Annotated in this window: 50 protein-coding genes (1 of these 50 running past the window's edge); 9 read left to right on the top strand and 41 right to left on the bottom strand. The window is 71.7% G+C overall.

The features are described from left to right. The 6 genes from truB to rimP all read right to left on the bottom strand — a co-directional run. Positions 1-947: the 5' portion of a tRNA pseudouridine(55) synthase TruB gene (gene truB, locus HGK34_RS09460; RefSeq protein ID WP_201846496.1), read on the bottom strand. 10 nt of this gene lie to the left of the window's left edge; the window shows 947 of its 957 coding nt (coding positions 1-947); its start codon is at positions 945-947; its stop codon lies beyond the left edge, outside the window. Then, the gene (rbfA, locus tag HGK34_RS09455) at positions 944-1405 is read right to left on the bottom strand and encodes a 30S ribosome-binding factor RbfA (protein ID WP_201846494.1); all 462 of its coding nucleotides are present in this window, start codon (positions 1403-1405) and stop codon (positions 944-946) included. Before rbfA ends, truB begins: the two co-directional genes overlap by 4 nt. Before the next feature lie 141 nt (positions 1406-1546). Further along, entirely contained in the window at positions 1547-4441 is a 2895-nt protein-coding gene (gene infB, locus HGK34_RS09450; protein WP_201846492.1) for a translation initiation factor IF-2, read from the bottom strand. A 57-nt stretch (positions 4442-4498) separates the two neighbouring features. Then, on the bottom strand, positions 4499-4849 hold the full coding sequence (locus tag HGK34_RS09445; protein WP_201846582.1) for a YlxR family protein: 351 nt from the start codon (positions 4847-4849) through the stop codon (positions 4499-4501). 123 nt (positions 4850-4972) lie between these two features. Next, positions 4973-6049 (bottom strand): transcription termination factor NusA, encoded by a 1077-nt coding sequence (gene nusA / locus HGK34_RS09440; RefSeq protein WP_201846490.1) that lies wholly within the window; start codon positions 6047-6049, stop codon positions 4973-4975. Position 6050: 1 nt separating this feature from the next. Then, a complete protein-coding gene (gene rimP, locus HGK34_RS09435) occupies positions 6051-6674 on the bottom strand; it encodes a ribosome maturation factor RimP (protein ID WP_201846488.1) in 624 nt (207 codons plus the stop codon). A 186-nt stretch (positions 6675-6860) separates the two neighbouring features. On the opposite strand from rimP, the gene HGK34_RS09430 reads away from it, so the two are divergent. Further along, a complete protein-coding gene (locus tag HGK34_RS09430) occupies positions 6861-7943 on the top strand; it encodes a DUF4439 domain-containing protein (protein ID WP_201846486.1) in 1083 nt (360 codons plus the stop codon). A 275-nt stretch (positions 7944-8218) separates the two neighbouring features. Here the strand turns inward: HGK34_RS09430 and HGK34_RS09425 are convergent, their stop codons facing one another. Continuing rightward, positions 8219-10042 (bottom strand): proline--tRNA ligase, encoded by a 1824-nt coding sequence (locus HGK34_RS09425; protein ID WP_201846485.1) that lies wholly within the window; start codon positions 10040-10042, stop codon positions 8219-8221. 189 nt (positions 10043-10231) lie between these two features. On the opposite strand from HGK34_RS09425, the gene HGK34_RS09420 reads away from it, so the two are divergent. Beyond that, entirely contained in the window at positions 10232-11167 is a 936-nt protein-coding gene (locus HGK34_RS09420; protein WP_201846483.1) for an Fpg/Nei family DNA glycosylase, read from the top strand. Between the two features lie 127 nt (positions 11168-11294). Here HGK34_RS09420 and HGK34_RS09415 read toward each other — a convergent pair whose 3' ends face one another. The 3 genes from HGK34_RS09415 to HGK34_RS09405 form a co-directional block, all read right to left on the bottom strand. Continuing rightward, on the bottom strand, positions 11295-12230 hold the full coding sequence (locus HGK34_RS09415; RefSeq protein ID WP_201846481.1) for a GNAT family N-acetyltransferase: 936 nt from the start codon (positions 12228-12230) through the stop codon (positions 11295-11297). Positions 12231-12243: 13 nt separating this feature from the next. Next, positions 12244-13386 (bottom strand): flavodoxin-dependent (E)-4-hydroxy-3-methylbut-2-enyl-diphosphate synthase, encoded by a 1143-nt coding sequence (ispG, locus tag HGK34_RS09410; RefSeq protein WP_201846581.1) that lies wholly within the window; start codon positions 13384-13386, stop codon positions 12244-12246. A gap of 73 nt (positions 13387-13459) precedes the next feature. Beyond that, a complete protein-coding gene (locus HGK34_RS09405; RefSeq protein ID WP_307815878.1) occupies positions 13460-14758 on the bottom strand; it encodes a M50 family metallopeptidase in 1299 nt (432 codons plus the stop codon). A 151-nt stretch (positions 14759-14909) separates the two neighbouring features. On the opposite strand from HGK34_RS09405, the gene HGK34_RS09400 reads away from it, so the two are divergent. After that, complete coding sequence (locus HGK34_RS09400; protein ID WP_201846479.1) at positions 14910-17306, top strand: hypothetical protein; 2397 nt, start codon at positions 14910-14912, stop codon at positions 17304-17306. A gap of 34 nt (positions 17307-17340) precedes the next feature. Here the strand turns inward: HGK34_RS09400 and dxr are convergent, their stop codons facing one another. Together dxr and HGK34_RS09390 are read right to left on the bottom strand one after the other, a co-directional pair. Beyond that, positions 17341-18501 (bottom strand): 1-deoxy-D-xylulose-5-phosphate reductoisomerase, encoded by a 1161-nt coding sequence (dxr, locus tag HGK34_RS09395; protein WP_201846477.1) that lies wholly within the window; start codon positions 18499-18501, stop codon positions 17341-17343. Positions 18502-18566: 65 nt separating this feature from the next. Continuing rightward, positions 18567-21311, bottom strand: coding sequence for a tetratricopeptide repeat protein (locus HGK34_RS09390; protein ID WP_201846475.1), 2745 nt, complete (start codon positions 21309-21311; stop codon positions 18567-18569). A gap of 222 nt (positions 21312-21533) precedes the next feature. Here HGK34_RS09390 and HGK34_RS09385 point away from each other — a divergent pair, with 222 nt between their 5' ends. The 5 genes from HGK34_RS09385 (at position 21534) to ehuA (ending at position 26287) form a co-directional block, all read left to right on the top strand. Further along, positions 21534-22538 (top strand): DUF8814 domain-containing protein, encoded by a 1005-nt coding sequence (locus HGK34_RS09385; RefSeq protein ID WP_201846472.1) that lies wholly within the window; start codon positions 21534-21536, stop codon positions 22536-22538. A 402-nt stretch (positions 22539-22940) separates the two neighbouring features. Then, positions 22941-23840 carry an ectoine/hydroxyectoine ABC transporter substrate-binding protein EhuB gene (gene ehuB, locus HGK34_RS09380; RefSeq protein WP_201846470.1) on the top strand — a complete coding sequence of 300 codons (900 nt, stop codon included), beginning with the start codon at positions 22941-22943 and terminating at the stop codon, positions 23838-23840. 80 nt (positions 23841-23920) lie between these two features. Continuing rightward, positions 23921-24640 (top strand): amino acid ABC transporter permease, encoded by a 720-nt coding sequence (locus HGK34_RS09375; RefSeq protein WP_201846468.1) that lies wholly within the window; start codon positions 23921-23923, stop codon positions 24638-24640. Beyond that, complete coding sequence (gene ehuD / locus HGK34_RS09370) at positions 24637-25485, top strand: ectoine/hydroxyectoine ABC transporter permease subunit EhuD (protein ID WP_201846467.1); 849 nt, start codon at positions 24637-24639, stop codon at positions 25483-25485. The genes HGK34_RS09375 and ehuD overlap by 4 nt, the downstream gene beginning before the upstream one ends. Further along, the gene (ehuA, locus tag HGK34_RS09365; protein ID WP_201846465.1) at positions 25472-26287 is read left to right on the top strand and encodes an ectoine/hydroxyectoine ABC transporter ATP-binding protein EhuA; all 816 of its coding nucleotides are present in this window, start codon (positions 25472-25474) and stop codon (positions 26285-26287) included. Before ehuD ends, ehuA begins: the two co-directional genes overlap by 14 nt. A gap of 188 nt (positions 26288-26475) precedes the next feature. On the opposite strand, the gene HGK34_RS09360 is transcribed toward ehuA, so the two are convergent. From HGK34_RS09360 to HGK34_RS09320, 9 genes are all read right to left on the bottom strand, one after another. Continuing rightward, positions 26476-27264, bottom strand: coding sequence for an SDR family NAD(P)-dependent oxidoreductase (locus tag HGK34_RS09360; RefSeq protein WP_201846462.1), 789 nt, complete (start codon positions 27262-27264; stop codon positions 26476-26478). A 78-nt stretch (positions 27265-27342) separates the two neighbouring features. Then, entirely contained in the window at positions 27343-27885 is a 543-nt protein-coding gene (locus HGK34_RS09355) for a DivIVA domain-containing protein (protein ID WP_201846578.1), read from the bottom strand. A gap of 8 nt (positions 27886-27893) precedes the next feature. Further along, positions 27894-29084 carry a dual-specificity RNA methyltransferase RlmN gene (gene rlmN, locus HGK34_RS09350; RefSeq protein ID WP_201846460.1) on the bottom strand — a complete coding sequence of 397 codons (1191 nt, stop codon included), beginning with the start codon at positions 29082-29084 and terminating at the stop codon, positions 27894-27896. After that, the gene (locus HGK34_RS09345; protein ID WP_201846458.1) at positions 29084-29923 is read right to left on the bottom strand and encodes a phosphatidate cytidylyltransferase; all 840 of its coding nucleotides are present in this window, start codon (positions 29921-29923) and stop codon (positions 29084-29086) included. Before HGK34_RS09345 ends, rlmN begins: the two co-directional genes overlap by 1 nt. A gap of 107 nt (positions 29924-30030) precedes the next feature. Beyond that, positions 30031-30588 carry a ribosome recycling factor gene (frr, locus tag HGK34_RS09340; RefSeq protein ID WP_201846456.1) on the bottom strand — a complete coding sequence of 186 codons (558 nt, stop codon included), beginning with the start codon at positions 30586-30588 and terminating at the stop codon, positions 30031-30033. An 84-nt stretch (positions 30589-30672) separates the two neighbouring features. Further along, complete coding sequence (gene pyrH / locus HGK34_RS09335) at positions 30673-31428, bottom strand: UMP kinase (RefSeq protein WP_201846576.1); 756 nt, start codon at positions 31426-31428, stop codon at positions 30673-30675. A 238-nt stretch (positions 31429-31666) separates the two neighbouring features. Next, positions 31667-32506, bottom strand: a complete 840-nt coding sequence (tsf, locus tag HGK34_RS09330) for a translation elongation factor Ts (protein ID WP_201846454.1) — start codon at positions 32504-32506, stop codon at positions 31667-31669. A 33-nt stretch (positions 32507-32539) separates the two neighbouring features. Next, positions 32540-33493, bottom strand: coding sequence for a 30S ribosomal protein S2 (gene rpsB / locus HGK34_RS09325; RefSeq protein ID WP_201846452.1), 954 nt, complete (start codon positions 33491-33493; stop codon positions 32540-32542). A 340-nt stretch (positions 33494-33833) separates the two neighbouring features. Next, positions 33834-34523, bottom strand: a complete 690-nt coding sequence (locus tag HGK34_RS09320) for a YoaK family protein (protein ID WP_307815877.1) — start codon at positions 34521-34523, stop codon at positions 33834-33836. Positions 34524-34728: 205 nt separating this feature from the next. Between HGK34_RS09320 and HGK34_RS09315 the strand changes: the two genes are divergently transcribed. Further along, positions 34729-35370 (top strand): peptidoglycan DD-metalloendopeptidase family protein, encoded by a 642-nt coding sequence (locus tag HGK34_RS09315; protein ID WP_244666575.1) that lies wholly within the window; start codon positions 34729-34731, stop codon positions 35368-35370. Positions 35371-35518: 148 nt separating this feature from the next. On the opposite strand, the gene HGK34_RS09310 is transcribed toward HGK34_RS09315, so the two are convergent. The 20 genes from HGK34_RS09310 to smc all read right to left on the bottom strand — a co-directional run bounded on the left by HGK34_RS09310 (position 35519) and on the right by smc (position 57551). Continuing rightward, complete coding sequence (locus tag HGK34_RS09310) at positions 35519-36472, bottom strand: tyrosine recombinase XerC (RefSeq protein WP_307815876.1); 954 nt, start codon at positions 36470-36472, stop codon at positions 35519-35521. Positions 36473-36525: 53 nt separating this feature from the next. Further along, positions 36526-37845, bottom strand: coding sequence for a DNA-processing protein DprA (gene dprA / locus HGK34_RS09305; protein WP_201846450.1), 1320 nt, complete (start codon positions 37843-37845; stop codon positions 36526-36528). Beyond that, the gene (locus tag HGK34_RS09300) at positions 37838-39370 is read right to left on the bottom strand and encodes a YifB family Mg chelatase-like AAA ATPase (protein WP_201846448.1); all 1533 of its coding nucleotides are present in this window, start codon (positions 39368-39370) and stop codon (positions 37838-37840) included. Before HGK34_RS09300 ends, dprA begins: the two co-directional genes overlap by 8 nt. After that, positions 39370-39774, bottom strand: a complete 405-nt coding sequence (locus HGK34_RS09295; protein WP_201846446.1) for a YraN family protein — start codon at positions 39772-39774, stop codon at positions 39370-39372. Before HGK34_RS09295 ends, HGK34_RS09300 begins: the two co-directional genes overlap by 1 nt. A gap of 192 nt (positions 39775-39966) precedes the next feature. Then, positions 39967-40266 carry a DUF2469 domain-containing protein gene (locus tag HGK34_RS09290; RefSeq protein ID WP_201846444.1) on the bottom strand — a complete coding sequence of 100 codons (300 nt, stop codon included), beginning with the start codon at positions 40264-40266 and terminating at the stop codon, positions 39967-39969. Continuing rightward, the gene (gene rnhB / locus HGK34_RS09285; protein ID WP_244666574.1) at positions 40263-41018 is read right to left on the bottom strand and encodes a ribonuclease HII; all 756 of its coding nucleotides are present in this window, start codon (positions 41016-41018) and stop codon (positions 40263-40265) included. Before rnhB ends, HGK34_RS09290 begins: the two co-directional genes overlap by 4 nt. A gap of 16 nt (positions 41019-41034) precedes the next feature. Beyond that, on the bottom strand, positions 41035-41808 hold the full coding sequence (gene lepB, locus HGK34_RS09280; protein WP_307815875.1) for a signal peptidase I: 774 nt from the start codon (positions 41806-41808) through the stop codon (positions 41035-41037). Between the two features lie 159 nt (positions 41809-41967). Beyond that, positions 41968-42324 (bottom strand): 50S ribosomal protein L19, encoded by a 357-nt coding sequence (rplS, locus tag HGK34_RS09275; RefSeq protein WP_201846442.1) that lies wholly within the window; start codon positions 42322-42324, stop codon positions 41968-41970. A 211-nt stretch (positions 42325-42535) separates the two neighbouring features. Further along, positions 42536-43366 (bottom strand): tRNA (guanosine(37)-N1)-methyltransferase TrmD, encoded by an 831-nt coding sequence (trmD, locus tag HGK34_RS09270; RefSeq protein ID WP_201846440.1) that lies wholly within the window; start codon positions 43364-43366, stop codon positions 42536-42538. Position 43367: 1 nt separating this feature from the next. Further along, entirely contained in the window at positions 43368-43964 is a 597-nt protein-coding gene (gene rimM / locus HGK34_RS09265; RefSeq protein ID WP_201846438.1) for a ribosome maturation factor RimM, read from the bottom strand. A gap of 148 nt (positions 43965-44112) precedes the next feature. Beyond that, the gene (locus HGK34_RS09260; RefSeq protein ID WP_201846436.1) at positions 44113-44352 is read right to left on the bottom strand and encodes an RNA-binding protein; all 240 of its coding nucleotides are present in this window, start codon (positions 44350-44352) and stop codon (positions 44113-44115) included. Next, complete coding sequence (gene rpsP, locus HGK34_RS09255; protein ID WP_201846434.1) at positions 44352-44774, bottom strand: 30S ribosomal protein S16; 423 nt, start codon at positions 44772-44774, stop codon at positions 44352-44354. Before rpsP ends, HGK34_RS09260 begins: the two co-directional genes overlap by 1 nt. Before the next feature lie 319 nt (positions 44775-45093). Next, entirely contained in the window at positions 45094-46209 is a 1116-nt protein-coding gene (locus HGK34_RS09250; protein ID WP_201846432.1) for an amidohydrolase family protein, read from the bottom strand. Next, the gene (gene ffh / locus HGK34_RS09245) at positions 46206-47840 is read right to left on the bottom strand and encodes a signal recognition particle protein (protein WP_201846425.1); all 1635 of its coding nucleotides are present in this window, start codon (positions 47838-47840) and stop codon (positions 46206-46208) included. Before ffh ends, HGK34_RS09250 begins: the two co-directional genes overlap by 4 nt. A gap of 142 nt (positions 47841-47982) precedes the next feature. Beyond that, a complete protein-coding gene (locus HGK34_RS09240) occupies positions 47983-49719 on the bottom strand; it encodes a [protein-PII] uridylyltransferase family protein (protein ID WP_307815874.1) in 1737 nt (578 codons plus the stop codon). A gap of 55 nt (positions 49720-49774) precedes the next feature. Then, a complete protein-coding gene (locus HGK34_RS09235; protein ID WP_201846424.1) occupies positions 49775-50113 on the bottom strand; it encodes a P-II family nitrogen regulator in 339 nt (112 codons plus the stop codon). Positions 50114-50158: 45 nt separating this feature from the next. After that, positions 50159-51478 carry an ammonium transporter gene (locus HGK34_RS09230; protein WP_201846422.1) on the bottom strand — a complete coding sequence of 440 codons (1320 nt, stop codon included), beginning with the start codon at positions 51476-51478 and terminating at the stop codon, positions 50159-50161. 304 nt (positions 51479-51782) lie between these two features. Then, positions 51783-53012, bottom strand: a complete 1230-nt coding sequence (ftsY, locus tag HGK34_RS09225; RefSeq protein ID WP_201846420.1) for a signal recognition particle-docking protein FtsY — start codon at positions 53010-53012, stop codon at positions 51783-51785. Between the two features lie 66 nt (positions 53013-53078). Further along, entirely contained in the window at positions 53079-53591 is a 513-nt protein-coding gene (locus tag HGK34_RS09220) for a hypothetical protein (protein WP_201846418.1), read from the bottom strand. 111 nt (positions 53592-53702) lie between these two features. Next, positions 53703-57551 carry a chromosome segregation protein SMC gene (gene smc / locus HGK34_RS09215; protein WP_201846416.1) on the bottom strand — a complete coding sequence of 1283 codons (3849 nt, stop codon included), beginning with the start codon at positions 57549-57551 and terminating at the stop codon, positions 53703-53705. Positions 57552-57671 lie beyond the last annotated feature (120 nt).

Below are 57671 nucleotides of genomic sequence, written 5' to 3'. Positions count from 1 at the left end.
ACCAGGACCGGTTTGGCCAGATCCTCGCCCTTGCGGCGGGTGTCCTCCACGAGCCCGACGAGGTTTCCCGCGGGGTCGATCGCGGCCAGGACACCGGTCCTCCCGCTCGGCGCGATCCACTGACCGTGGCCCAGTGCGCGCGCCTCGGCGTCGTCGACGTCCCGCACGGGCAGGACGCCGCGCGCCGCGTCGGCGAGGGGCAGCGTCGCGAGCGTGCCGTCGCGGTCGGCCTGGGCCTGCATGGCGTCCAGCGTCCGGGCACCGCCGAGCCCGTACCCGCCGACGCGGGTGCGCCGCAGCGCGGTGAGGTGCCCGCCGGTTCCGAGCGCGGCTCCGAGGTCTCGCGCGAGGGCACGCACGTACGTCCCGGAGGACACCGTGACCCGGACGTCCAGGTCCAGCACGGGGACGTCGCCGGCCACGCCGGGCCGCGTCCCGAGCACGTCGAACCGTGACACGGTCACCGGGCGGGCGGTGAGCTCGATGTCCTCGCCCGCGCGGGCGCGCGCGTACGCGCGCTCCCCGTTCACCTTGATCGCGGAGACCGTGGTCGGCACCTGCATGATGTCACCGGTCAGCTCCTCGACGGCGGACCGGAGCACGTCGTCGGGGACGCTGCGTGCGCCCGGGGACGCCGTGACCTCGCCCTCGGCGTCGTCGGTGTTCGTCGCCACCCCGAGCCGGACCGTGGCGTCGTAGTCCTTGTCGGCGCCCACCACGTAGGTCAGCAGGCGCGTCGCCTTCCCGACCCCCAGCACGAGCACGCCCGTCGCCATGGGGTCGAGCGTGCCGGCGTGGCCCACCTTCCGGGTTCCCGCGAGACCGCGGGTGCGTGCGACGACGTCGTGGCTCGTCCAGCCCGCGGGCTTGTCGACGACGACGAACCCGTCGGCGGCCGTGGGCCTGCGCGGCGGTCGCTGCCGGCCGGAGTCCTGGCCCGCGCTCACTGCTCGTCGTCGGACGGCAGCTCGGACTGGTCCGCCTCGCCGGGGGCCTTCTTGTAGGGGTCGGCCTCACCGGCCGGCTGTGCACGGACGCGCAGCTCGGCGAGTTCGGCGTCGCGACGTTGCGCCTCGAGCAGAGCGGCGTCCAGGTGCGCGGCCGTCTCCGGAACCGCGTCGAGGTGGAACTCGATGGCGGGAGTGAGGCGAACGCCCGTCTGCTTGCCGACCTCGCTGCGGATGATCCCCGTGGCGCTCTTCAGCGCGGCGGCGGTCCCTGTGCGGTCGTCGTCGCTGCCGTAGACCGTGTAGAAGACGGACGCGTTCTGCAGATCACCGGTCACGCGCACGTCGGTGATCGTCACGAACCCGAGGCGCGGGTCCTTGATCCGCGTGTCGAGCATCTGCGCGACGATCACCTTGATCCGGTCGGCGAGCCGCCGGGCACGAGGATTCTCGTTCATGGGTCTTCCCTTCTCAAAGGAGGAGGCCGCGCGGTAGGTCCGCCGTCATGACTGACGACGGTGCCCGCCCGCGCGGCCTGGAGAACGCCGAGGCAGCGGAGCCGGGGATCGGCCCCGCTGCCTCGGCGACGTGACGACGGGTCAGGTGCGCGGGATCTCGCGCATCTCCCACGTCTCGATGATGTCGCCCTCGGTGATGTTGTTGAACGTCCCGAGCCCGATACCGCACTCGAAGCCCTCGCGGACCTCCGTGGCGTCGTCCTTGAACCGCTTGAGCGACTCGATCGTGAGGTTGTCCCCCACGACGGTGCCGGCACGCAGGACCCGCGCCTTGGAGTTGCGGCGGATCTCGCCGGACCGGACGATCGAGCCGGCGATGTTGCCGAACTTCGAGGACCGGAAGATCTCGCGGATCTCCGCGGTGCCCAGCTGGACCTCCTCGTACTCCGGCTTGAGCATGCCCTTGAGGGCGGCCTCGATGTCGTCGATCGCCTGGTAGATGACCGAGTAGAACTTGACGTCGACGCCCTCGCGGTCCGCCAGCTCCTCGACCCGCTCGCCGTACTTGACGTTGAAGCCGAGGATCACGGCGCTGTCGACGGTGGCGAGGTTGACGTCGTTCTGCGTGATGGCACCCACACCGCGGTGGATGACACGCAGCTCGACCTCGTCGCCCACGTCGATCTTGAGCAGCGCGTCCTCCAGTGCCTCGACGGCACCGGACACATCGCCCTTGAGGATGAGGTTGAGGCTCTCGACCTTGCCCTTCTTGAGCTCGGCATCGAAGTCCTCGAGGCTGATCCGCTTGCGGCGCTTGGCCAGCAGCGCGGCACGCTCGGCGGCCTGCCGCTTCTCGGCGATCTGCCGGGCGGTGCGGTCGTCCGGCGCCACGAGGAACGTGTCACCGGCGCTCGGCACCGACGTCAGACCCGTGACCTGGACCGGGCGGGCCGGAGTGGCCACGTCCACCGTGTCACCGTGCTCGTCGATCATGGCGCGCACGCGGCCGTGGGCGGTACCCGCCACGATCGCGTCGCCCACCTCGAGCGTGCCGGACTGGACGAGCACCGTGGCCACGGCACCTCGGCCGCGGTCGAGGTTGGCCTCGATGGCGACGCCGCGCGCGTCCTTGTTCGGGTTCGCGCGCAGATCCAGCGAGGCGTCCGCGGTCAGCAGGACGGCCTCGACGAGGTCGTCGATACCGATGCCCGGCTTGGCCGCGACGTCGACGAACATCGTGTCGCCGCCGTACTCCTCGGCCACCAGGTTGTACTCGGTGAGCTGCTGGCGGACCTTGGCCGGGTTGGCACCGTCCACGTCGATCTTGTTGACGGCCACCACGATCGGCACGCCGGCGGCCTGCGCGTGGTTCACCGCCTCGACCGTCTGCGGCATCACGCCGTCGTCGGCCGCGACCACGAGGATCGCGATGTCCGTCACGTCCGCGCCACGGGCACGCATGGCGGTGAACGCCTCGTGACCCGGGGTGTCGATGAACGTGATGGCGCGGTCGACGCCCTCGTGCTCGTGGTGGATCTGGTAGGCACCGATGTGCTGCGTGATGCCACCGTGCTCACCCGCGACGACATCCGACTTGCGGATGGCGTCCAGCAGCTTCGTCTTACCGTGGTCGACGTGACCCATGACGGTCACGACCGGCGGCCGCGGCAGCTGGTCCTCGTCGGACTCGCCCGCCTCCTCGGCCTCCAGGTCGATGTCGAACGCACCGAGCAGCTCGCGGTCCTCCTCCTCGGCCGAGACCATCTCGATCACGTAGCCGAGCTCGACACCCAGGGCGCCGAACGTGTCCTCGTCGAGGGACTGCGTGGCCGTGGCCATCTCGCCGAGGTGGAAGAGCACCGTCACGAGTGCCGCGGGGTTCGCGTCGATCTTGTCGGCGAAGTCGTTCAGGGACGAACCCTGGCGCAGCCGCACGACGGTGGTGCCGTTGCCCCGAGGGACGCTGACACCGCCGAGCGACGGAGCCTGCATCGCCTCGAACTCCTGGCGCTTCTGCCGCTTGGACTTCCGGCCCCGGACCGGGCGACCACCGGCACGCCCGAAGGCGCCCTGCGTGGACCCGCGACCGCCACCACCACGACCGCGGAAGCCGCCACCGGGACGGCCGCCGCCGCCCGGGCCACCCGGGGCGCCGCCGCCGCGGCCACCGGTGCCGCCACGACCACCACCGGGTCCCGGACGCTGGCCGGGACGCGGCATCGACGTCTTGCCCGGCATCATTCCCGGGTTGGGACGCGGACCACCGCTGCCACCGGGACGCGGCGCCGCCGGACGCGGACCACCGGTGCCACCGGGGCGCGGAGCTCCACCGCCCTGGCGAGCACCACCGGGGCGCGGACCGCCGGAGCGCTCCGCCTTGTCGCCACCACCGCGACGCTCTCCCGGACGGGGCATGCCCTGGCTGGACGCGAACGGGTTGTTGCCCGGACGCGGCGCGCCTCCACCGCTACCGCCACCGGAGCGGCCACCACCACGGCGGTCGCTGGGACGCGGCATGCCCTGGCTGGACGCGAAGGGGTTGTTGCCCGGACGCGGGCCACGCCCGCCGGGCTTCGGCGCGGCGGGACCAGGCTTCGGCGCGGCGGGACCTGGCTTGGGCGCCGCGGCGCCCTGCTTCGGGGCCGGTGCCTCGGTCGCCGACGGCGCCTCCGCCGCACGAGCAGCGGGAGCCGGTGCGGCCGTGGGAGCCGGTGCGGCAGCGGCAGCCGGCGAGGCGGCAGGAGCCTCGGAGGCGGGCTTCGGAGCCGGCTTGGCGCCCGGCTTCGGCGCTGCCTTGGCTCCCGGCTTCGGGGCGGGCCTGCCGCCCGGCTTCGGCGCGGGCTTGGCGCCCGGCTTCGCGCCGGACTTCGCTCCGCCGCCATCGGTGAACTTGTCGCGCATACGCCGCGCGACAGGCGGCTCGAGCGTCGATGACGCCGAGCGGACGTACTCGCCGGCTGACTTCAGCTCGGCAAGCAGGGTCTTGCTTTCCACTCCGAGCTCCTTGGCGAGCTCGTAGACGCGGACCTTTGCCACAACTCTCCTGTCTCGGTCCGTCCCGAGGCAGGGGCGAACCGCACTAGTACGAGGTACTCATCGCTGGGGACTCATCGGGTGCCCATCGGCTTCTGACCCGCTTTCCTGTCGACGATTCGTTGGTGCGGCCGAGCGTTTCCGCGCCCGGTCGTGACGTCCCGGCCCTCCCGGCCCGAGATGCTCCTGGAGCTCCGCCAGATCGACGGACCCGTCCGCGCGCAGTGCACGCGGTATCGCCCGACGACGTTCGGCGAGCTCCAGGCATTCTGCTCCCGGGTGGATCCAGGCGCCTCGCCCCGGCAGGCAGGCCCGCTCGTCGACGACGATCCGGGGCTGCGCCGCTGCGGGATCCAGAACCACACGCAAGAGAGCAGACCGCTGGTCGCGTCCCCGGCATCCGACACACATCCGCACGGGACCGATCGGTGCAGGACGTGATGTCGTGACCGAAGCGACCGCCGAGGCAGAAGAGGACGGAGTACGGGCTCGCGGCCCAGACTTGCTCAGTCTACCTTGCCTGTTCAACTGCTGTTACCGATTCGGCGACACCTGAGCGGTGCCACCACCACCCGCCGAGGCGCCGTGGCCGCCGCCCTCGCCCGTGTCGGCCGCCTCGTCGGAGCGGATGTCGATGCGCCAGCCCGTGAGCTTCGCCGCCAGGCGGGCGTTCTGCCCTTCCTTGCCGATGGCCAGTGAGAGCTGGTAATCGGGCACCACCGCACGCACCGCACGAGCGGCCTCGTCCACCACGGTCACCGAGGACGTCCGGGCCGGCGACAGCGCGTTGGCGACGAACCGTGTCGGGTCCTCGCTCCAGTCGACGATGTCGATCTTCTCGCCGTGCAGCTCGGTCATGACGGCCCGGACGCGAGCGCCCATCGGGCCGATGCACGCACCCTTGGCGTTGAGGCCGGACACGTGGGACACCACGGCGACCTTGGTCCGGTGACCGGCCTCGCGGGCCACCGACATGATCTCCACCGACCCGTCGGCGATCTCCGGCACCTCGAGCTCGAACAGCTTGCGCACCAGACCGGGGTGCGTCCGGCTCAACGTCACCTGCGCCCCCTTCATTCCGCGGGTGACCTCCACGACGTACGCGCGCAGCCGCTCACCGTGCTCGTACTCCTCGCCGGGCACCTGCTCGTGGGCCGGCAGCACGGCCTCCGTGTCCCCCACGTCCACGAGCACCGTGCGGGGGTCGCGGCCCTGCTGGATGATTCCGGCGACGACCTCGCCCTCCTTGTCCCGGAACGTGCCGAGCACCTGGTCGTCCTCGGCGTCACGCAGCCGCTGCACGATCACCTGTCGCGCGGTGGCGGTGGCGATACGGCCGAAATCGCGCGGCGTGTCGTCGAACTCCGGGCCGAGCTCGAACGGCGCCGGACCCTCCGGGTCCTCCGGGTCGGCGTACGCCTCGACCTCTTCACGGGCCCAGACCGTGACGTGTCCGCTGCTGCGGTCGACCTCGACACGGGCGTGGCGGTAGGAGCCCGGCGTGCGGTGGTAGGCGGAGAGGAGAGCCTGCTCGATCGCCGCGACGAGCACGTCCAGACTGAAGTCCTTCTCGCGCTCCAGCATGCGCAGCGCGGCCATGTCGATATCCATCTCAGCCCTCCTCGTTGCGGCCCGTCGCCCCATGATGGGGCCTGCGGGTCACGGCATCGTCGTCAGCACCAGAACTCTCGCTCACCGCGGCGGGGTCGGCATCCTCAGCCTCGGGGTCCGGGGCGCCGTCGTCCGACTCGCCGTCGGCACGACGGAGCTCGACCTCCACCTTCCCCCTGCGCACGGCGGACAGCGGAATGCTCCGCGACCCGTCGAGCACGAGAACGGTGCCGTCCCCGTCGCCGGTCACGTCGGTCAGCCTGCCCGTGACCGCCTCGCCCCCGTCGAGCGGCGTGAGCGTCACGAGCCGCGTGCGGGAACGCCGGAAATGGCGCGCCGTCGTCAGCGCGCGGGAGGTGCCGGGTGTCGAGATCTCCAGCGTGTACGCGCCCGGGACGACGTCGCCGTCGTCGAGCGCGGCGGACAGTGCTCGCGAGACCTCGCCGAGCGTGTCGGAGTCCAGGCTGCCGATCCGCGTCTCGGGAAGGTCGAGCGTGATCCGCACGACCGACCTGTTCCCGGCGCGCGTGACCCGCACCTCCTCGAGATACAGGCCGGCGTCGTCGACCACCGGTCCGACGATCCGGCGGACATCGTCCTCCTGCCGGCTCGCGGGCTGCGCCATCGTGTTCCTCCCGTCGGCCCCCTGTGGTAGGGGGTACCGCTCGAGTCAGGACCCGACCGGTGTGCTGTTGTCTACTGCGCTCAGCCTACGATGTGCCGGGGGCCGGGCGCAGGCGAACCGACGTGACGTAAGACGCAGCGCGGACATGTGCGAGGCTTCCCGGAAGACGTGGCATCATCAGGCACGATGAACCCCGTCCCGGTGACCTCGTCCCGCCGTACCGCACGAGCGCGCGGTCGCGTGGCGGCCGCGCTCGCCTGCGCGCTGCTGCTCAGCGGGTGCGGTCTGCGCTTTGACTCCGCCCCGCCCACCGAGCCCGTGCCCGATCCGATCGAGATCGTCCGCCGGACCGCCGTCGACGACGCGCTGCACGTGGCCGAGCAGGCCGACGCCGTCGCGGGGCTGGATGCGACGAAGCCCGAGGTCGCCGAGGCGCTCTCCGACATCGCCGAGATCTCACGGCAACACGCCGACCAGCTCGGCGGCGTCTACGAGTCCGGGCTGGAACTGGAGCTCCCGAGCCCCACGCCGTCAGACGTCGCCGAGACGACGCCCGAGGTGGCCGAGGTGCTCATCACCCTGACGGATGCGGCCGCACGGAGCGCCACCGCCGCGGACGTCTGCGAGGACGGCCCGCTGGCGCGGCTGCTCGCCTCGATCTCGGCGGCACAGACGCTCTCTGTGCGCAAGCTGGCCGACGTGACCGGTGAGCAAGGCCCCGAGTTCACCGAACCGCTCGTCCCCGGCGCCGCCGAGCTGCCGGCGACGCCGTCCGCCACGGCCGAAGGTACCGGACCGTCGGACGGCACGGCGTCGCTCACGCCGTCCACCCGCCCGACCGCACCGCCCGGCGGCCTCTCGGACGATGACCTCGTCGCGGTGGTCCTGGCCGAGGACTCCTCGGCGTACGCGCTCGAGGTGGGCGCAGCACGGACCGACCAGGAGAAGGCTCGGGACCGGCTCGCGGACCGTGCTCTCACGCATCGCCGGCGCGCCGAGGACTGGGCGCGCTTCGCCGGGATCGACGGCACCGAGAAGGACCCGCGGCGAGCGGCGTACGAGCTCCCGAGTCCTGACGCGACGGGCAAGGAACTGCTCCTGGAAGCCGAGAACGGCCTCGCCGCCGACTACGCGAACCTCGTCGGGCTCGCGGAGGAGGACACGCGTTCGTCGGCGGTCGCGCTGCTCACGGACTCCGCGATCACGCGGAACTCGTGGGGCGCGCCCATCACCCCCTTCCCCGGCCTTCCGGAGCAGGCGTCTTCCTGACGAGCGTCTCCGCGCTCGCCGCGACGCGCCCGCCTCGACGGGCGCTCGCGGGACGGCGGCCGTCGGCGCTCCGCCCGCACGCCTCCCGGCCGGCCGTCGGCGAACCGGCCGGCCGTCGGCGAACCGGCCGGCCGTCGGCGAAGAACGCGGCGATCGCCTCCTGGAGGCGATGCGGCCAGGCAGGAGCGCCGCCCGGCTCGGGCGGGGTGGACGCTGCCGTGCCGCCCACCCCGAACCCGGCCGGCGACCGGAAGGTCCGCGGCGCCCCGGGCCCCTCAGTCCTCCAGGAGGGCCTTCACACGGCGGACCGTCTCGGTCACCGCATCCTCGACCGGAACCTGGTCCGCGTCACCCGCGCGCGGGCGCACCTCCACGACGCCGTCCTTGAGCCCTCGGCCCACGACGACGAGCAGCGGCGCGCCGAGCAGTTCGGCGTCGGCGAACTTGACGCCCGGGGAGACCTTGGGCCGGTCGTCGTACAGCACCTCGACGCCCGCTTCCACCAGCCCGGCGGCGATCCGCTCGGCGGCGTCGAAGACCTCGGCGCCCTTGCCCGTGGCGACCACATGCACGTGGACGGGGGCGATCTGTGCGGGCCAGGCCAGGCCCTTCTCGTCGTGGTTGGCCTCCGCGAGCGCGGCGAGCGCGCGCGTCACGCCGACGCCGTACGAACCCATCGTGACGACGGCCTGCTTGCCGTTCTCGTCGAGCACCGTCAGGCCGAGCGATTCCGCGTACTTGCGGCCGAGCTGGAAGATGTGTCCCATCTCGATGCCGCGGGCGAGTTCCAGCGGACCCGAACCGTCCGGCGCCTGATCCCCGGCCCGCACCTCGGCCGCCTCGATCGTGCCGTCCGCGGTGAAGTCCCGTCCGGCGACCAGGTCGAACACGTGGCGGCCGGGCTCGTTGGCGCCGGTGATCCAGCGGGTGCCGGGCACGACGCGGGGGTCGAGCAGGTAGCGCACGGCGGAGTGCTTCTCGCCGTCGTCCCCCTCGACCTGGGCGCCCTGCGGGCCCAGGACGTGCGGGCCGATGTAGCCCTTGACGAGCTCGGGGTGGGCCTTGAAGTCCTCCTCCGTGGCGGGCTCGGCCTCGGCGGGCGCGACCGCGGCCTCGAGGCGCTTGAGGTCGACCTCGCGGTCCCCGGGCAGGCCGACGACGAGCAGGTCGCGACGCCCGTCGGGGTGTCGCAGCGCCAGCACCACGTTCTTCAGGGTGTCGGCGGCCGTCCAGGCCCGGTCGGGCCGCGCGTGCTTCTCGTTCGCGCAGGCGACGAGCGACTCGATGGTGGGCGTGTCCGGCGTGTCCTCGACATGGGCCGCGGGGGCGTCGTCGAACGGGAGCGCCTCGGGAACCGGCGTGACGACGGCCTCGACGTTGGCGGCATAGCCGCCCGCCGAACGCACGAACGTGTCCTCACCGATCGGCGACGGGCTGAGGAACTCCTCCGACTTGGAGCCGCCCATGGCGCCGGACATGGCCGAGACGATGACGTACTCGAGGCCGAGGCGGGTGAAGATGCGCTCGTAGGCGTCGCGGTGCTTCTGGTAGGCGGCGTCCAGTCCGTCGTCGTGCACGTCGAAGGAATAGGAGTCCTTCATGATGAACTCGCGGCCGCGGATCAGCCCGGCTCGCGGGCGGGCCTCGTCGCGGTACTTGGTCTGGATCTGGTAGATCACCAGCGGCAGGTCCTTGTACGAGGAGTACAGGTCCTTGACCAGGAGCGTGAACATCTCCTCGTGCGTGGGGGCGAGCAGGTAGTCGGCCTGCTTGCGGTCCTTGAGCCGGAACAGTCCGTCGCCGTACTCGGTCCAGCGGCCCGACGCCTCGTAGGGCTCCCGCGGCAGCAGCGCCGGGAAGTGCACCTCCTGGCCGCCGATCGCGTTCATCTCCTCGCGCACGATCGCCTCGATCTTGCCCAGCACGCGCAGGCCCAGCGGGAGCCAGGAGTAGATCCCCGGGGCGGCCCGGCGGATGTAGCCGGCGCGGACCAGGAGCTTGTGGCTGGCGACCTCGGCGTCGGCCGGGTCCTCGCGCAGCGTGCGGACGAAGAGGGACGACATGCGAAGCAGATCGCCCGAGCGGAGTGCGGATGACATGGGGGCAACTCTACTGGCGGGGCGGCGCGGGGTGCAGCGAGATAGTGAACCGGGCCCGGGCACCGGCGGCAGGGGCCGGACGGGGCGAGCGGGGGGTCGTGAGAGCACGGCAGGCACGCGGGAGAACGCCGGCCCGGGTACCCGGGAGAACACTGGCGGGCACGACGGCGACCGGAGAGGATGGGGCGCATGCCGGAACTTCCCGAGGTCGAGGCACTGGTGCGGTTCCTCGGCGAGCGCACCACCGGCCGTGCCGTGGCAGGGATCGAGGTGGGCAGCATCGCCGCGCTCAAGACCGTCGACCCACCGGTCACGGCGCTCGTGGGTGGCGTGGTCACCGGCTGGGCCCGGCACGGCAAGTGGCTGGACATGGCGGTGGCCGGCGGCCGCTCCGACCGTTCCGCGGTGGCGGGTTCCGCCGACGCCGTGCACCTGGTCTTCCATCTGGCCCGGGGCGGCTGGGTGCGCTGGTCGGACAAGCTGCCGGCGACGCGCGTCAAGCCGCGGCTCGGCGGTTCCGGCAAGGGCGCGATCATCGCGTGCCGCATCCGGCTCGACGACGGTTCCGGGTTCGACCTCACCGAGGCCGGGACCCGGAAACGGCTCGCGGTCCATGTCGTGGGGCAGCCGCGCGACGTCGCGATGGTGGCTTCACTGGGCGTCGACCCACTGGACGCCGCCTTCACCGCCGGGGTGCTGGAGCGGCTGCTGTCCTCCAGGAACCAGCAGGTCAAGGGCCTGCTGCGGGAGCAGTCGGCGATCGCGGGGATCGGGAACGCCTACTCGGACGAGATCCTGCACGCGGCACGGTTCAGCCCGTTCAAGCTGACAGGGTCCTTCACGCAGGAGGAGACGGACCGGCTGCACGCCGCGATCGGGCAGGTCCTCGGCGAGGCGATCCGCACGGCCTCGGGCAAGCCCGCCAAGGAGCTCAAGGACGCGAAGCGAGCGGGCATGCGGGTGCACGGACGCACCGGCGAGCCCTGCCCCGGCTGGGACGGGACCCCGTGCGGGGACACGGTCCACGAGGTGAGCTTCGCGGACCGCTCGCTCCAGTACTGCCCCACCTGCCAGACGAACGGCCAGATCCTGGCGGACCGCAGGTTGTCGCGCCTCCTGAAGTGAGGTGAAGGGGCAGACGCCACGCGTCGAACCGGACGGCCACACGCGCCTCGGGCGCGGCCCCGCGCGTCGACGCCCACGGCGTACCCGGCGGCTGCCCGCGCCGTCGGACCACCGGCTGCCCGCACCGTCAGAACAGGACCGTGGCGAACGTGCCCACCTGCTCGAACCCGACCCGCCGGTACGTCGCGAGCGCCCGGTCGTTGTAGTGGTTCACGTACAGGGACACGACCGGTGCGATGCTCTCCCGCACGGCCCCGACCACCGCGGCCATCCCGGCGACGGACCAGCCCCTCCCCCGGAACAGGGGATCCACCCACACGCCCTGGATCTGGGCCACGGTACCGGCGACGGCGCCGACCTCCGCCTTGAACGCGACGGTCTCGCGGCCGCGCGGGGTGGGCTCCGTGCGGATGAACGACCGGCCGTCCGCGATCAGCGAGCGCACGCGCTGCACGTAGGGGCCACCACCGCCCGCGACGGGCGAGTAGCCCACCTCCTCGGTGAACATCCGCACGCACGCGGGCAGGACGATGTCGAGCTCGGCGAGGGTGGAGCGGCGCAGGGCCGGGTCGGGAGCGACGTCGGGCCCTCGGGTGATCGCCATCGACGGCTGGTCGACGCGGATCTCCCGGGGAGCGGGCCAGTGCCGCTCCAGGCCGGCCCACAGCCCGAGGGCAGCCGCGCGTTCCCCGACGATCGAGCTGGACCGCCGGCCCTGCGCCCGCGCCATCGCGGCGAACGCGGCCGCCGCGGCGGCCTGGCGGACCTCGCCGAGCGTCTCCGGGATCACCGGCACGAGGTTCGCCCCGGCCCAGCAGACCGCTTCCAGGGGGCCGGTGGCCGGGAATCCCCATCCCTGGCCGCCGGCGGCGGTGAATCCGGAGCGGACGGCGAGCTCCAGGCGTGAGGCCGCCAGCACCGACGCCACTGGCTGGGTGTAGCAGAGCGTGAGCGCCTCGGGCAGGTCGTGCACGCCGAGCGCACGCGCGTCGGGTGAGGGGCCGGGTCCGGGCGCGCTCCGCGCTCCACCGGGAGGGTGGAGCGGGGTGCGCGAGGCGGCCATGAGCGGGTGGACCCTATCCGACCGACACCACGGGTGCGCCGGCCTGGGCGTCGTTCTCAGGGGCGGGCATGGTCTCCGCGATCCGCATCGCCTCGTCGATGAGCGTCTCCACGATCATCGACTCCGGCACGGTCTTGACGACCTCGCCCTTCACGAAGATCTGTCCCTTGCCGTTGCCGGAGGCCACGCCGAGGTCGGCCTCACGTGCCTCGCCGGGCCCGTTGACGACGCAGCCCATGACGGCGACGCGGAGCGGGACCTCCATGCCCTCGAGGCCGGCGGTGACCTTCTCGGCGAGTGTGTAGACGTCGACCTGGGCGCGGCCGCAGGACGGGCAGGAGACGATCTCGAGCTTGCGGGGGCGCAGGTTGAGCGACTGAAGGATCTGGTTGCCGACCTTGACCTCCTCCACGGGCGGGGCGGAGAGGGACACGCGGATGGTGTCACCGATCCCCTGGCTGAGCAGTGCGCCGAACGCGGTGGCGGACTTGATGGTGCCCTGGAAGGCAGGCCCGGCCTCGGTGACGCCGAGGTGCAGCGGCCAGTCGCCCCGCTGGGAGAGCAGTTCGTAGGCGCGCACCATGACGACGGGGTCGTTGTGCTTGACGGAGATCTTGAAGTCGTGGAAGTCGTGCTCCTCGAAGAGGCTCGCCTCCCAGACCGCGGACTCCACGAGGGCCTCGGCGGTGGGCTTGCCGTACTTCTCCAGGAGGCGCTTGTCCAGCGATCCGGCGTTGACGCCGATGCGCAGGGAGACGCCGGCATCCTTCGCGGCGGCGGAGATCTCCTTGACCTGGTCGTCGAACTTGCGGATGTTGCCCGGGTTGACGCGGACGGCGGCGCAGCCGGCGTCGATCGCGGCGAAGACGTACTTGGGCTGGAAGTGGATGTCGGCGATCACGGGGATCTGCGACTTGGCGGCGATGGCCGGCAGTGCGGCGGCGTCGTCGGCGCTGGGGACGGCCACGCGCACGATGTCGCAGCCCGACGCGGTCAGCTCGGCGATCTGCTGCAGCGTGGCGTTGATGTCGGTCGTGGGGGTGGTCGTCATGGACTGGACGCTGACGGGCGCGTCACCGCCGACCTCCACCTTGCCGACCCGGATCTTGCGGGTCTTCCTGCGGGGAGCGAGGACTGGTGGGGGCGCTGCTGGCATACCAAGACTGATCGCGGTCACGGTGTCCAGTATCCACGTTCCGGACGGCCGCCCCGCAACCCGGTGGCAGGGATCACGTGATCCGCACGGGATCCACCAGGTCCGCGATGATCAGCATGCCGCCGACACCGAGCAGTGCCAGGAAGACCACGTAGGTGACCGGGGTGAGGCGCGCGACGTCGGCCGGGCCGGGGCGGGGCAGGCCGCGCAGCTTGTGCAGGGCTCGCTTCACGGCTTCGTAGAGGGCGTTGACCACGTGGCCGCCGTCGAGCGGGAGCAGCGGGATGAGGTTGAACACGAACAGGGCGATGTTCAGACTGCCGAGGACGCCGATGGCCCAGGCGACGCGTTCGCTCGTCTGGTCGTAGAGCGCGAAGCCGTCGCCGAGCATGACGCCGACGCCGACGACGCTCTGGACCGAGTCGATGGATCGTTGCTCGTCGGTGAAGGCCTGGCGTGCGGTCTCGGCGACCCGGGCCGGAAGGGTCGCGACCATCTTCATCGTCTCCCACGTACCCTCGCCGACGGTCGGCACGACCTCGGACCAGTCGCCGCGGACACGGTCCTGCAACGGGCTGAAGCCGATGAAGCCGGAGGCCTCCAGCACCGGCTCGCCCGAGGCGTCCTCGTCCACCTGCTTCTGGATGACCGTGGGTGTGACGGTCAGGTCGACCTCGGCACCGTCACGCTGCACGACGACGGGGACCGTGCGCGTCCCGGTGTCCGCGATGAGTCCGGAGAGCTGTTCCCAGTCCGTCACCGTGGTTCCGTCGTAGCGGGTGATCACGTCACCCGGCTCGATACCCGCCTCGGTGGCGGGGACGGGCGCGTCGGTGCACTCCGGGTCGTCGATGGTGTCGACCGTCAGGGCGGCGGGGACGCACTCGGACACCTGCGCCACCGTTGTGGTGACCTGCGGAAGCCCGAACCCGACGATCAGGATCCCGATCATCACCGTGGCGATGACCAGGTTCATCACGGGTCCGCCCAGCATCACCACGATCTTCTGCCAGGCGGGCAGGTTGTAGAACGCGCGGTGCTCCTCGCCGGGACGCACCTCCTCGGTGGACTGGTCACGGGCCTCGGCGATGAGCCGGCCGAACATGCCCTGGCCTGTCTCCTTGCCCTCCGGGGCGGGCGGCATCATGCCGACAAGACGCACGTAACCACCCAGCGGGATCGCCTTGACCCCGTACTCGGTCTCCCCTTTGACGCGCGACCAGAGCGTGGGCCCGAATCCCACCATGTACTGGCTGACTCGAACGCCGAACTTCTTGGCGGGCAGCATGTGCCCGATCTCGTGCAGCGCGATCGACAGCATGATTCCGACGAGCAGGACGAGGAAGCCTGCGACCCAGGGAAGAACGCTCACGCGGCGAGCCTACGGCACGTGCCTGACAGTGACGTGGGAGGCCAGGCCCCCTGTTCGCACGAAACCGCACGACGCACGCCGCATTATCGTCCCCAGGCAGGATATTTGCTTTTCGTTGACCATTTTGTGATCCGATGAATAGCCTGCCCTCATGGCTGATGTCGCACGAACGACGGACCTGGAAGAGCACCGCGCGCACCTGCCCGCGGACCTCGACCAGATCGCCGAGGTGGTGTTCGACACCGAGGCCAGGGTGAGCGCCGACCACGCCTCGCCCCTGGCGAGCCGCCTGCGCGGCATGGGGTTCGACATCCCGCGGATCTGGGCCGCTCCCCGGTGGAACATGGGCGCCACCCACGCGTCCCGGCGCCGGCACACCGACCCCGACGACCCCCGCATCCAGCGGGCCGCCGAACTCCTGGAGCACGTCGTCCCGACACCGTGCGGTCCCGCTCTCCTTGGCCTGTACCTCTGGTCCATCGCCGAGGACGCCTCCCAGCAGTCCGCCCGTCACGGACGCGTCGCCGCCGCGCTGACCGGCCTGCGGCGGGCCTGGATCGAGAACCGGGACCGGGTCCCGTGCTGGCACTGCCGCAGCGAGGCGGACGCCGTCGTGGCGCTCGGCGACGCCTTCCGCGCGCGGCTGGACGTTGCCGCCGCCCGCAACTCCGGAAACGTGGACCGGTTCGTGGTCATGCTCGACCGCGCCGTGCAGGCGTCCGTCCGGCTGGAGGAATCCGCCCTGCGGATCACCGACGAGATGTCCTGCCTGCGCGCTCATCTCCTCCACCAGGCACGCATCCGCCTGCGCTACTTCACGGCGGTCGCCGAGGCCGCGATCGCGACACGGTCCACGCTCCGTGGTGACGCCTCCGGTCTCACCGCGGCGATCGAGCAGCTGCGGGACCTGGAGCGAGCTCCTGGTCTCAACTACATCCTCGCCAGCGAGCTGCGCGCCCACCGGGCGCACCTCGAGGCCCTCGCCACCGGAGCGGGCTCGGACTGGCTCACCCTCGACCGCTGCCGCACCGTCTACGTCTTCCCCTTCGGTCTGCCGCAGATCGACGGCGCCGAGGCCACCCTGCGGATCCGCGAGCTCGTGGGCAACGCCCTCCCCGAGCTGCTGGGCACGCGCGCCGTCTCGGTGCGCACCGCGCTCAAGCTCGACGACGTGTGGGACACCGAGGACCCGTTCGGCGCCTTCGACGGCGCGACCCTGAACCTGCCCGACGTCCGCGTCACGCAGCCCGACGGGACTCGGGTGGCACACCTGTCGTGCGAAGTCCGGTTCGGCGACCTGGGCAACCACTACGTGAGGTTCCGGCAGACCGGCAAGTCGCTGGGCCCTCAGGAGGTTCGCGATGCCCGCTACCTGGTCTCCAGCCTGCACGACGACCTGCGGATGGACTGGGACATCCCGCAGCCCGACGGCACGGACGCAAGCGCGGCGATCGTCGACTCGTCCGGCTACCACCCGGTCCACCTCTTCCACCTCGCCTACCGCCTCCAGGAGGCGATCGCCGCGTTCTTCGCCGGACGCACGGAGGGCTGGCGCACCCCGGACCGGCCCGACGACCCGGGCCCGGAGCTCGGCAAGAACCTCGCTCGCGGCCGGTCGCACGTGCTGACGTTCGTCGTGGAGGCGAGTGCCGGGCGCGGTCCCGCCTGCGCGCCACAGGATCGTCACCCGGTCACCAGCGCGGACGAGCTCCTGGCCACCTACGGACACCAGCCGCTGCTCCAGCCCGTCCCGTACAACACGACGTCCCTGGTGGACTGGACGCTCCCGCAGCGCCAGCCGGTCCTGCTGGAGGGCGTGCGCAACTCGGGCGACCTGGTCGCGGTGACACCGAACGCCACGACCATCGCCATGTTCGACACCGCACACTTCAAGATCGTGCAGTACGGCTCGCTGGTGGAGTTCGTGGCCGGCATCAGCGGCATGCTCGCGGCCTGGAACACCCGCCTGGCCCAGTACTTCGACGAGGTGGAGGACATGCTCGGCCGCCCCGAGGCGGCCGAGACCGATCTCGGGGCCCGCTCCGCATACCTCAGCCAGCAACAGCTGCGGCTGCACCGCTTCGCGGGCCGGGCCCGGCGTGCCATGTCCGTCGTGAGCTCGCCGACCCTGCTGGCCTCGGCCACCGAGTACCAGCAGATGGCAGAGCTGCTGCGAGCCTTCGACCTCACCCGGCAGTCCCGCGAGTTCGATCGCCGGCTGCGCGAGCTGCTCGCCGAGCCCATTGCCGCCCGCCTGGCCACCGTCCGCCGCCAGCACGAGGAGCGCGAGGCCGAGGAACAGCGCCGCACCCTGGAGGGCCTGACCGTGGCGGTGTCGACGTTCGCCGTGCTCACCGTGTTCCACACGATCCTGGCGATCGCCGTGGAGGCGACCGGCTGGAGCGGCTGGGTGCCGGTCGCCCTCGCGATCGTGTCCAGCGTGGTCGCCGTCGTCCTGGCCGTCGTCCTGTTCGTGGTGTGGGTCCGGCGCCTGCGCCTGGGTCACCGTCGGCCGATGTTGCTGCCCGGGTACCGCATCAACCGCTGAGGAGGTGCCCGGGCGGCCGCGGGAACAGCACGGCTCAGCCGGCCACCAGGTCCTGGGCACGCCTGCGCGCCCACGCGTCCGCCGCCAGCACGCCGGCGACCGACGACGCGTCGCCCGGCTCGGCCGCATGTGCGTCCACGACGGCGGACACGGTGTCCACGATGTCCGTGAAACGGATCGCGCCGGAGTGGAACGCGTCGACGCACACCTCGTTGGCCGCGTTGTAGACCGCCGGGAACGTGCCCGCCGCCTCGCCCACCTGACGGGCGAGCCGTACGGCGGGGAACGCCTCGTCGTCCAGTGGTGCGAACTCCCAGCTGGCCGCCTGTGTCCAGTCGATCGCGACGTCGACAGGGTCCAGCCGGTCCGGCCACGACAGGCCCAGGGCGATCGGCACGAGCATCCGCGGCGGTCCCGCCTGGGCGATGGTGGACCCGTCGACGAACTCGACCATCGAGTGGATCATCTGCTGCGGGTGCACCACGACGTCCACGCGCGAGAGCGGGACATCGAACAGCAGGTGTGCCTCGATGACCTCCAGCCCCTTGTTGACCAGGGTGGCGGAGTTGGTCGTGATGACCCGGCCCATCGCGAAGTTGGGGTGCCGGAGCGCCTGGGCGGGCGTGACGTCACGCAGCTCGGCACGGGACATCCCGCGGAACGGGCCGCCCGACGCCGTCACCACCAGGCGCCGCACCTCCGCGGCGGTCCCGGACCGCAGGGACTGGGCGATCGCCGAGTGCTCGGAGTCCACCGGCACGATCTGGTCCGGACGGCGCACCGCCGCCTGCACCAGCGGGCCACCGACCACGAGCGACTCCTTGTTGGCGAGCGCCAGTGTGGACCCCGCCTCCAGGGCGGCCAGCGTGGGCCGCAGGCCCACCGACCCGGTGATGCCGTTGAGCACCACGTCGCTGCCTCTTCCCGCGAGGTCCGCGGCGGCGTCGGGCCCTGCCACCACCTCGACGCCGGCGGTGCCCGCGGCGGCCAGTGCCTCGCGCAGCTCGTCCCCGCGTGTGGCGTCGGCCACGGCGACGGCCCGCACTCCGAGCTGGCCGGCCTGCTTCGCCAGACCGGCCACGTCCCTGCCGGCGCTCAGCGCGTCGACGCGGAAACGGTCGGGGTGCCGACGGACGACGTCGATCGCCTGCGTGCCGATGGAGCCGGTGGAGCCGAGGATGGTGACGCTGCGCATCGGCCCATCTTCCCAGATCGCGGAGCATGCCCTGCCCGGGCATTCCCTCCATGGGTCACGGCGGGCTACGACACGGCGGCCCGCGGGTCGCACGCCTCGGACAGGATCGCGAGGGACACGTCCAGATCCTCGCGGTAGCGGGCACCGTGCAGCTCCACCAGGTCGTGCCGGATCGCCACCGCCTCGGTGGCACGCTCCACGGCCTCGTCCGTCAGCCCGAGCGCCATCAGGAGTGACGCGCACGTCGAGCAGGCGCCCGCGAGCTCCGGGCGGAACCGGGCGGGGCACTGCTTCGCCAGGTCACGCAGCAGGCCGACGGCCTCCCGGAGCAGGTCGGCGGCCTCGGCGACGCGGCCGAGGTCCGCGTAGGCCGCCGCCAGGTTCGTGCACGCCGACGCGAGGTCCGCCCGATGGCGGTCGGGATCCCCGTCCGACAGGCGGCGCAGGGTCTCGACCGCCTCCAGCGTCGGCTCCACGGCGCGGGCGGGCTCGCCGAGATCCGCGTACCGCCTCCCGAGGAGTGAGAGCGAGCGGGTCAGGTACAGCTCATGCCGTTCGGGCGCCTCGGCCGCCAGGTCACGGCGTATCGCCACGGCCTCCTGCTCCAGAGGGAGCGCTTCGGCGAACCGACCCAACCGGGAGCAGGTCACGCCGAGGCCGGACAGGGAGGAGGCCAGCATGTGCGCGTACGCCCGGGGGTTCTGCCGGGCGAGCCGGCGGCGGATCGCGAGCGCCTCGGTCTCGAGCGCATGAGCGTGCCTGGCTCGTCCCAGCCCCGACAGGTGCGCCCCGAGCCGGGCGAGCGAGACCGCGAGCTCCCAGTCGTACCGCTCGGGCTCGGCCGCGGCGAGATGCCGACGCATCTCCAGCGCCTCGGTCTCCACCACGATCGCCTCGTCGAGGTGGCCCAGCTCCGCCAGCGCGCGGCTCCGCAGGGACAGCGCGAACGCCAGCTGCGGTTCGACGTCGACCACCTGCCGGCGCGCGATGCGGCGCCACAGGTCCAGCCCTTCGGTCAGGGCCTCCAGCGCCTCGGCGGGTCGGCCGTGGTCCGCGGCCTGCCCGCCACCGATCAACGCCCACGCGAGTTGTGCCTCGTACTGCACCGGATCGCGGCGTACGAGCCGCCGGAGCACCACCACCTCCTCCAGGCCCGCCTCATCGGACTCCGCGTAGCGCCCGAGGGACAGGTTCGCCGTGGAGACCGCTCGCAGGACGAGCGCGAGCTCCGGCTCGTCCCACTCGGAGTCACGGGGCGAGGAGGTGCGCAGGATGCCGAGCGCCTCGGTCAGGACGGTCAAGGCGTCCTGGTATCGCCCCAGGCTGTTGCGCACGACGCCCAGAGCGCACAGTGATCGCGCGAGACACCGGCCGTAGCGTTCCGGATCATCGGCGGCCACGGCGCGCCACGCGGCCACGGCCTCCGACGCGGACTGGAGCGCTTCGGGGTGCCGTCCCTGGACCCACAGTGCCCTGGCCCGGTGCGTGAGTGCGTCGGCCCAGGACGCGGGAGTTCCGTCGAGGTCCAGCAGCCGCGAGGTGAGGGCTTCCAGCAGGCCGCACGGCGGCGCCGGTTGCTGCGGCAGCAGACCGAGCAGGCCGGCGAGCGCGGCGGGGTCGGGTGGCAGGGCGTCGGCGACACGGCCCAGCACCGCCTCGACCGGTGCGCGGCCGGGTTCCGCCGGTGGGTCGATCTGGACACGGCACAGGAGCGTGGCGACGCGGTGGGCGACGGCGGGGGGCAGTCCTCGGGTCCAGCCGTCGGCCAGCCAGGGTGTGGCGGTGAGGCGCCGCGCCACGTGCTGCTCGACCAGGCGGTGCGGCACGACCCTGTCGATGCCGTCCGCCGGGCCTGCCAGTCCGCGCAGCCACGCCACCCCGCCATCGGTCGCGAGCACGGGCGCGGTCCGGCGCAGGGCTTCACGTGCGGCGTCGTCCGAGGCCGTACCGAGCAGCATCCCTGCCGCGACGGCGTCCTCGACGTCGTCGGTGGGCAGGCCGGCACGGCCGGCCTCGGCGAGCCAGCGGCTGCGCTCGTGGTCCAGGAGGGCACCGGGTGCTGATGCGGGGTCGATCTCGACCGGCAGGGCCGCGGGCTGCTCCGCCGCGGATCCACCGTCCGTCACGGCGACGAGGGCGGCGGCGTGCAGGTCGAGCGGGCATACCCGCCCCGCCGGCCGACGTACCGTCAGCGTCGGGACCGAGGTTCCCAGCCGGCGCGCGAACGCCTGGGCGGCCACCGTCGCGAGGGCCTGCTCGTCCTGGTCACGAGGCGGTACGAGGTGGGTGCGCGAGGTCTGCACGTCGCCGTTCCACAGGTCGCTCGCCCAGCGCAGCCGGTACCACCACTCCCGGCCGGTGCGGTCGAGGAGGAGCACACGCAGCAGGCCGGTGGTGGTGGCACGCAGGCGGGTCAGGACGCCGGCGAGGTCGGCGTGCGAGGCGGCGTCGTCGATGACCACGAGCGTGCGCCGGGCCGTCGGTGCGCCGGACGGCCCGGGCCCGGGCGGGGCGTCGTCGGCCGGCCGGATCCACGTGCAGCGCCATCCCGCGCGGGCGAGGCGTCGCACGGCCTCGACGGCGAGGCGGGTCTTGCCCACTCCGCCCGGGCCGGTCATCAGCCGGACCTGCACGAGGTGGCGCGCGCGGCACCAGTCCAGCAGCTCGGTGAGATCGGTGTCGCGACCGGTGAACGGTACGACGCGCCGCTCCGGGTCGAGGAGGCCTATCGGCCCGGCGTCGGAGGGACGGGTCCCGACGGCTCCGGGGGGCGCCACGCGCCGCCACGCCGACCGAGCACGTTCGAGCACCTGGGGGGCTCTTCGGCCATCGATGTCCACACTCATGAGGACTCAGTGAACTCCCCCCGTCCGGGGTGCTCCAGTCCTGTGCGTGATGCGGATCGGGCACCACCAGGAATTTTTCGCTCTTGAACTTCATATCAGCATTCAAGCGACGAAACACGCTAAACGCTACCCCCTGCTCTCAACCCTCACGTTGCGGTTGAACTTGAGGTCACCTAGCGTCGCCGCATGAGCGTTCCTACGGAGCAGAAGCCGAGCAGACCGGTGGTCTCGGTGATGAGCAACGCGCTCATCACGGCGACCGCCGCCACCGTCACCACCGCCGTCGTGGTCGCCGGCACCGCTCTCGCCGCGCCGGCGGCCGCCGAACCACCGGGCACCGCCCTTTCCTCCACCTCACAGTTCGGACCGGCACAGTTCGGACCGGCACAGACCAGACCTGCACAGACCAGGCCGGCACAGACCGGACCGGCACCGTTCGATGATGCCCGGGGCGAGGCCGCGCGGCTGGACGCCGTGAGGGACCGGTCGGGAGCGCCGATCCACCGCGTCTACGCCACGCGCGAAGGACTCACCGGCCACACCACGGCAAACGGCCGGCGCATCAGGCAGAACGACCACTTCGTCGCGTTGCCGTCGCGGCGCGTCCTCTCCGAGGACGACCAGGGGACCCACTCCGTGCGGGTCTGCGCCCCGAGCACGGGGCGCTGCGAGTACGCGCCGGTCTGGGACGTGGGCCCGTGGAACATCGACGACAACTACTGGAACTCCGCCCACTACCGCGAACGTTTCGCCGACCTGCCGCGCGGCGTCCCCGAAGCAGCGGCCGCCCACTACGACGGCTACAACAGCGGCAAGGACGGCTTCGGCCGGTCGGTGCGCAACCCGGCAGGGATCGACCTCGCGGACGGCACGTTCTACGACGGGCTCGGCCTGACGAGCAACGCCTGGGTCGACGTCACGTTCCTCTGGCTCGGGGACGGCCCGACGGGCACGATCCGCACCGGCACCGGGGAACCCCTGAACGTCCGCTCTGGCCCCGGCACGAGCTACGCCAAGGTCGGCACGGCGGCCGCCGGGGCCCACGTCACGATTGAGTGCACGGTCTGGGGCCAATGGATCGACGGCCACCTGGGCAGCACCCCCCTGTGGAACAGGATCGGCCCGGGGCACTTCATCTCGGACGCGTACACGCGCACCGGCACGGGCCGTCCTGTGGCCCCTCCCTGCTGACAACCCTCCTCCCCCGTCGACAGCCCCGCCCGCGGCGACGTGGGTGACACCGGGTGCGGATCGCGAGCTGGACCATACGGACTGGAACGGGCCCGTAGCGACAGCGAGTGATGCCATGGACGATCACAGGCAGGGTCTCGAAGAGGTAACGAATTGTCGGCACCGCGCGATGGTTCGAACACACCGGCGAGCAGTCCTCGAAAAGATGCATCAGTGCAGGTCAGGAGCTATTTATGAGCCGATCCCCGCCACTGGCACCCCAGTGCGCGAGAGCACCGACACTCTGTTCCTCCTGTCGTTGAGAACCCAGACGGCATCGGCATAAGGTCAAACCCAATCCAGGCAAACCCGAACCGGCGTGCCAGGTCGGCGCGCCGCGTGAAACCGAAAGGTCGTGGCCACATGGCCCTCCGACGCAAGAACGCTCTGGTCGCTCTGTCCGCGATCGGCGCCCTCGCCCTGGCCGCCTGCGGGAGCGGCGACGATTCCGGTGACGGCGGCGACGGCGGCGACAGCGGCATGGGCACCCTGACCATCGGCATCGCCAACGAGCAGCCCTACGGCTACATGGGCGACGACGGCGAGGCCGCGGGCTTCGATCCGCAGATCGCGCGCGAGGTGCTCAGCACGATGGGCTACTCCGAGGACGACCTCGAGTTCAAGGTCGTCGAGTTCGGACAGCTCATCGGCGGCCTCCAGGCCCAGCAGTTCGACCTGGTCGCGGCAGGTATGTACATCAACGCGGACCGTAAGGAGCAGGTCCAGTTCTCCGACCCGGACTACTGCACCAAGGAATCGTTCGCGGTCGAGGCGGGCAACCCGAAGGACATCGTCGACTACCAGTCCTTCGCCGAGAACCCCGACCTGACGATGGCCGTCGCCAGCGGCACCGTCGAGGTGGGCTACGCCGAGGCTGCCGAGGTCGCCGACGAGCAGCTCAAGCCGTACTCCGGCATCGACCAGATGTACGACGCGCTCGCGGCCGGTGAGGTCGACGCCGTCAGCGGCACGGCAGCCACCGTCAGCGGCCAGGTCAACAGCCGCGACAGTGTCGAGGCCGTCGAGGCGTTCATCCCGAAGGACGCCGCGGGCGAGGAGACCCTGCCGTGCGGTGGCTTCGCCTTCCGTCTCGACGACACCGAGTTCCGTGACGAGTTCAACACGGAGCTCAACAAGCTGCGCGAGGACGGCACGACGACCGACATCATCACGTCCTTCGAGGACGCGGACGGCAACCCGTACTTCACGCCGGAGGACGTCGAGCTGGCCAACGGACTCACCGTCGACGACTTCACGAAGTGACAGACCTGACGTGACGCGGGCTCCGGGGCTGCTCGCCAGCTCCCGGAGCCCGCGCCGCACTATCGGAAAGGTTCATATTCGTGGACTCTTGGCTCCTGTCAGGTAGCCAGTACCGCCTCCTGGTCGAGGCATCGGGGACGACGGTGCAGATCCTCGTCTACTCGTTCGTCGTGGGGATCATCCTGTCGCTCGTGGTGGGCGTCGCCCGCCTCTCCGCGAACGTCTGGGTCCGGGGCGTCGCCCTGGCGTTCGTCGAGTTCGCTCGCGGCATCTCCTCGATCATCCTGCTGTTCATCGTGGCGATCGCGCTGCCCATCCTGTTCGGGGCCGAGCAGGCGCCGCTGATCCTGCTCGCGACGATCGCGCTCGGCATCAACATGGGCGGCTACGGCGCGGAGATCATCCGCGGAGCGATCCAGGCCGTGCCGAAGGGACAGACCGAGGCGTCGATCTCCCTGAACCTCAGCCCCGCCCAGCGACTGCGCCACGTCATCCTGCCGCAGGCGCTGACGATCATCCTGCCCCCCATGGGCAACCTGACCATCGAGATCCTCAAGGGCACCGCACTGGTCAGCCTCGTCGGCATGACCGACGTCATGCAGATGGCGCGCAACATCCGCCAGCAGCAGCTGGCCGATGCGGTCGGTACCCAGCCGGTCCTGTTCCTCAACGTGCTCATCCTCTACTTCATCCTGGCGCAGGTGATCAACCTGCTGTTCAAGCTCGCCGAAGCCGCGGTGGCCAGGCGGTACGAGGGCGGTCCCGCACTGACCGAGGCCGAGCTGGAGGCGATCCGATGAGCACCGCGACCCATGAGGAGAGCACACCGGACATGGAGCAGTTCCACCCGCACCGGCGCTGGTACCGACGGCCGAGCGTCGTCGTGCCGGTGGTACTCGTGGTCCTCGGGTACTCCATCCTGGTCAGCCCCTTGATCCAGGAGCAGAACTTCTTCCGGCCGGATGTCACCGCCGACGGCAGCGTCTCGTTCGACTGGAACTTCTTCATCCACCTGACACCGCTGATGCTTCAGGGACTCGTCGTCACGGTGAAGGCGACGCTGATCGGCTTCCTGCTCGCCGTCGTGCTGGGGTTCTTCCTCGCGCTCGGACGGCGTTCGCACCGACGCTGGCTGAGCTGGCCGGTCACGGCCGTGATCGAGTTCATCCGGTCCACGCCGCTCCTGGTCCAGCTGTTCTTCTGGCAGGCGCTGGTGCGCTCGTCGGAGGGGATCAACCTCCAGCCGATCACGATCCTCGCGCTGGGCCTGGGCATCCACTACGCCACCTACTGCTCGGAGGCGTACCGGGCGGGGATCAACAGCGTGGACAAGGGCCAGTGGGAGGCGTCCACGGCGCTGAACCTCAGCCCGGTGACCAGCTGGACCCGGGTCGTGATCCCGCAGGCCGTGCCGAACGTCCTGCCCGCGCTCGGCAACTATCTGGTGGCCGGCTTCAAGGACGCCCCGATGGGTGTCGCGGTGAACGTGCACGGCCTGCTGTTCTTCGCGGACCAGGTGCGCAACGACACGTTCCGCGCCACCGAGCCCTACCTGATCGCCGGCGTCGGCTTCCTGCTGGTCAGTCTCCCGGCGGCGTGGCTCGTCCGCCGACTCGAGAAGAGGATTTCCTATGAGCGTGTCTGAGAACACGACGACGAACGACGTCTCCGCCAAGGGCGCCGCGGGCGTCCGGATGCGCGGCGTGACCAAGGCGTTCGGTCAGAACGTCGTGCTCCGTGACCTGGATCTCGATGTGGGCCCGGGTGAGAAGGTGGTCATCATCGGTCCTTCCGGCTCCGGGAAGACCACGATCCTGCGCACCACGATGACACTGGAACGGATCGACTCCGGAACGATCGAGGTGGGCGGGCGACAGCTCTACCACGAGAAGGTCGGGGACACGCTGAAGCCCGCTCGCGAGAAGCACATCCGGGAAGTGCGCTCCGACATCGGCATGGTGTTCCAGCACTTCAACCTGTTCCCGCACATGACGGCGCTGGAGAACATCATGCTGGCGCCCATGAAGGTGCACGGGAAGTCCCGCCAGGAGGCGCAGACCCTCGGGATCGAACTGCTCGACAAGGTCGGCCTGGCCCACGCCGTGAACCAGACGCCGGGGCAGCTCTCCGGCGGTCAGAAGCAGCGTGTCGCGATCGCCCGGTCACTGGCGTGCGAGCCGAAGGTGATGCTCTTCGACGAGGTCACCTCCGCCCTCGACCCCGAGCTCGTGGGTGAGGTCCTCAACGTGCTGCGTGACATCGCCGAGGAGGGCCGCACGACCATGATGCTGGTGACCCACGAGATGGGCTTCGCCCGCGAGATGGCCGACCGCGTCCTGATGTTCGACGGCGGTCAGATCGTCGAGTCGGGCCCCCCGGCGGACGTGCTGGGCAACCCGCAGCAGGAACGGACCAAGGCCTTCCTGGGCGCGGTCAAGTCCCACTGACCGCCACACCCCGCCACCGCCGGGAGGCCGGACGCCGGGGCTGTCCGCCGAGCAGTCGGCGGACGGCCCCGGCGCTGCGCACCCCCGCCCGGCCCGCCCGGCAGGGTCCGCCGGGCAAGGTCCGCCGGGCAGGGCTCGCCGGGCAGGGTCCGCCGGGGCGGGCGGCGCACAGGTGGAGGCGGCGCCGCCTACTTGGGCTGCATGCGGATCGCGCCGTCGAGGCGGACGACCTCACCGTTGATGAAGGGGTTCGCCACGATGTGGCGAACCAAGGACGCGTACTCCGCCGGGGAACCGAGGCGCGACGGGTGCGGGATCTGCGCCGCGAGGCTCGCCTGCACGTCCTCCGGCATCCCGGCCATCATCGGAGTCTGCATGATGCCGGGCGCGACCGTCACCACGCGCACCAGGAGCTTCGACAGGTCGCGAGCGATCGGCAGCGTCATCGCCGCGACCCCGCCCTTGGACGCCGCGTACGCGGCCTGACCGATCTGACCGTCGTAGGCGGCCACCGAGGCGGTCGACACGACCACACCCCGTTCAGGAGTCTCCGGTCCGCCCGGGACCTGTCCGACGCCGGGCTCGTTCGCCACCATCGCCGCGGCCGCCAGTCGTGTCACGTTGAACGTGCCGACGAGGTTCACCCGGACCGTGCGTTCGAAGACGTCCAGCGGCGCCGGACCCTCCCGGCCCACCGTCCGGCCAGCCGTCGCGACCCCGGCGCAGTTCACCACGACCCGCAGCGGCGCCGCCTCCTGCGCGGCGTCGACCGCGGCCTGCACCTGCTCCTCGCTGGTGACGTCCGCGGCGACGAACCGGGCGCCGTGCCCGATCTCCCGCGCGGCCTCCTCGCCACGTGACGACGGAAGATCCACCAGGATCACCGATGCTCCGTCGTCGGCCAGTGCCCGCGCCGTCGCGAACCCGAGGCCCGACGCCCCGCCCGTGACGATCGCCGATGCTCCGTCCAGCTTCATGCTGCCTCCTCAATGAGGTACGTGCCGCGCGGGGTCTCCGCGCCTGACGAGGGACAGCCTATGAGGTCGTGAACCGCCTCACTCGACGCCCAGCAGGACCTCGACCGCGCGGGAGAAGAACGCGTCCACGGACGCCTCCTCGTAGGCCTCCGGCCCCCGGGCACGGCCGAAGGTCGCCGCACGGACGTCGGAGGCCGACAACGGCTCCTGCCGGTCGAAGTAGCCGACGAGCCGATCGCACATGTCGTCGACGTCGTCCACGTTGTAGCCCTGCTGGCCCCGCTCCGCGGGCGCGAACTTCTCGCCGTCGGGCCGGCCCAGGCGGCCGTAAAGGGTCCTGGCCCGCTCCGCCAGCGCGTTCATCCAGGCCTGCTGACCGTTCGCGGACACGTACTCGGCTCGCTGCCGCGCGATGAAGGCGGCTTCGAGACGGTCCAGCGCCGCATCGACCTCGTGCGTGTTGTACCCGCCGCGGACCAGGTCAAAGGTCGACGCCTGAATATCAGCACTGGTCACACGCTCTGCCGTGCGGCCCTCGTATGCCTGGCGGGCGTGTTCGAAGAACTCGTCCACCTCTTCCCTGTCGTAGCCGGTGCGGTACGGGGGAACGTTGTTGAACATGCCACCACTCACTCGTCGTCCTCCTCAGCGGCCAGCTGTCCGCAGGCGCCGTCGATGTCGCTGCCGCGCGTGTCCCGGATCGTCGTGGGAATCCCATGTCCGCGCAATCGTGCCACAAACTCGTCCTCGACCTCGCGATCACTGGCCGTCCAGATCGAACCGGGCGTGGGGTTCAGGGGGATCGGGTTGACGTGCACCCAGCCCTTGCCGCGCGCGTTGAGCTTCTTCGCGAGCAGGTCGGCGCGCCAGCCATGATCGTTCATGTCCTTGATCAGCGCGTACTCGATCGACACACGGCGGCCCGAGACCTCGTAGTAGTGCCGGGCCGCGTCGATGGCCTCGTCCACGCTCCAGCGTGTGTTGATCGGTACGAGCTCGCTGCGCAGATCGTCATCAGGTGCGTGCAGGCTCAGCGCCAGCGTCACCGGGATGCCCTCGTCGGCCAGCTTCCTCATGGCCGGGACCAGGCCCACCGTCGACACGGTGATGTTGCGGGCGCTCATCCCCAGGCCGTCGGGCTGCGGGGCGACGAGCGTGCGCACGGTCTCGATGATCGCCTTGTAGTTCGCCAGCGGCTCCCCCATGCCCATGAACACCAGGTTGTTCAGGCGTGCGGGGCCACCCGGGATCTCCCCGCGGTCGAGCGCGCGGAACGCAGCGCGCACCTGCTCGAGGATCTCGGCCGTGGAGAGGTTCCGGGTCAGGCCGAGCTGGCCGGTGGCGCAGAACGGGCACGCCATGCCGCACCCCGCCTGGCTCGAGACGCACAACGTGGTCCGGTGCGGGTACCGCATGAGGACGGACTCGACCTTGGCGTCGTCGAACAGGTGCCAGAGCGTCTTCACCGTTGTCCCGCCGTCGGCCTCCATGACCTTGGTGGGACGGATGAGCTGCGGGAACATCGTCTCCGCGAGCGCGGCGCGGCTGGCGGCCGGCAGGTCCGTCATCTCCTCCGGGTCGGAGGTGAAGTGAGTGAAGTAGTGCGTGGCGAGCTGCTTGGCCCGGAACGGCTTCTCCCCTGCCTCCACGACCGAGGCCACGCGCTCGTCGGCGCTCAGGTCGGCGAAGTGGCGCGGCGGCTTGCCACGCCGCCGGGGCGCCATCTGCAGCGGGATGGGCCGCGTCTCGTCGCCCGGCCGGACCTGGGAGACGGCGTCCTGGGAGGCAGAGACGCGGGGAGCAGAGGAAGGAAGAGACATCAGGCGACCACCGAGAGGACGAGATAGACGAAGGGTGCGGTCAACAGGAGGGAATCCAGCCGGTCGAGCACGCCCCCGTGCCCCGGGAGCAGCGAACCCATGTCCTTCAATTCTAGGTCGCGCTTGAGGAGCGACTCGGCCAGGTCGCCGATCGTCGCCGTGACGGCCGTCAGCACACCGAGCACGACACCGACGAGCGGGTCGACGCCGAAGCCGTAGACGGCACCCAGCACACCGACGGCGGAGGCCAGCACCAGGGAGCCCATCAGGCCTTCCCACGACTTCTTCGGGCTCACCGTCGGAGCCAGCGGATGGCGCCCCAGCAGCACTCCCGCGACGTAGCCACCGGTGTCGTTCGCGACCGCCAGCAGGACGAACAAGGCGACACGGCGTTCGCCGTCGGGCTGCGCCAGCATCAGGGCGACGAAGCCACCGAGGAACGGCACGTAGGCGGCGCCGAACGTGGCCGCCGCCGCGTCACGGATCGCCGAGGCGCCCGAACCGTCCAGCGCCCGCCACACCACGCATGCGCCCACGGTGAGCACGAAGGCGACCAGCAACGCCTCGGCGCCGCCGTAGTAGGCCGACACCAGCATCCCGACGGAACCGGCGAACAACGGCGTCATCGGCAGCCGCAGCCCGCGCCGCGCGAACGCCTGCCGCAGTTCCCACAGCCCCGCCCACATGAGCAGGACCTCCAGCCCCAGGAAGGGCTCGGGACGCCAGTACAGCGATGCTGCGACGGCGGCGAGCAGAAGCAGGCCGACGGTGATCGCGGCCGGCAGGTTGCGGCCCGCGCGCGATGTCCGGCCTGCGGCCGGTTCCGGCGACCGTGGCATCGGGACCTCGCTCGGGAAAGGCGCTGGTGGGGCAGTGCGCGGCTGGACCGGACCGGACTGGGCCGGGCGGCTGGACGGGACGGGACGGGGCTGGGTGCGGCGCGGCATCAGACCTCGAGCAGCTCGCTCTCCTTGCCCGCGAGCAGCGCGTCCACGGCCTCGACGTGACGCTTGGTCAGGGCCTCGAGGTCCTTCTCGGCACGGGCCACCTCGTCCTCGCCCGCCTCACCGTCCTTGACGATGCGGTCGAGCGTGTCCTTGGCCTTGCGCCGCACGTTGCGCAGCACGACGCGGGCATCCTCCGCCTTGTGCTTGGCGAGCTTCACGTAGTCGCGGCGGCGCTCCTCGGTGAGGGCGGGCATGATCACGCGGATCGCGTTGCCGTCGTTGGACGGGTTGATGCCGAGGTCCGACTCGCGCAGGGCCTTCTCGATGGTGTTCATCGAGCTCTTGTCGAACGGGGAGATGAGCACCGTACGTGCGTCCGGGATGTTGAACGACGCCAGCTGCTGCAGCGGCGTCGGAGCCCCGTAGTAGTCGACGGTGATCTTGTTGAACATGCCGGCGTTCGCGCGTCCGGTCCGGATCCCCGCGAAGTCCTCCTTGGCGACCTCGATCGCCTTCTCCATCTTCTCCTCGGCTTCGAGGAGTGTCTCGTCGATCACCGGTACTCCTGTCTCTTGCTGCTGGTGGGCGTTGGGGCACTGCTAGGTCACTCTAGTCCGAGGAGGTGAAGCGAGCCGGTGGCCCTACCGCGCGGTCACGAGCGTGCCCAGCGGTTCTCCCTGGAGGGCACGCGTCACGTTACCGTCCCCTTCCATGCCGAACACCCGCATCTGCACGTCGTTGTCGCGGCACATGCTCAGGGCGGTGGCGTCCATGACCGCCAGCCCCTTGACGAGGGCCTCGGTGTAGGTGACGTGGTCCAGCTTCCGGGCGTCCGGCACCTTGCGCGGGTCTGCGTCGTACACGCCGTCGACCCCGTTCTTGCCCATCAGCACCTGCTCGCAGTGCGTCTCGAGCGCACGCTGCACGGACACGGTGTCCGTCGAGAAGTAGGGCAGCCCCGCGCCGGCGCCGAAGATGACGACACGGCCCTTCTCGAGATGCCGGATGGCTCGCAACGGGATGTACGGCTCTGCGACCTGCCCCATGGCGATCGCCGTCTGGACCCGCGTGGTGACACCGTCCTGCTCGAGGAAGTCCTGCAGCGCGAGGCAGTTCATCACCGTGCCGAGCATGCCCATGTAGTCCGCACGCGCCCGGTCCATGCCCGCCTGGCTCAGCTCGGCACCGCGGAAGAAGTTCCCGCCGCCGACGACGATCGCCACCTGGGTCCCGCTGCGCACCGCGTCACCGACCTCGACGGCGATACGTCGCACGACCCCGGCGTCCAGTCCGACGCTGCCACCACCGAACGCCTCACCGGAGAGCTTCAGCAGCACCCGTCGTGCGGGATTGCCCTCGGAGTCGACGGCCTTTCCCGTCGTCGCGTGCGGTGTCATCGCGGCCGCCGTGGGCAGCAGACGCTGCCCCTGACCGCCGAGGTCGTCCTGATCGCTCACGTGCCTCGCCCTTCGTTCGTGATGGTCCCCTGAGAAAATCGTGCCGCAGACGCGGTCCCCCCGCGCATCTCCTCGGCTCGGCTCGCGTGTCCTGTCCTCGGACGACGCCCGAGCCACACCGTCGTCATACACCGGTGGCCCGGCCCGCCTGGGAGCGGACCGGGCCACCGGTGATGCGTCAGGAACCGACGCGGAAGCGGACGAACGCCTGCAGCGTGCCGTTCGCGCCGGCGACGTACTTGCCGACCGTCGTCTTCGAGTCCTTCGCCAGCGGCTGGTCCACCAGCACGACCTCCTTGAAGAAGCCGTTCAGGCGGCCCTCGACGATCTTCGGGAGCGCGGCCTCGGGCTTGCCCTCGGCGATGGAGCGCTCGCGAGCGATCTCCCGCTCCTTTTCGACGACGTCCGCCGGGACCTCGTCGCGGGTCAGGTACTTCGGTGCCAGGGCTGCCACGTGCTGGGCCACGTCCTTGGCCACGGCCGCACCTGCCTCGTCCGTCACCACGACGACGCCCACGCTCGGCGGCAGGTCCTTCGCCGTCCTGTGCAGGTAGGTGGTGACCTTCGGCCCCTCGACGCGAGCCGCGCGGCGCAGCACGACCTTCTCGCCCAAAGTCGCGCCCTCGGCGGCGATCAGGTCGGCAACCGTGCCGTCTCCGGCGGGCGCGGCCGAGGCGGAGACCTCGTCCGTGGCACCGGCGGCAGCGGCGGCGGCGAGAACGGCGTCGGCCAGCGCGATGAACTTCTCGTTCTTCACGACGAAGTCCGTCTCGGCGTTCAGCTCGATCATCGTGGCGACCTGGCCGTCGGCCGTGTCGGACACCGTGACCGCGACGAGGCCCTCGGACGTGGCGTTGCCCTCGCGCTTGGCGGCGCGGGCGAGGCCCTTCTTGCGGATGACCTCGATGGCCTTCTCGGCGTTGCCGTCGGCCTCGTCCAGGGCCTTCTTCACGTCGAGCATGCCCGCGCCGGTCTTCTCGCGCAGAGCCTTGATGTCAGCGGCGGTGTAGTTCGCCATTGTCGTTCGTCCTCCGTGCAGGTAGGTCGGCTGTCACTTCTCGGTGGGCTCGGCGGCGGGGGTCGCAGCCTCCGCGGGCGCCTCGGCCTCGGCGGCCGGAGCAGCCTCCGCCGGCGCCTCAGCCTCAGGAGCAGCCTCGGCGGCGGGAGCGGCCTCGGCGGCGGGCGCCTCAGCGGCCTTGTCCTCAGCGGCCTTGCCCTCGGCGGCCTTGTCCTCGCCCGACAGGAGCTCGCGCTCCCACTCGGCCAGCGGCTCGGCCTCGGCGGAGGCCTCCGCCTCGGCACCCGTCTTGCCGGAGTGGCGCTTCATGAGGCCCTCGGCGGCCGCGTCGGCGATCACGCGCGTGAGCAGGCTGACGGAGCGGATCGCGTCGTCGTTGCCCGGGATGGCGTAGTCGACCATGTCGGGGTCGCAGTTGGTGTCGAGGATCGCCACGACGGGGATGCCCAGCTTGCGGGCCTCGTCCACCGCGAGGTGCTCCTTGTTCGTGTCGACGATCCACACGGCCGAGGGAACCTTGGCCATGTCGCGGATGCCGCCGAGCGTGCGCGTGAGCTTGTCCTTCTCGCGGCGCAGCACGAGGAGCTCCTTCTTCGTGAGGCCGGAGCCGGCCACGTCGTCGAAGTCGATCTCCTCGAGCTCCTTGAGGCGCTGCAGGCGCTTGTGCACGGTGGAGAAGTTGGTGAGCATGCCGCCCAGCCAGCGGTGGTTCACGTACGGCATGCCGACGCGCGCGGCCTGTTCGGCGACCGCTTCCTGCGCCTGCTTCTTGGTGCCGACGAAGAGGATGGTGCCGCCGTGGGCGACGGTCTCCTTGACGAACTCGTAGGCACCGTCGATGAACGACAGCGACTGCTGGAGGTCGACGATGTAGATGCCGTTGCGCTCGGTGAAGATGAAGCGCTTCATCTTCGGGTTCCAACGGCGGGTCTGGTGTCCGAAGTGGACACCGCTCTCGAGGAGCTGACGCATGGACACGACGGCCATGACACGTCCTTCCGGTGCACGGCCGGGCTCTGCCCGCTCCGGTGCACACGATCAGGCGGCGGTAGCTCACGCTCCCGCCGCGGTTCCGGTTCTCCGACGGCCGCCGCTCGACGGCCGCCCCTGGCGCCACCCCGTCCGGCGCCGCCAAGGGCCGAAACCCCGGGCGGACCGCTGCCGTGACAGGCACACGTGACGCGCGATGTCGATCGATGCCGGCCGGCAGGTGCAGGCTCAGCACAGCGATCGCGGCTCGAAGTCTACCGGACGCCGACGGCGCCGAGCAGGGTCCTGCGTGTGATCCTCGTGCGGGTCCGGCGACGTCACGCCACGCGGCACGCGGTCAGCCGTGCCGCAGATGCCCGACGACCGTCACCGTCAGGCTTCCGAGGCCCGCGACCACCATGCCCAGCCCCACGCCGGCACCCCCGGCGACGTTCAGCAGGGTTGCTCCCACCGCCGCGCCGACGAGGATGAGCACGACGGCGAGCAGTCTGCGCGCCCAGTTCTCGCCGCTGCCCTGGGCAAGGCGAGAGTCCGCCGCCAGTCCCGTGAGCGTGGAGGTGACCACGACGGTCGTGACGTCCTTGACCGCGATCCGCCGGGCCGCCGCAGCCTGCAGGCCCATCGCGACCGCGAGGACGCCGGTCACGGTGAAACCCCAGACCGTCCCTTCGACCGGTGGCTCCACCATGGCGGCGACCCCGAGTCCGGTCGCGATCGTCCCGGTGACCGCGAAGGCGACGGTCGACGCGCGGGCCCAGTCCCGGGGGGCGGCATTGGTCAGCCGGCCTCCGATCAGCGCACCGACGAAGAACGCACCGAGCGCGAGGAGCGGCCCGGCGATCGGGAGATCGTCGCCGCCCGCGAGCGCCATGCCGAGGATGACGACGTTGCCGGTCATGTTCGCGATGAAGACGCGGTCGAGGCCGAGATAGCCGACGGCGTCGATGATCCCTGTGGTGAAGGTCAGCACGAGCATCAGCACGAGCTGGGAGGGGATCCGGGAACCGGCGGCGGAAGGGGTGCTCACGCCGTCATGGTGCCACGGCGGGCGACCGCCGGATGCGACGGCGACCCGTCGTGGACAGTGCGGCCAGGAGGTCTTCCGGACGATCCTGAAGATGTCGAGCGGGATACGGTGCCGACGCCGACGCGACGCTGTGGATTCTCGAGGTTGTGCACAAAGCTTGTCCGGTGCCCTCGCCCGACGGCCGTCCGCGCATCAGGCTCGTGGCATGCGCCCTGTCACCGTGATTCTCCTGACGCTCATGCTCGTCGTCCTGTCGGCGAACCCCTCGGGTGGGGTGGCTGATGCTGCGGTGGGCCCTGCTCGAGGCGACGGCCGGGCGGCGTGGACGGTCCGCGGCGGGACGCCGCTTCCGGGACGGCCGGTGTCCCGCGTGTCGGGGACGGACGGGTCGGCGTCCCGCGCGGCAGGGACGGGCCGGTCGGTGTACGTGCCCCCGCTGGACGGTTCGCGTCCTCCGGTCGCCGTCGAGCGCGGGTTCGATCCGCCGGGCAGCCCCTGGGGCGCGGGCCATCGGGGCGTGGACCTTGCCACGACCACCGGTGCGGAGGTCCGGGCTCCCGCGGCCGGGACGGTGGTGTTCGCCGGCAGGGTCGCAGGGCGGGGCGTGGTCGTGGTGGCACATGCGGACGGCTTGCGCTCGAGCCTCGAGCCGGTGGCCGCGGCGGTCCCGGCCGGCACGCCGGTAGTCGCCGGCGAGCGGGTCGGGACGGTCGCGCGGAGCCCGTCGGGGCACTGCGGCTCCTCGCCCTGTGTCCACTGGGGAATCCGTCGGGACGGTCGCTACCTCGATCCGCTGGCGCTGCTGCGCCAGGATCGTCCGGTGATCGTGCTGCTGCCGGGTGATTGACCCCGGCTCGCCCGGACCAGCCCGCATCCTGTCGCACCACGATGCGGGAACGTCGAGCCGGAGTCCCGGAAGGCCGTGCGCGGGATGCGTCGCATGGTGCTGGACGTCGAGCCGGAGACCCGCGGAGGGACGCCAGGGAGAGGGCGAGTCACGCCCGGGGGAAGGCCTGTGCGTAGACCGCTCGGAGCCGGTCGGCGTCGACGTGGGTGTAGCGCTGCGTCGTCGCGAGGCTCGCGTGTCCGAGAACCTCCTGGACGGACCTGAGGTCCGATCCTCCCTGCAGGAGGTGGGTGGCCGCGGAGTGGCGCAGGGCGTGCGGCGCCACGTCCTGCACACCGGCGAGGGCCGCGAGGCGGTGGATCGCCTCACGGACCTGCCGCTGGCCCCACCTCCCGCCGCGCTCCCCCACGAGGAAGGCGTCACCCGTGGCCGCCGTCGCGAGTTCGGGCCGCCCCTGGCCGAGCCACTCCCGCACGGCTCGTGCGGCAGGGACCCCGAAGGGCACGATCCGCTCCTTGCCGCCCTTGCCGAGCACCCGGACGAGGCGCTCGGACTGGTCCACCTGCCCGACGTCGACGGAGACGAGTTCTCCCACCCGTATCCCGGCGCCGTAGAGCAGTTCGGCGGCAACCCACGCGCGCAGTCCCGCAGGGCCGGCGGCACCGTCCGTGCCGTGGGCGCACTCCCGTGCGACGTCGAGCAGCCTGGCCGCGTCGTCGACGTCGAGCACCGTCGGCAGGGTCCGTGGCACCTTGGGGCTCGCCAGCCTTGCCGAGACGTCCTCGTCGACGAGCCCGCTGCCCGCCGCCCAGCGCAGGAAGGAACGGGCCGAGGCGCCCCGTCGCGCGAGGGTGGAGCGGGCGAGCCCCCGGTCGGACTGTGCGGCCAGCCAACCGCGCAGCGTCGCGAGGTCGAGAGCGGCGAGCGACTCGCGGCCGTGCCGCGTGGCGTACCGCAGCAGGTCGGTCACATCGGCGACATAGGCGCGTCGTGTGTGCACGGAGTGTCCGCGCTGCGTATCGAGGTGCGTGGCGAAACGACTCACGGCCTCGTCGAGATCGCGCGGGAGCCGTGGCAAGCCGGACAGGTCCGTAAGGTCCACGCATTCCAGTCTGCTGCCGCGCGTCCGATTCCCCGCGCACGTCCGACGGCGTGTCACCGGGGCGCGCGGCGCCAGCAGGCACCCTGCTTCTCGGCGAGCCCGCCGAGAAGCAGGCGGCCCAGCTTCGCGCGCGTCTCGTCCACGGCGATCCCGGCGACCCGTGCGACCGACTCGACGGGGGCCGCCCGGCGCACCGGGAGGGCGTCGAGCACCGCCTTCGTGACCTGGTCGAGGCCGTCTCCGGCGCGGTGCTCACCGCGCCGCAGAGGGGCCGCGTCACAAGCCAGGCCGCCTGCCAGCTCTGCCGCCTCACCGGCGTCCGTCACACAGACGGCCGCGCCGGATCGCAGGAGCTCGTGACAGCCTGCCGACGCCATCGACGTCACCGGCCCGGGAACCGCACCGACCGGCCGCAGGATCCGCGTCGCGTGGTTCGCCGTCGACAGGGCGCCGGATCGTGTCGCGGCCTCGACCACCACCGTCGCGGAACCGAGCGCGGCGATGACGCGGTTGCGCGCCAGGAACCGCTGACGGAACGGCGTCGACCCGGGTGGGACCTCCGAGACGACCGCGCCGTCGTCCATCGCGGCCTCCATCAGCCTCCGGTTGCCCGCCGGGTAGAGGCGGTCCACGCCGGAGGCGAGCAGCACCAGCGTGGTCCCGCCGCCGGCGAGCGCCGCCCGGTGAGCCTCTGCGTCGATGCCGTGCGCGCCGCCCGAGACGACGGTGAACCCGCGCGTGACGAGGCCGGACGCAAGGTCACGCGCGACCCGCTCCCCGTAGCCCGTCGACGCCCGCGAGCCCACCAGCGAGAGGGACCGGCGGGCCAGGCCCGCCAGGTCCGTTCGTCCCCGCACCCACAGCGCGTGGGGGCCGGCGGGCCCCAGTGCGTCCAGCCCGCCCGGCCACCGGGGATCTCCCGGGACGAGGAGCGTGCCGTTCATCCGGTCGAGGGCTTCGAGGTCCTGTGCCGGCGTGAGGCTTGCGAGCCGGGACGCCCAGCGCCGCACTCCCTCCATGAGCGCACGCGCCGGAGACCGTGTGCCGGGCCCGGGCTCCCCGTGGGTCGGCCCGGCGGGCGCGGCATCGCTCGCGCTCGCATCAGCCGGGAAGGCACCCGTCGCGTCCCCGCTCAGCACGCGCGCCACCCGTGTGCCCGGCTCCAGGCGAGCCAGGTCGGCGGCCGCCTCACCAGGGCGGGCCGCCGCTCCGGCCACCCATTCGAGCGCCTCGCCCGCACCGAGAGCTGACACCAGCGCGCCGGCCACCACGTCGCCCGGCTCCGCGAGGCGTGCCCACGCAGCCCGGGCGAGCATCGGGTCCGACGTGGCGAAGGCGAACCGCGCCGGAGAGCCGGGGAACGGTTCAGCCATGGTGGCCTCCCCGGCGCAGGCCGAGCGCGTCCCCGACGTCGTCCGCCGTCGGCGCGTCGCGTCCCGCGAGGTCCGCGATGGTCCAGGCGACGCGGAGCACACGGTCGGCGCCTCGCAGGCTCAGCATGCCCGCCGAGAGCGCATGGTCGATGAGGTCGCTGATGTCTTCGCGAGGACGGAGCATCTCACGCAGCCAGGTGCCCGGAACCTCGGCGTTCGTGGTCCAGCCGGTGCCACGCAGGCGGTCCCGGGCGGCCTGCCGCGCGGCGACCACCCTTCTCGCCACGGACTCCGTGGACTCCGCCTGGCCGCGCCCGCGGTCGACGTTGTCCAGCGGCAGGACCTCAACCTGCAGATCGACCCGGTCCAGCAGCGGACCGGACAGCCGCCCGAGGTACTTGCGGCGCACCGTGGGAGTGCAGGTGCACTCCAGGCCCTTGCCGATCGACATCCCGCAGGGGCAGGGGTTGGCGGCGAGCACCATCTGGAACCGTGCCGGGTAGCGGGCCACCCCCGCTGCCCGGTGAATGGCCAGTTCTCCCTGTTCGAGGGGTTGCCGCAGGGTGTCCAGCACGCTCGGACGGAACTCGGCGACCTCGTCCAGGAAGAGAATCCCGCGGTGCGCCCGGGTCGCCGCTCCCGGGCGGGGCACCCCGGAGCCGCCGCCCACCACGGCAGCGGGCGTCGCCGTGTGGTGCGGATCCTCGAACGGCGGGCGCCGGATGAGTCCGTCGGCCGGGTCGAACGTCCCCGCGACCGAGTGGACGGCGGTGACCTCGACCGCCTCCCGTTCCGTCAGGTCGGGCAGGATCCCCGGCAGGCGGGAGGCAAGCATGGTCTTGCCCGCTCCCGGGGGCCCGACGAAGAACAGGTGGTGGCCGCCGGCCGCCGCGACCTCCAGGGCTCGCCGGGCGTCGGCCTGTCCGACGACGTCCGCCATGTCCCCCGGGGTGAACGTGTAGCGGCTCGTCCGCGTCCGCCGCACGGGTTCGACGCCACGTACCAGCGCCGGGTCACCGCCGTGCAGTGCGACGACCTGGGCGAGGCTGGCCGCACCCGTCACCCGGGCGCCGGGAACCAGGCGTGCCTCGTCGGCGTCGCTCGCGGCCACCACGACGCGCTCGTATCCCGCGTCCACGGCTGCCGCGACGGCCGGCAGCACGCCGCGCACCGGCCGGATCCGCCCGTCCAGCCCCAGCTCGCCCAGATGCACCACCGAGTCGAGCCCGGTGGAGGGAATCTCCCCCGCGCCCGCGAGCACCGCGACGGCGATCGCCAGATCGTACCCACTGCCTCGCTTGCGCAGGCCGGCCGGGGACAGGTTCACCGTGATCTTCCGGACCGGCCAGGTGAGCCCGGTCGATGTCACGGCGGCCCGGACCCGGTCGCGTGACTCGTTCAGGGCGGCGTCCGGGAGCCCCACGACCGTGAATCCCGGCACGGTCGCGCTCAGATGTGCCTGCACCTGCACCATGTGGCCTTCCAGCCCGACGAGCGCGACGGCCGCCGTGGTCGCGATACCCATCAGAGCACCGCCTCCAGGTGCTCGACCAGGGGCGCCTGACCCGGGGGCAGCGTCACGGCGACGACGTCGATCCGAACCGCGGACCAGCTCCACGGGAGGTCGGAGCCGTCACGTGCACGGGCCGCGCCAACCGCCTGCCGGTGCACCTGTGTCCACCGGCCGGCCAGCAGGCGCAGCCGCGCCAGCTTCCGTGGTGTCACTGCCTCGCTGGGATGCCCGAAGCCGGACCCCGACCGCGTCTTGACCTCGACCACCACGAGGACGTCGCCGTCCAGCGCGACGATGTCGAGCTCACCCAGGCGCCCGCAGCGCCAGTTCCTCGCCAGCACGGTCCAGCCCCGTGCCACGACATGTCTCAGCGCGATCTGCTCGCCGCACCGGCCGACGTCGTCCTTGGTACGCATCCGCCCCACCTCCGCGACCAGCGTGCGATATCGCACGCGAACGCGTCGGGACACGAGACCCCGTCTGTGCACGAACAGGGTTGTGCACAGGCCGGCGTTCGTGTCTCCGCCCGGCGGATTCGGCGGAAGGGGCCATCCGGTCCGGGGAACGCGCCCGGCGGCCGAGGGAACCCCGGCTCAGCGAGTCAGGGCTCAGAGGGTCAGCTCGGCCTTCGCGAGCTCCTCGACGTTCACGTCCTTGAACGTCACCACCCGAACGGACTTCACGAACCGCGCCGACCGGTACACGTCCCACACCCACGCGTCCGCCATCGTCAGCTCGAAGTACACCTCGCCGGCGGCGGAACGCACCTGCAGATCCACCTGGTTGGCGAGATAGAAACGGCGTTCGGTCTCCACCACGTACGAGAACAGGCTCACCACGTCCCGGTACTCGCGATAGAGCGCGAGCTCCATGTCCGTCTCGTAGTTCTCGAGGTCTTCGGCACTCACCCGGCCATCATCGCACCTGGCAGGTTCCAGGACCGCCGGTGCAACACGCTGGGCCCGTGGTTCGCCAGCGCTTCCAGGTGCGCGGGGGCGCTGTAGCCCTTGTTGCTCTCCCAGCCGTAGCGGGGGTGGTCGTCGGCAAGCCTCGTGAGGATCGCGTCACGCTCGACCTTCGCCAGCACGCTCGCCCCGGCGACGGACGAGCATCGCAGGTCCGCCTTGACCATCGTGACGACATCGGGCCCACCACCGGGGCCGGGATGCGCACCAGGCGCCTCGGGAACGGCGTCGAGTCCGCCGGCCGCGAACAGGTCGGGCACCGGCTCGCTCAGCCAGTCGTGCTTGCCGTCGAGCAGTACCACGTCGACCGCGCCCACCTCGGAACACACCTCACCCAGCGCGCGCTGCCCCGCGAGCCGGAGCGCGGCGATGATGCCGTGTGCGTCGATCTCCGCGGCCGAGGCGTGTCCCACGGCGGAAGCGAGCGCCCAGCGGCGCACCTTCGGCACGAGGTCCTCGCGCACCGCGGCCGAGAGCAGCTTCGAGTCGGCGAGCCCCTTCGGCGCCGTGCGGGTACCTGCGCCGACGACGACGACACCCACGCTCACGGGACCGGCGAGGGCACCCCGCCCCACCTCATCCATCCCGGCGACGAGCTGCGGACCGGATGCGAGCAGGGCGCGCTCGGTGCGCAAGGTCGGGGTGACCCGGCCCGTGGCCGGCGCCTTCGCTCGCGCGGCGCTCTTCGGGGCCAACGTCTCACACTCCTGATCAGGCGGAGGGCTGTGGTACCGACCCGGCCGTGTCCGGCACGTCCTCGAACACGCTGCCCGGGTTCGAGTGCCACTCGATCCGGTCGAGCGGCCAGACCGTCGAGAAGCAGACGCCCACCACGTTGTGCACCGGGACGAAGCCGCCCCCTGGCTTGCTGGTGTTGAAGCGGGAGTCGGCCGAGTCCTGGCGGTGGTCCCCCATGACGAAGAGCATGTCGTCCGGCACGACCTCGTCGAACGGCTTGCCACCGCTGGGCGTGTTGGTCGGCTTCACGTACACCGACTCGTCGATCGCGACGTCGTTGACCTGCACCGGGCCGCCGTCGTTGGCGCACTCGTCGTCGCAGACCACGTGGTCGCCGGGCAGGCCGATGACGCGCTTGATCAGGTGCTCCCCCGTATCGGACGGAAGCAGCCCGACAGCCGTCAGACCGGTCGTGATCGCGTTCCCGACCGGCCCGCGGTCCGGGGCCATGTACGGGGGAAGCCAGCCGCCGGGGTCCACGAACACCACGATATCGCCGCGCTTCAGATCGAAGACGCCGGGCGTGAGACGCGAGACCATGACCCGGTCGCCGGTGATGAGCGTGTCCTCCATCGACGCGCTCGGAATGTAGAACGACTGCACCAGGAAGGTCTTGATCAGGAACGACAGCACCAGGGCGCTGATCACGATGATCGCGATCTCCTTGAGAACCGCGAGCCCGCCGGACTGTTCCTTCTGCGGTCCCCTCGGAGACTTTGCGTGTTGCGCCACGGTGTAGGTCGTCACAATCTCACTTTGTCATCTCGGTCGGATTCGGGCTCACGAGCCTCCCCGACTGTAGTGCACACCTTCTGTGAAGATTCGCACCACACGCCGCTGGCCGGGCACCTGCCGCGTGAAGCGGCTGGCTGCCCGGCCAGGACGAGAGCTCTTGCGGACCGAGGATCAGGAGGCGACGGTCTCGCGCTTCTCCTTGATCTTCGCCTTCTTGCCGCGCAGGCTGCGCAGGTAGTACAGCTTGGCGCGCCGCACGTCACCGCGGGTCACGACCTCGATCGAGTCGATCGTCGGCGCGTGCAGCGGGAAGGTGCGCTCCACGCCGACGCCGAAGCTGATCTTGCGGACGGTGAACGTCTCACCCACGCCGCCACCGTGGCGACGGATGACCACGCCCTGGAACGCCTGGACACGGGAGCGGCTGCCCTCGATGACCTTGACGTTGACCTTCAGGGTGTCACCGGCACGAAATGCCGGGATGTCGTCGCGCAGCGAGGCGGCGTCGACGCTGTCGAGCTTCTGCATCGTTCTTCTCCGGGCCTGCCACAGGTCAGGCGCGAGTCTCTTGGCCGCACGAGTCCTGCGGCCGTATTGGCTGATGTGTTGGTGGCGAGCCGTGCTGACGATCGTGCCGGGTCCGACCCGGCGGCCGTCCCCCGTGGCAGAGACCTGACCGCCGACGCGCCGAGGGACTATTCTGCCACAGCACCGGCAGGCCGACGGCACCGGGGTGATGTCACCCGGCCGGCTGGTCCTCGTCCCCCGGCGCGGCCACCGTCCGGCCGCCGGACACCGTCCAGCCGAGTTCTGCGAGCAGCGCCGCGTCGTGCTTGTCCAGCGCCTCCCCGTCGAGGGCGGCGATCATCTCGGGGCGGCGCGCGGCCGTACGACGCAGCGCCTGGTCCCGGCGCCACCGTTCGATCCGGGCGTGGTGCCCCGAGAGCAGCACCTCCGGGATCTCCAGGTCCTGCCACCGGGGAGGCTTCGTGTACACGGGGTACTCGAGCAGCCCGGCAGCCCCGTGCGACTCCTCCACCAGGGACTCCGGGTTCCCCACCATCCCCGGTACGAGCCGCCCGATCGCCTCGATCATCACCAGCGCCGCGACCTCGCCACCGTTGAGCACGTAGTCGCCGATCGACAGCTCCCGCACGTCGAGCCCCGTGGAACGGTAGTGCTCGGCGACCCGCGCGTCGATCCCCTCGTACCGGCCGCAGGCGAACACGAGCTGTTCTGCGGAGGCCAGCTCCTCGGCGTGCCGCTGCGTGAAGACCTCGCCCGACGGCGTCGGCAGGATGAGGGTGGCGCCGGGGGCCTCGTCCGGCTCGGCGTCCGCACCGTCGCCGAGCACCTCGTCGAGCGCCCGGCCCCACACGTCGGGGCGCATGACCATGCCCGCTCCCCCGCCGAACGGGGTGTCGTCCACCGTCCGATGGCGATCGGTGGTCCATTCGCGCAGATCGTGCACGCGCAGGTCCAGCAGGCCGCGGCGGCGCGCCTTGCCGACCAGGGACAGGTCGAGCGCGGCGAGATAGTCGGGGAAGATCGTGACGACGTCGATGCGCACGTCAGGCCTTCCCGTCGGCGCCATCGCGGCCCGCGCCGGGCTCGTCCACCTCGGCGTCCACCTCTACGTCCACCTCGGCGTCCACCGCGTCCCGGGCCAGGAGCCCGCCCGGCGGGTCGAGCACCACGCGCCCCGCGTCGATGTCGACCACCGGCACGATCGCCTTCACGAAGGGCACGAGTGTGCGGACCTTGCCCGCCTGCAGCGGCTCGGAAACCACCAGGACGTCGTGCGCGGGCAGGTGATCGAGCCCGATCACCTCGCCGACCACCGTCCCGTTGGCGAGCTCGGCGCGCAGGCCGCGCAGCTCGTGCGGGTACCAGGCGTCCTCCTCCTCGGAGTTGTCGGCTTCGACGACGAGCTCGACGCCGCGCAGGCGCTCGGCAGCCGTCCGGTCCGCCACCTCGGCGAACGCCACGACCCAGCGGTCCTGCTGGACGCGAGCACGAGTCACCGTCAGCGGACCGGCATCGGCAGGGACGGTCCGCAGCACCTGGCCGACGCCCAGACGCTCGCCGGGATCGTCGGTTCGCAGGTCGAGGGCGACATCGCCCTTCAGCCCGTGAGCGCGCCCGATACGCGCAACGGTCAGCTCCATGAGATCAGATCCTTCTGGCTCGCCCCGCACGCCGGGTGCACCGCGCGGACGGACGCACCGCCCGGTGCCGCGCACTCGACGTTCGTGGTGGAAAAGGCACGGGGCCCGGTCCTCGGACCGGGCCCCGTGTGGTTCGTACAGAGGCGTTTCAGCGGCGGTCGACGTCCACGACGTCGACACGGACCGAACCGTCCGTCGCCAGCGCGCCGACCACCGAACGCAGCGCGCGTGCCGTCCGGCCGCCTCGGCCGATGACACGGCCGAGATCGTCCGGATGCACGCGGACCTCGAGCAGGTCTCCCCGGCGCAGCGTCTTCGCGGACACGCGGACGTCGTCCGGGTTGTCGACGATGCCGCGCACCAGGTGCTCGAGGGCCTCCGCGAGCATCAGGCCTCGGTCTCGGCGGGGGTCTCGGCGTCCTCTGCCGGAGCAGCGTCGGCCTTGGCGGCGGCGTCGGCCTTGACCTTCTCGGCCTCCGCGTTGACGGCGTCGATCGCGGCCGCGGAATCGGCCTTGCCGCCCTTGGTCCTCAGGGTGCCCTCGGCGCCCGGCAGACCCTTGAACTTCTGCCAGTCGCCCGTGACCTTCAGCAGGGCGGCGACCTGCTCGGTCGGCTGCGCACCGACACCGAGCCAGTACTGCGCACGCTCCGAGTCGATCTCGATGAGCGACGGCTCCTCGGTCGGGTGGTACTTGCCGATCTCCTCGATCGCACGACCGTCACGCTTGGTCCGCGAGTCCATGATGACGACGCGGTAGTACGGCGCCCGGATCTTGCCGAGGCGCTTCAGACGAATCTTGGTGGCCACGAAGTGGTCTCTCCTGGTTCTCAGAACGGATGACCCGCCCGCCGGTCCGTGGGGGTGGTCCGGTGGGTGAGGTCGGGACTGGGCGTGCACGGGTGAGAGGGGCCCGGGCGCACCGAGTACCCGGACATTGTGCCAGACGGCGAACAGGCCCACCAACTGCCCCCGCGCGGATGCCGTCCCGCCGATCCCGTGCCGCCGATCCCGTCCCTCCGGTCCCGTCCCGCGCGGATGCCGTCCCGCCCGTCCCGTCCCGCCGGAACGGCGGGGAGGACGGGGAGCGCGACCCCCCGGCCGGCACGACCACCGTCGGGCGACGTGGTCAGTACACCTCGCCGCGCAGCACGATCGCCGTCGGGTGGCGCAGCACGTCGATGTTCTCGCGCGGGTCCTCCGGGTAGACCACGAGGTCGGCGCTCGAGCCTTCGACGACGGACCCCAGACCGAGATACGAGCGCGCCCGCCACGAGGCGAGGGCCACGACCTCCGCGGCCGGTATCCCGGCGGCGACGAGCTCCGCGCACTCGTCGGCGATCCGGCCGTGCCCGATGGTCCCGCCCGCATCGGTCCCGACGAGCAGCCGGACCCCGGCGTCGTACAGGTCCCGCACCTGCTGGTAGCGGCGTGCGTGCAGGTGCCGCATCCGCTTGGCGTACACCGGGAACTTCTCCTCGGCCCGCGCCGCGATCGCCTCGAACTGCTCCACCTGGAGCAGTGTCGGGGTCACCGGCACGCCGGCGTCCGCGGCCCGCGCCATCTGCGCGGCCGTCATCCCCGTGCCGTGCTCGATGCCGTCCACGCCGGCGTCCAGCAGGTCGTCGATGGTCTCGGTGGCGAACGTGTGCACCGTCACGCGCGCGGCCTCGGCATGTGCCGTGGCCACCGCACGCCTCAGGACATCCGCCGGCCAGAGGGGCGTCAGGTCGCCGCCTCCGGGCAGCGACCGGTCGATCCAGTCACCGACCAGCTTGACCCAGCCGTCACCGCGCAGAGCCTGCTCACGCACCGCGGCGGGCAGCTCGGACGGGTCGTCCAGCTCGTGCGCGAAGTTGCGCAGATAGCGCTTCGCGAGCGCGAGGTGCGCCCCGGAACGGATCAGCCGTGGCAGGTCGCCGCGTGACTGCACCCATCTGGTGTCCGACGGCGAGCCGGCGTCCCGCACCACGAGGACGCCGGAGTCGCGGTCCGCGACGGCCTGCCGCAGGGCGATGTCGGGCGACACGGGCCCCTCGGCGGCCAGCCCGATGTGACAGTGCACGTCCACGAGCCCGGGCATCGCCCAGCCCTCGATCACGCGCATGCCCGCACCCTGCGCCGAGGGCCGCGTGAGACTGACACGCCCGCCCCGCACCCAGAGGTCGCCCACCTCGCGGTCATCGTCCAGGAGAACGTTGCCACGCAGGTGCAGCGTGGGCGCGTCCGACAACGGAACGCTCACTGGCCCAGGAACTTGCCGAGCTGCTTCTCGAGCGCGTCCATGTCCGGCGCGGGCTGCTCGTCGCCGCCCTTGCCGAACGCGGAACCGGCCGGCGCGGACTGCTGCGGGCGACCGCCGCCGAGCGCACGTTGCATCGCCTCGCGCTCCTGCTGCGCCCGCTTCGCGGGGTTTCCGGACTTCCCCTTCTTCTTCTTGGAGGGCTGCGTCTTCCCACGCGACTTCTTGCCCGTCCCGACGCCGGGCATCCCCGGCATGGCGGGCATCCCGCCGGGGCCTGCCTGGCCCGGCATGCCGCCGCGAGACATCTGCTTCATCATCTTCTGCGCTCCGGCGAACCGTTCCAGGAGCTGGTTGACGGCGTTCACCGTCGTGCCGGAACCGCGGGCGATGCGTGCCCGGCGCGAGCCGTTGATGATCTTCGGGTTGTCCCGCTCGGCCGGCGTCATGGAGCGGACGATGGCCTCGATGCGGTCCACCTCGCGCTCGTCGAACTGGTCGAGCTGGTCACGCATCTGGCCCATGCCCGGCAGCATGCCGAGCATCTTCTTCATCGAGCCCATGTTCTTCAGCTGCTGCATCTGCACGAGGAAGTCCGCGAGGGTGAAGCCCTCACCGGTGGCCACCTTCTGGGCCATCTTCTCGGCCTGCTCGGCGTCGAACGCCTTCTCGGCCTGCTCGATGAGCGTGAGCACGTCACCCATGTCCAGGATGCGCGACGCCATCCGGTCGGGGTGGAAGACCTCGAAGTCGGTCAGCTTCTCGCCCGTCGAGGCGAACATGATGGGCCGTCCGGTCACCTTCGCGACCGAGAGCGCGGCACCACCGCGGGCGTCACCGTCGAGCTTGGAGAGCACGACACCGGTGAAGTCGACGCCGTCGGCGAACGCCCTCGCCGTGTTCACGGCGTCCTGACCGATCATCGCGTCGATGACGAACAGGACCTCGTCGGGCATGATCGCGTCGCGGATGTCCGAGGCCTGCTTCATCAGGACCTCGTCGATGCCGAGGCGGCCCGCCGTGTCGACGATGACGACGTCGTGGAGCTTGGTGCGCGCCTCGGCGACGCCGTCGCGCGCGACGCCGACCGGGTCACCGATCAGCGGGGCGTCCGCCGCCGGATCGTCCGCGGCCGAGGTGTTGCCCGGGTGCGGCGCGAACACGGGCACACCGGCGCGCTCGGCGACGACCGACAGCTGGCTGACCGCGTTCGGACGCTGCAGGTCTGCCGCGACCAGCAGCGGGGTGTGCCCCTGCTCCTTGAGCGCGAGCGCCAGCTTGCCCGCGAGCGTCGTCTTGCCGGCACCCTGCAGACCCGCCAGCATGATGACGGTCGGCGGTGTCTTGGCCAGGTTCAGCGGCCGGGTCTGCCCGCCGAGGATCGCGACCAGCTCGTCGTTGACGATCTTGACGACCTGCTGTGCCGGGTTGAGCGCCCCCGACACCTCCTCCGACAGCGCCCGCTCCCGGACCGCGCCGGTGAACTCGCGCACCACGGGCACGGCGACGTCGGCGTCGAGCAGCGCGCGCCGGATCTCGCGCACGGTGCTGTCGATGTCCGCCTCGGAGAGGCGTCCACGCGAACGCAGGTTCTTGAACGTCTGGGTCAGCCGGTCGGACAGGGAATTGAACACGGGGTCCAGAGTACCCGCGACGAGTCGTCACCCTGGCGTCGGCACGTGGTGCGGTCGTGCCCGCCAGGACCGGCCCGCCGGACACGCGCCCTTGCCCCACGACCGGAGGCCCGCCGCATCCCGGTGGACCCGCACTGCCCGGTCAGGGGCGCAGCGCCGCGCGGGCGACACGCGTGAGGTCGTCGACGAGCGAGGCCCGCCAGGCGGTCCAGCCCTTGGGCCCCAGCGAGGTCGAGTCCGCCTCGGTGAGGAGCCGCAGGAGGTCGAGCAGGTCGCCGCGGTGGCCGACGGCGTCCAGGAGCGCGGCCGGGGTGGCCGGGTCCTCGTGGTCCCCGCTCACGGCCAGTTCCGAGAGCAGCAGATGGTGTCGCACCAGGCGGGTGACGTCGTCGGACACCGCAGGCTCGAAGCCCATGCGGCGCAGGATCGCCGGGACGCGGCGGGCACCCTCGGCCGAGTGGTCGGCGGCACCACGCACCTTGCCGATGTCGTGCAGGAGTGCTGCGAGAAGCAGCACGTCCCCGGCCCGCCCGGGCGCGTCCGCACCCCCGGGCAACGCACCACGCTCCAGCTCGGACGCCACGCGTACGGTCTCCACGAGATGACGGTCCACGGTGTGGCGGTGGATCGCGGCACGCTGGGGACGGTTGCGCACGTCGGCCCACTCGGGGATCCAGGTGGTCACGACGCCCGCCAGGTCGAGGGCCTCCCAGACCGGCACCTGCGCTCCTCCCGAGGCCAGCAGCGCCAGGAGATCGGCCCGCGCGGCGGAGGGCCACGGCTCCGGCAGCGGCGGGCAGCTGCGCAGTGACGCGACCGTCACCGGCGAGAGATGCAGGCCGGTACGGGCCGCGGCCGCGGCCGCGCGCAAGGAGAGCCCGGGGTCCGACGACGGCCGGGCGCCGACTCCCAGCACCAGCTCGCCGTCGTGCTCCACGAGCCCCTCCCCCACGGGCCGCAGGCGGGGCGGCTTGCGGCGCCCGCGAATGATCACCGGCTTGCCGATCGGCTTGCGGGACAGCGCCTTGCGCGCGCGGCGCACCGTGGAGTCCAGGGCGTAGGAGAGCTCGCGCCCTGCCGCCGCGAGGCTGGCCAGGAGTTCGTCGCCGTCGTCGTACCCGCAGCCCTCGGCGACCTCCTCCAGGTCGGCGAGCAACAGGCGGGTGGTCCGGCGCCGGGTCGTGACCTGGAGCACGTCGCGCACGTCGAGCAGATGCGCGTAGGCGTCGTCGACCATGCCATGCGGGCGGTCGGTGAGCCAGGTCGCGGCGAGCGCGGACAGCACGACGGCGTCGCGGATGCCGCCCCGGGCCTCCTTGAGATCCGGCTCGATGAGATAGGCGAGCTCGCCGGAGCGCTCGGCTCGCTCGCTCACCGTCTCCAGGAGTTCGGGAAGCCGGCGGCGCGCCGCGTCCCGCCAGTCCGTCAGGATCCCCGTGGCCGCACGGTGCACGAGCTCGGTGTCCCCGGCCATCGCGTGCACGTCCAGCCACGAGACGGCCGCCGGCAGATCCTGGGAGGCCACCTTGCGGCACTGCGCCAGGGAGCGGACGGAGTGGTCGAGATCCACGCCGGAGTCCCACAGCGGGTACCAGAGCCGCTCGGCCACCTGACCGAGCTGCTCGTCGGTATGGGTGCGACCGTCGTGCACGAGCACGAGGTCCAGGTCGCTCAGCGGCCCCATGTCGCCCCGGCCGAGGCTCCCGACGGCGGCCAGCGCGACGCCCGTGCCCGGGACGTCCTCGATCGCGTACTCCCAGAGGGCCGTGAGCCGCCGCGTCACGTGCTCGACCAGGGCGGCCCGTCGCTCCCGGCCCGGGGTCCCGGTACCGACGGCCTCTGAGGCGATGGCGAGCAGTTCGTCGCGGAGGCCCCGCACCCCGTGCGTGGGGTGCGGGGCCTCCGGCTGGTTCCCGTTCAGCGTGACCCGGCGGTCAGAGCGCGGCGTCGCCGTGCTCGCCGGTCCGGACGCGGGCGACGTCCTCGACGGGCACCGCCCACACCTTCCCGTCGCCGATCTTGCCGGTCTGGGCAGCACCGACGATCGCGTCCGTCACCGGCGTGGCGTCCTCGTCGGACACCAGGACCTCGATGCGCACCTTCGGCACCAGGTCGACCGTGTACTCGGCGCCGCGGTAGACCTCGGTGTGACCCTTCTGACGGCCGTAGCCGCTGGCCTCGGAGACGGTCATCCCACGGACTCCCGCCGACTCGAGCGCCGACTTCACGTCGTCGAGCCGGTGCGGCTGGATGACTGCAGTGACGAGCTTCATGCACGTACCTCCTTGAGTCTCAGGTCGCTACCCGGGCCGGCCGGGTCAGCGAACCTCGCTGATGGTGGAGCCGACACCTTCGTACGCCGTCTCACCGTGCACGGCGAAGTCGATCCCGTCGGCCTCCTCCTGCTCGGTGATACGCCAGCCCATGGTGGCCTTGAGGGCGAGAGCGATCACCCAGGTGACCACGAACGAGAACACCACCGCGATGAGTGCCGCGACGATCTGAGTGATGAGCTGGGTGACGCCGCCGCCGTAGAACAGGCCCTCCAGGCCGCCACCCTCTTCGCCGATGCCCGGCCACCAGGTGTTCGAACCGGGGGCCGCGGTGGCGAACAGACCGATCAGCACGGTGCCGACCACACCCGACACCAGGTGGACGCCGACGACGTCGAGCGAGTCGTCGTAGCCGAACTTGAACTTGAGGCCCACCGCCAGAGCGGAGGCGACACCCGCCACGGCCCCGATCACGATCGAGCCGAACACGTCGACCGACGCGGCGGCCGGGGTGATGGCCACGAGGCCCGCGACCACACCGGACGCGGCACCCAGCGACGTGCTGGCGCCGTCGCGGAACTTCTCCGTGATCAGCCAGGCGAGCATGGCGGCGCACGTGGCGACCGTCGTGTTGATCCACGCACGGCCGGCCGTGCCGTCGGCAGCGAACTCCGAGCCGGCGTTGAAGCCGAACCAGCCGAACCACAGGAGCGCGGCGCCGAGCATGACGAACGGCAGGTTGTGCGGGCGCATCGGCTCCTTGCCGAAGCCCTTGCGCTTCCCGACGACCAGGACCAGGGCGAGAGCCGCGGCACCGGCGTTGATGTGCACCACGGTGCCACCTGCGAAGTCGATCGGCGTCGACAGGGCGGAGGCGATCGGGCCGTCCATCCCGAGGAGGCCGCCACCCCACACCATGTGGGCGACCGGGATGTAGACGAGCGTGACCCACAGGGCCGCGAAGACGATCCAGGTCCCGAACTTGATGCGATCGGCGACAGCACCCGAGATGAGGGCCACCGTGATGATCGCGAACGTTGCCTGGAACGACGCGGCGACGAGAGCCGGGACGCCGGACCCGAACATGAGCGAGTCGGCGTCGTCGATCACGAGGCCGAAGTATTCCGCCGGGTTGCCGATGATGCCGGCGATGTCGGAGCCGAACGTCATCGAGTAGCCGTAGAGCGCCCAGAGGACACCCACCACGCCGATCGAGACGAAGCTCATCATCATCATGTTCAGGACGCTCTTCCCACGCACCATACCGCCGTAGAAGAACGCCAGACCCGGCGTCATCAGCAGCACGAGCGAGGAGGCGGTGAGCATCCAGGCAGTGTTGCCACTGTCCAGTGCGAACTCTTCCATCCGTTTGCCTCTCTCCCTGCCAGCCGGGGATGGCTGGTCGCGGATCACGGTCCCCAAGTGTCGTTACGCGCGACCGGCACTGATGTTACGGACATGTGACACAGGGCGGAAGGGTGTAAACACTTGGTTTCGTGCCCGCCGTGGGTGAAATGTCCACTCGCATTGTGACCCGATCGTGATTCCAGCGCGATCTCGGCGTGACTTCACGCCTGGTTCCGAATTTTCCCACCATTTGGACACATTCGCATGCCGGGGCGATGCTGACCAGATCTTGACAGCCGGTCGATCGTTTGCTGAGGCTCCCTCAGCCCAGGATCCCGTCCACGAAATCCGCGGCGTCGAAGGGCGCCAGGTCGTCCGGGCCCTCGCCCAGGCCGACGAGCTTGACCGGGACGCCGAGCTCCCGCTGCACCTGCACCACGATGCCGCCCTTGGCCGTCCCGTCCAGCTTGGTCAGCGCGATGCCGGTGACCCCGGCGACCTCCGCGAAGACACGTGCCTGCGTGAGCCCGTTCTGCCCGGTGGTCGCGTCCAGCACGAGCAGCACCTCGCTCGGAGCCGCCACCTTCGAGGTCACGCGGACGATCTTGCCGAGCTCGTCCATGAGGCCTGCCTTGTTCTGCAGACGCCCGGCCGTGTCGACGAGCACGACGTCGGCCTTGTCGTCGCGCCCGCGCGCCACGGCGTCGAACGCCACGGACGCGGGGTCCGCGCCCGCCTTGTCCGACCGCACCGTCTCGACACCGACGCGGGCTCCCCAGGTGGTCAGCTGGTCCGCCGCCGCCGCGCGGAACGTGTCCGCGGCACCCAGCACCACGGACTTGCCCTCCGCCACGAGCACGCGGGCGAGCTTGCCGACCGTGGTCGTCTTCCCCGTGCCGTTCACACCGACCACGAGCAGCACGGCGGGCACCCGCGGCCCGTCCTCGACCAGGACCGGATCGAGGTGGAGGGACCGGTCCATGTCCGCGCCGACGAGCGCGACGAGCTCCTCGCGCAGGAGCTCCCGCACGGCCGACGGCTCCCGCACGCCGAGCACCCGGACCCGGGTGCGCAGACTGTCCAGCAGCTCGGTGGTGGGCCCCGCGCCGATGTCGGCCAGCAGCAGATCCTCCTCCAGCTCGTCCCAGTCGTCCTCGGTGAGGGAGTCGCGGGACAGCACCTCGAGAAGGCGCGCGCCGAGCGGGGATCCCGACCTGGCGAGGCGGTCGCGCAACCGCACCAGGCGGCCGGCGACCGGGGCGGGCGTCTCGACGGCCGGCTCTCGAAGAGCCTCCTCCGGCTCCGGCGGGGCCTCGGCGACCGCGCCGGCATCGCCGGGTTCTCGGATCACCACCGTGCCCGACGCCGGCCCGCCGGCCTCCTCGGCCTCGGACGTGGCCTTGCCGGCGGTGGTCTCGGGCTTCTCGAGGGTCTCGGTGCCGCCGGTCCCGCCCGACCGCTTGGTCCGGGCACGCAGCCAGCCGATCAGGCCGCCGCCGGATGCGGCCACCACGAGGGCGGCAATGATCTCGATCCAGGGAACATCGTTCACGCCGAGGATTCTCCCAGACGTAGCCGCCGGGCGTCGTGGACGTGCCCGGCGCGTGAGCCGGTTCGCTCAGCCGGGGTTGTCCCCCTGGCGCTCGCCCGCTCCGGGACGCAGCGGGCGGGGCACGAGGTTCTGGAGCGAGCGCGGATCGCTCAGCACCGGCTTGACCGTCTGGATCGGCACGTTCACCGCCTTGGTCGCCTGTTCCCGCGCCTTGCCGATAAGCCCCTGGAGCTCCTCGGCGTCCATGTAGCCCGGCTTGTCCTCGACCGTCGCCTCGAAGAACTCCGACATCTCCATGTCGACAGGCGCCGCCTCCCGGGTCCTGCGGCTCTGGCCAGGCTTGCCGACCCACACCGACGGGGCACCCACGGCATGCGTGGCCACCGCGGACGCGCCCTTCACCCTGCCGGTCTGGCGAGGCCAGCCGCCGCCGGCCACCCGGTTCCACCCGACCCGGAAACGGCCGGGGAGGGAATCCGCCCGCCGATTTCCGTCAGCGGCATCCATGACGTTGGCCACCAGGAACACCCCGGCAGCCAACAGGAGACACACGACCAGCAGGAGGACCGACCACCACATGACGCTATTGTCTCCCGAACCTTTGTCAGATGCCTCAATGGACGCGCCGGACGAGCGCAAGGATTTCCACAACTCGCACGGTCCGTTCCCGGCCCGCCCGGCACATCCCCGTCACGCGTCGACGGTCTCGCGTTCACCCATGCGCTGGCCGATCACGGTGGTGACCCCGTCGCCCCGCATTGTCACACCGTACAGCGCGTCCGCCACCTCCATCGTGCGTTTCTGGTGGGTGATCACGATGAGCTGGCTGTCGTGCTGCAGCTCCTTGAAGATCTCGATCAGCCGGCCGAGGTTGACGTCGTCGAGCGCGGCCTCGACCTCGTCCATGATGTAGAAGGGGCTGGGCCGAGCCTTGAAGATGGAGACCAGGAACGCCACCGCCGCCAGCGACCGCTCCCCGCCCGAGAGCAGCGAGAGCCGCTTCACCTTCTTCCCCGCCGGGCGGGCCTCCACCTCGATCCCGGTGGTCAGCAGGTCCGACGGATCGGTCAGCTTGATCTTGCCCTCACCGCCCGGGAAGAGCCTCGGGAAGATCTCCAGGAACTTGTCCGCCGTGTCCTGGAACGCCTCCGCGAACACCTGCTGCACCCGCTCGTCGATGTCGGAGACGATCTGCAACAGGTCCTCGCGCGACTTCTTCAGATCCGCCAGCTGGGTCTCGAGGAACTGGTGACGCTCCTCCAGGGCCGCGAACTCCTCCAGCGCGAGAGGATTCACCGCACCGAGGCGCGAGAGCGCACGTTCCGCCTTCTTGAGGCGGGCCTCCTGCTCCTCGCGCACGTACGGGACCATCCGGTCGGGCTTCGCCGCCCGCCCGCCCGCGGGGCCGTCAGGCTCTCCGTCGGCCGTTCCGGCGCCGGCGCCCGCCGTCGTGTCCTCCTGCGGTTCGGCTCCGGCCGCCTCCTGCACGATCTTCGCGGCCTCCGGGTCCGCCGGGTCCAGGCCGAACTCCCGCAACGCCGCCGCGCGCAACTCGATGGCCTGGGCCCGTGCGGCCGCACCGCGAGGCAGAGGCGGGTCACCCTCGTGGCGGACCGGGCTGCCCTCCTCGTCGCGCTCCACGACGGGACGCCGCTTGCGGCGGCGGACCGGCGCATCGCCGTCGTAGACGGGGATGGGCTGGTGCGGGCCGAACTCCTCGACCAGGACGTCGGGGTCGGTACCGAGCTCGTCGATCGCACGGGCCTGGAGCTGTTCCAGCCGCAGGCGCTGCTGGGCCCGGGCCACCTCGTCCTTGTGCGCGACGTCGGTCAGCTCCCGCAGCTCCGCGGTCAGGGCGTCGACGGTGCCCCGCACGGCCCCGAGCTGTGCGTTCCCCGCCGTCCGGGCCTCCTCGGCCGCGGCCTTGTCCTCCTGCGCGCGCACCAGGGACCGGGCGAGGTGCTCGAGAGCCACGGCAGCGCCCTGGCGCACCACCACCGCACGGGCAGCGTCCCGCCGGCGGACCGCCTCGCGCTCGGCCGCGGCGGCTCGCGCCTCCCGCTCCTGCTGGGCGGCATGGGCCAGGGCCTGCGCCCGGCCCGACACCGCACGCGCCCGCTCCTCGGCGGTCCGCAGGGCGAGGCGCACCTCGGTCTCGCGCGCGCGGGCCTCCGTCGCCGCCGCCGCGGCCTCGTCGCGCGCGGCCTGGGCCAGGTCCAGCGACTCGGCCGCCTGCTCGGGCTCCTCCTCGGCCGTCTCCAGACGCTCGACGAGCGCCGCCAGCTCCAGCTCGTCCTCCTCACGGCGCGCCATCGCCTGCTCCAGGGCCGAACGGTGCCGATCCGCCTCGTCCCGGGCGGACCGCGCCGAGGCGCCGAGCGAGCCGAGCTGCTCCGCCACCGCGGCCAGGGCGGCGTCCGACTCGTTGAGCCTGGCCAGCGTCTCGTCGTGCCTCGACGTCGCCTGGTCGAGCTCTGCCCGGGCGGAGACCAGCCCGGTCTCGGCGGTCTCCTGGCGGCCGGCCGCGTCGTCGCGGGCCGCCTTGGCCTCGTCCAGGGCCGCCTGCAGGTGCAGCACGCTCGGCGCGGCGGCCGAGCCGCCCCACGCACGGGCGCCGCCGAGCAGGTCACCCGCCCGGGTGGCGGCCACGAGCCCGGGATGGTCCCGCACGAACGCGCGGGCGCGGGCGAGATCGTCCACGACGACCACGTCGCGCAGGATCGTGCGCAGACCGGCCTCGGCGGGACCGGCGACGTGCACGACGTCGGCCGCCCAGCGCACGGCATCGGGCAGCGCCACATCGCCGCGGGAGGCTGGATCCGACCGGGCGGCTCCCACCACCAGGCTCGCCCGTCCCGCATCCTCGTCGCGCAGGAGGCGCAACGCGTCCACGGCGGCGTCCAGTCCGGAGACCGCCACCGCGTCCGCGAGCGGCCCGAGCGCCGCGGCCACCGCGTCCTCGAACCCAGGTTCGACACCGAGCAGGGCCGCGACCGAGCCGAGCACCCCCGGCTGGTCCGCGGCGAGCAGCGTGCCGGCACCGTCCTTGCGGTCCAGGCTGAGTTCGAGGGCCTCCACGCGCGCGGCCGCGGCCGTGCGTTCCTTCTCGGCGGCCGACCGCTCCTCGGCGAAGCGCTCGACGAGACCCTTGGCCAGCTCCAGGGCCTCGACCGCGGCCTCGTGTGCCGCGTCCAGGCCTTCCTCGCCCTCCTCGACCCCGGAGACCTCGGACTCCAGCGCGGCGAACTCACGGCCTGCCTCCTCGGCGCGGTGCTCCGCCTCGAAAACGGCCTCACGCAGGCGGCTCAGCTCGGCCTCAGCGGCCTCGACGCGGCTGCGCCGCGCCGCCACCTGGCCGGCGAGGCGCGCCACCCCCTCACGGCGGTCAGCCGCCGCACGCATCAGGGAGCCGTGGGCCCGCTCGGCCTCCTGCGCGGAGGACTCCGCCTCGGCCCGCGCCTCGACCGCCTCCTCCACGGCCTCCCGCGCGATCTCCACCTCGGACGCCAGCTCCTCCTCGCTGACCCGGGCCCGGGCGGCCTGTGCCTCGAGATCGTCGGGGTCCTGTCCCGAGCGATGCACCGGCTCGGACGTGCCGAGCAGGCGGGCCCGTTCCTCGGCCAGGGACTGGAGCGCACGGAGCCGCTCCCGCATCTGCGACAGCGCGAACAACGCGTCTCCGGCCCGGCTCACCTCGGTGGACGTGGCCGACGCCGACTGCTCCAGGCGGGACAGCTCCGCCCGCGCCTCGGCGAGACCTGCCTCCGCCTCGGCCTGACGCTCCTTGAGCGCGTTCTCGTCGGCAAGATCGGCCTCGATCTGGGCCTGGAGCTGGGCGAGGTCGTCCGCGAGCAGGCGGGCCCGGGCGTCGCGCAGGTCGCGCTGTACGGTCTGCGCCTTCCGCGCCGCCTCGGCCTGCCGTCCCAGCGGGCCGAGCTGTCGGCGCAGCTCGGCCGTCAGGTCTGCGAGACGGGCCAGGTTGCCCTGCATCTGGTCGAGCTTCCGCAGCGCCTTCTCCTTGCGCTTGCGGTGCTTGAGAACGCCTGCCGCCTCCTCGATGAAGCCGCGCCGCTCCTCCGGGGTGGCGCGCAGGACAGCGTCCAGCTGGCCCTGTCCCACCACGACGTGCATCTCGCGACCGATGCCGGAGTCGCTCAGCAGCTCCTGGATGTCCAGCAGCCGGCAGGAGGAGCCGTTGATCGCGTACTCGGAGCCTCCCGAACGGAACAGGGTCCGGCTGATCGTGACCTCGGTGTAGTCGATCGGCAGCGCACCGTCGGTGTTGTCGATGGTCAGGCTGACCTCGGCACGGCCGAGCGGTGCCCGGCCGGAGGTGCCGGCGAAGATGACATCGTCCATCTTGCCGCCACGCAGCGACTTCGCTCCCTGCTCGCCCATCACCCAGGACAGCGCGTCCACGACGTTCGACTTGCCGGAGCCGTTCGGTCCCACCACACAGGTGATCCCGGGTTCGAGGTTCAGCGTGGTCGCCGACGCGAAGGACTTGAAGCCCCGGAGCGTGAGCGTCTTGAGATGCACCGGTCAACCCTAACCGGACACGCCGCGAATCCCGTCATACCGGCGTGTCCGCGCCCTCGGGGCCGCCGGGCGGGCGGGGCACCTGTCTCTTATACACATCTGACGCTGCCGACGATAAGG

The organism is Myceligenerans indicum (genome assembly GCF_016742955.1).
Taxonomy (GTDB): domain Bacteria; phylum Actinomycetota; class Actinomycetes; order Actinomycetales; family Cellulomonadaceae; genus Myceligenerans; species Myceligenerans indicum.
The sequence above is the reverse complement of the archived record's forward strand: the minus strand, read 5'-3'. Positions and strand labels throughout refer to the sequence as shown.

Coding starts and splice junctions, on each gene's coding strand:
- rbfA (WP_201846494.1), bottom strand. CDS start 1,405: ATGAACGAGAATCCTCGTGCCCGGCGGCTCGCCGACCGGATCAAGGTG.
- HGK34_RS09445 (WP_201846582.1), bottom strand. CDS start 4,849: ATGTGTGTCGGATGCCGGGGACGCGACCAGCGGTCTGCTCTCTTGCGT.
- nusA (WP_201846490.1), bottom strand. CDS start 6,049: ATGGATATCGACATGGCCGCGCTGCGCATGCTGGAGCGCGAGAAGGAC.
- rimP (WP_201846488.1), bottom strand. CDS start 6,674: ATGGCGCAGCCCGCGAGCCGGCAGGAGGACGATGTCCGCCGGATCGTC.
- HGK34_RS09430 (WP_201846486.1), top strand. CDS start 6,861: ATGAACCCCGTCCCGGTGACCTCGTCCCGCCGTACCGCACGAGCGCGC.
- HGK34_RS09425 (WP_201846485.1), bottom strand. CDS start 10,042: ATGTCATCCGCACTCCGCTCGGGCGATCTGCTTCGCATGTCGTCCCTC.
- HGK34_RS09420 (WP_201846483.1), top strand. CDS start 10,232: ATGCCGGAACTTCCCGAGGTCGAGGCACTGGTGCGGTTCCTCGGCGAG.
- HGK34_RS09415 (WP_201846481.1), bottom strand. CDS start 12,230: ATGGCCGCCTCGCGCACCCCGCTCCACCCTCCCGGTGGAGCGCGGAGC.
- ispG (WP_201846581.1), bottom strand. CDS start 13,386: ATGCCAGCAGCGCCCCCACCAGTCCTCGCTCCCCGCAGGAAGACCCGC.
- HGK34_RS09400 (WP_201846479.1), top strand. CDS start 14,910: ATGGCTGATGTCGCACGAACGACGGACCTGGAAGAGCACCGCGCGCAC.
- dxr (WP_201846477.1), bottom strand. CDS start 18,501: ATGCGCAGCGTCACCATCCTCGGCTCCACCGGCTCCATCGGCACGCAG.
- HGK34_RS09385 (WP_201846472.1), top strand. CDS start 21,534: ATGAGCGTTCCTACGGAGCAGAAGCCGAGCAGACCGGTGGTCTCGGTG.
- ehuB (WP_201846470.1), top strand. CDS start 22,941: ATGGCCCTCCGACGCAAGAACGCTCTGGTCGCTCTGTCCGCGATCGGC.
- ehuD (WP_201846467.1), top strand. CDS start 24,637: ATGAGCACCGCGACCCATGAGGAGAGCACACCGGACATGGAGCAGTTC.
- ehuA (WP_201846465.1), top strand. CDS start 25,472: ATGAGCGTGTCTGAGAACACGACGACGAACGACGTCTCCGCCAAGGGC.
- HGK34_RS09360 (WP_201846462.1), bottom strand. CDS start 27,264: ATGAAGCTGGACGGAGCATCGGCGATCGTCACGGGCGGGGCGTCGGGC.
- HGK34_RS09355 (WP_201846578.1), bottom strand. CDS start 27,885: ATGTTCAACAACGTTCCCCCGTACCGCACCGGCTACGACAGGGAAGAG.
- rlmN (WP_201846460.1), bottom strand. CDS start 29,084: ATGTCTCTTCCTTCCTCTGCTCCCCGCGTCTCTGCCTCCCAGGACGCC.
- HGK34_RS09345 (WP_201846458.1), bottom strand. CDS start 29,923: ATGCCACGGTCGCCGGAACCGGCCGCAGGCCGGACATCGCGCGCGGGC.
- pyrH (WP_201846576.1), bottom strand. CDS start 31,428: ATGACACCGCACGCGACGACGGGAAAGGCCGTCGACTCCGAGGGCAAT.
- tsf (WP_201846454.1), bottom strand. CDS start 32,506: ATGGCGAACTACACCGCCGCTGACATCAAGGCTCTGCGCGAGAAGACC.
- rpsB (WP_201846452.1), bottom strand. CDS start 33,493: ATGGCCGTCGTGTCCATGCGTCAGCTCCTCGAGAGCGGTGTCCACTTC.
- HGK34_RS09315 (WP_244666575.1), top strand. CDS start 34,729: ATGCGCCCTGTCACCGTGATTCTCCTGACGCTCATGCTCGTCGTCCTG.
- dprA (WP_201846450.1), bottom strand. CDS start 37,845: ATGGCTGAACCGTTCCCCGGCTCTCCGGCGCGGTTCGCCTTCGCCACG.
- HGK34_RS09300 (WP_201846448.1), bottom strand. CDS start 39,370: ATGGGTATCGCGACCACGGCGGCCGTCGCGCTCGTCGGGCTGGAAGGC.
- HGK34_RS09295 (WP_201846446.1), bottom strand. CDS start 39,774: ATGCGTACCAAGGACGACGTCGGCCGGTGCGGCGAGCAGATCGCGCTG.
- rplS (WP_201846442.1), bottom strand. CDS start 42,324: ATGCAGAAGCTCGACAGCGTCGACGCCGCCTCGCTGCGCGACGACATC.
- rimM (WP_201846438.1), bottom strand. CDS start 43,964: ATGGAGCTGACCGTTGCGCGTATCGGGCGCGCTCACGGGCTGAAGGGC.
- HGK34_RS09260 (WP_201846436.1), bottom strand. CDS start 44,352: ATGCTCGCGGAGGCCCTCGAGCACCTGGTGCGCGGCATCGTCGACAAC.
- HGK34_RS09235 (WP_201846424.1), bottom strand. CDS start 50,113: ATGAAGCTCGTCACTGCAGTCATCCAGCCGCACCGGCTCGACGACGTG.
- HGK34_RS09230 (WP_201846422.1), bottom strand. CDS start 51,478: ATGGAAGAGTTCGCACTGGACAGTGGCAACACTGCCTGGATGCTCACC.
- HGK34_RS09220 (WP_201846418.1), bottom strand. CDS start 53,591: ATGTGGTGGTCGGTCCTCCTGCTGGTCGTGTGTCTCCTGTTGGCTGCC.